Origin of the sequence: Pseudomonas sp. D47 (assembly GCF_045447305.1) — a bacterium.
In the GTDB taxonomy this organism is placed as follows: domain Bacteria; phylum Pseudomonadota; class Gammaproteobacteria; order Pseudomonadales; family Pseudomonadaceae; genus Aquipseudomonas.
Genome location: NZ_JBJGXU010000052.1, coordinates 1 through 41498, shown reverse-complemented (window position 1 = coordinate 41498; position 41498 = coordinate 1). Strand labels below are relative to the sequence as shown.

Here is a 41498-nt window from a genome sequence, read left to right as displayed (position 1 = left end):
CCTGGGCCATGAACTGACCTTTGGCACCAGCGCGTTTCGCCGGGTGATCGACAAACGCGAAGCGGTCAACGAATACATCGGCAGCGGCAACATCAACGAAGACGCACCGACTTTCAAGCCTACCGATAAACCGCTGAACGACAGCCACCGCAACCTCGACAGCCGCCAGTACGGACTGTTCGTCACTGACCGCATTCGTTTCAACGAACAATGGCAAACCATCCTCGGTGGTCGCGAGGTACGCCTGGATGAAAAAGCCTTCGATGTGAATGGCAACGAAAATCGCCACACGCAGCAATACGTATTCTTGCCGCAAGCCTCGCTGATCTATAAGCCAGTGGAAAACATCTCGCTGTACACCAGCTACAGCAAGGGCCTGTCACTGGGCGGTACGGCGCCGTGGTTCGCCACCCATAAAGGCGACACCCTTGCCCCAACCGTCTCACGCCAAATCGAAGCCGGCGTGAAATACGACTGGCGCCGCATCAGCTTCGCCGCCGCCGTGTTCCAGACGCGCCAGGCCTATCAATACGCCAAGCCCGAAGGTATCGAGTTCACCTACGTGCAACAGGGCCAGCAAAAGAACACCGGGATTGAATTGTCGGCCAACGGCTGGGCCACCGACCGCCTGCAAATCGCAACCAGCGTGGCGGCGATTCGCGCGCGGGTGAACGGCAGCGGCACGCCGGATTACGAAGGCCATCAGGCGATCAACGTGCCCAAACTGCGCGCCAGCGTGTACGCCGACTACGCCCTGCCGTGGGTGAACGGGTTGGCCGTGCTCGGCGGCGTGCAATACAGCGCCAAGAAGTCCGCCAACCGCACCGGCAATGTTGAGGTCGGGGATTACGCGGTGGTCAATGTCGGCAGTCGCTACACCACCAAACTCGATGGCTATGAGACGGTGTTTCGCCTGAGCGTCGACAACCTGTTCGACAAGCGCTACTGGCGCGACGCGGGCGAATACATGGGCGATGACTACCTGTTCCAGGGCGCGCCGTTGACCGCACGCCTGAGCGCCACGGTCAACTTCTGAACACACGCGGCGCTGCCAGCCACAGCGCGGCCAGACCACAGATCAACAGGCTCCAACCCAGATCCTGGGCCCAGGCTACCAAGCTGAGCCCGGCACCGATCAGCAGGTAATACATCAAGCCAAACAGCGCAGCGGCGGTGCCCAGCCGGTCGCGATAGGCGACCAACGCGGCCCCCAACACATTGGGAATCGCCATGCCGAACGCCAACACCACCAGCAACATCGGCCCTACGAATAACCAGCTGTGCTGCAGCAGCAGTACCAACAAACCACCCAGCACCGCGATAGCTGCAGCGGTCAGCACCAACTGCTCACCGTTCATGCCGCGCTTGAGCAAGCGCGTGTTCAGCCACGCGCCAAGCCCTGACCCCAGCGCCAGTAGCACGCCGCTGTAGCCGAACTCGGCGGCAGACAACCCCTGTCGCGCGAAGATAAACGGGCCCACGCTGTAATAGCCGAACAGTGCAATATTGAACGCCGCCACCAAGCCGACCGAACGCCATATTCCCGCGTCCCTGAGCATCAGGCCCAAGGTCTGGGGCAGCGATGCCGTCGGTAACGATGCAGGCCGCGTCTCGGGCAAGGCCCACAAGCACCAACCCCACAGCGCCAGTGCAAGCAGCAGCAAACCGGTGAGCACGCCGCGATAGCCAAAGTACTGCACCAGCGTCGCGCCACTGAACAAACCCAGTGCCGGGCTGGCAGCCAGGGCAATGCCCATCAGCGAAAACACCTGGGCCAGTTCGGCGCCATGGTAGCGGTCGCGCAACAGCGTCTGCGTGACGACCGAACCCACGGCCGCGCCAAACGCCGCCAAGGCCTGGGCCAGCAGCAAAGCGTTGAACGTGGTCATTTTCAAGGCCAGCGCCGAGGCGCCAACGTACAGCGCCAACCCGGCCAACATCACCGGCCGCCGCCCCCAGCGATCACACAGCCGGCCCCACACCACGACGCCAAAGGCGAACGCCAGGAAGTACACCGACAGTGTCTGCCCTGCCCGTTCAGGCCCGACCGCAAAGGCCCGGCCGATGTCACCCAGGGCCGGGCTATACAGCGTTTGGGCCAGTTGCGGAAACATCAGCAACGCCATCGCCAGCACCAGCAGGTTTTTAACGTTCATCACCCACTCACTCCCATTTAACAGTGCAAGGAGTGTAAGGACTGGCGACTGGGGTATTATCCAAACTTCGACAGCTTATCCATCGAATCGGACAACCTATGGCCTGGCTCTCCGCCACCGCATCTTTCGATCCCGACCGCTTGACGGCCCCGGTCATCGGCATCGCCGCACTGCTTGGCGACCATGACTCCGGTCTGCACCGGCACCAGCGTGGGCAACTGTTGTTCACTCAGCAAGGCTGCACCCGTATCACCCTGGACAACCAACTTTGCCTGCTGCCGCCTACGCGCGCGGCGTGGATACCCTGCGGCGTACCCCATCGCGCGGTGATGCACAAAACCGTGGATTACCGTTCGGTGTATGTGAGCCCGGCGTTGGCCGAGCAATTGCCGAAACAGGTACGGGTGATCGAGGTGAGCGCCTTGTTGCGCGCGGTGCTGGAACCGATGGCGATGGCGCCCTTCGAGACCGACTGGCAGGCCGGCCGGTACGCCCATTTGTTGGGGCTGTGCCTGGACGAAATCCAGGCTGCTACCGAGCAACCGATGCTCCTGCCCTTGCCGCAGGACAAACGCCTGGCACCGTTGCTGGTCGATCTCCAAACGCTGCCGCCCACCCTGCAAGAGCTGGAAAAGCAGATTGGCGCCAGCGCCAAGACCATCGGCCGGATTTTCCTGCGGGAAACCGGCCTGGGGTATCAGCAATGGCGCCAACAGTGGCGTTTGATGCGGGTCATCGAACTGCTTGCGAGCGGCCGGAGCCTGGGCTACTGCGCTTTCGAGTTGGGCTTTGCCAGTGACAGCGCGTTGATCGCTTTCTTCAAGGGCATGACCGGCACCACGCCACGCGGGTATTTCAAGTCACGCTGAGGGCTCACTTGGGCATCTTGCGAAAGCCCACGGCCAGGCGGTTCCAGCTGTTGATGGTGGCGATGGCCACACTCAGGTCGGCTACTAGGCCGCCGTGCTCTCGCTTTTGATCTTGATCTGAGCCGCCCCGTTAAACCACGACGGCCGAACGCAGGCTTGAATCCGAGTGGTGGGGCAAAGACTTTTTGGTTGCTTTTGTGTCTTTACAAAAGTGACCCGCCGTAAGGCCGGAACCCTAAGCCGCTGCTACCGCAGCAACGGATATGTACCCAATCACTCCGGCAAAGGAATCACCCGCAACCGCCGCACCGACTTATACGAAAAACTCGAATAAATCTCCTTAACACAAGGCAACGTCTGCAACACCTCCCGCGCAAACTCCCCAAACGACTCCAGATCCCGAGCCACCACCTCAAGCAAAAAATCATACCGCCCCGACACGTTATGGCACGCCACAATCTCAGGAATCTCCAACAGCCGCTGCTCAAACGCCCGAGCAATTTCCCGCGTATGACTGTCCATCATGATACTGACAAACGCCGTCACCCCATACCCCAACGCCTTGGGCGACAGGATCGCCTGATACCCACTGATCACCCCACTCTCCTCCAGGCTCCGCACCCGGCGCCAACACGGTGAGGTGGTCAGGGCCACCCGGTCAGCCAACTCCGCCACGGTCAGACGGGCATTGCCTTGCAACGCGTTCAAAAGAGCCTTGTCAGTGCGATCAAGATTGACGGGCATATCTTGCCTCTACTCATTATTTTTATGGACGTTCCATCCCTTAACGCGGGAAATATCGGCAAACTTTGCAACTTTCTTCCTTGGTTATGAGCATAGCATTATAGGAAATAAGGAGCGCCCGACATGAACAATAAACATAATGCATTCGGCTTTTCCACCCGCGCCATCCACCACGGCTATGACCCCAAAGACCACCACGGCGCCCTCGTTCCGCCGATCTACCTGTCCGCCACCTTCGCCTTCCCCACCGCCGAATACGGCGCCGCCTGTTTTGCCGGCGAAGCCAGCGGCCACTTCTATACACGCATCTCTAACCCAACCCTGGCCCTGCTGGAAACGCGCATGGCCGCCCTGGAAAACGGGGAGGCCGCCGTGGCCTTCAGCTCCGGCATGGGCGCGATTGCCGCGACGTTCTGGACCCTGCTGCGCCCTGGCGATGAAGTGATCGTCAGCCAGACCCTCTACGGTTGCACCTTCGCCCTGCTGCACCATGGCATTGGCGAGTTCGGCATCAAGGTGCGCCATGTCGACCTCACCGACCTGGCCGCCTTACGTGCGGCGCTCTCCCCCGCCACCCGCATGATCTACTGCGAAACCCCGGCCAACCCCAACCTGCGTCTGGTGGACATTGCCGCCGTGGCCGAACTTGCGCACCAGCAACCGAATGTCACGGTGGTAGTCGACAACACCTACTGCACGCCTTACCTGCAACGCCCTCTGGAACTGGGTGCCGACGTGGTGGTGCACTCAGCCACCAAGTACCTCAGCGGCCACGGCGATATCACTGCGGGTATCGCCGTGAGCGGCCAGGCCCTGGCGCAACGCATCCGCCTGCAAGGGCTCAAGGACCTGACCGGCGCGGTGATGTCGCCACAGGATGCGTCCTTGCTGATGCGCGGGCTCAAGACGTTGGCGCTGCGCATGGATCGCCATTGCAGCAATGCCCAGGCAGTGGCCGAAGCTTTGCAGGCGCACCCGGCCGTGCAGTGGGTGACCTACCCCGGGCTGCGTTCTTTCCCACAGTACGAACTGGCGGCGCGGCAGATGAAGCAGTCCGGCGGCATGATCGCCTTCGAACTCAAGGGCGGGATTGAGACCGGGCGGCGCTTCATGAATGCCCTCAAGCTGTTCACCCGCGCGGTGAGCCTGGGCGATGCCGAGTCACTGGCCCAGCACCCGGCGAGCATGACCCATTCCACCTACACCCCGGAAGAACGCGCGCAACACGGTATCAGTGAAGGCCTGGTGCGATTGTCGGTGGGGCTGGAAGACATCGCCGACCTGCTGGCGGATGTGCAGCAGGCGCTGGCCAAGTGCACCCGCGCCGCCCCGCGTCAGGCGATGATAGAAGAGCACGCAGTAAAATAAGGCCTACATGCCAAGTAATACTTTCCCACACACGGTGAGTCGGACAGGTCCGACCATCGTTATGCGTTTTTAATCTGATTTTTCCAGATTGGATCCCCCTCAGCTCGCAATGCTGTACTAGCATAGGTCTCGGCGGGGGGATTATCACCGTAGGTTATTCACCCTGGTTACCTTATTAAACCCCGTCGCTATAAGGCTGAATACCTGCACTCGAAACTCATGGAAGAACTGATGAACTCACACCTGTTCCCACATATAGGCAAGGTCATCGCCAGCACCGGCAGTCGCCACTTCCCACGTATGCTGCATGACCTCATCCTTACCCAACTGGCAGTGGACGCTACCCATATCACGCAGCTGCGGGTGGGTGCCGAAGGCCATACCCGCCGCCGGATCAGCCCGGTCTACACCGATTCGGTAGTGGCCTTAGGCGCAGAACAACCGGCAGCCCAACTGCACCTCACGCGCCGCAAGGACGATGTAAGCTACGTGTTGTCGGTGTACCGCTCGCACCAGTCGGAAAGTTTTTCGCCGCAAGAACGCAGCATGCTGCAGGACTTCTCCACGCTGCTGCTGCCGATGGTGGAAAAACACATCACCGCGATCCAGCCGTGCCGCCAGAACAACGACCCGGCAATGCCGGAAAACCAGGGCATCGAAACCCTGCGCCGACGCATTGAAGAACGCCTGGTGCAATCGGGGCTGACCTTGTCCAACCGCGAGCTCGAGGTGTGCGTTGGTCTGCTAGCCGGGCGCACTGCACCGGAGTTGGCGGAGCAACTGACGCTGAAGGTCAACACCATCGAGAGTTACCTCAAGCGCGCCGCAATCAAGCTGGGGATCAGTGGGCGGCATTCGTTATTGCGGTGGATGTATGCGACTGAGGAAGGAACGGTCACAATCCTCTGAATCACCAAAAAACCCTGTGGGAGCGGGCTTGCTCGCGAATGCGGTGTGTCAGCGCCAAATGTACTGCTGACCCACCGCTTTCGCGAGCAAGCCCGCTCCCACATTTGATCTCCAGTGTCAGTGATACCTGATCCAGTCAGTCCCGTGCCAACGCCTCAATCGGGTCCAGCAGCGCCGCATTCCTGGCCGGCACAAAGCCAAACACAATGCCGATCAGGGTCGAGCAGGCAAACGCGGTCACGATCGAGCCTAAGGAAAACACCATCTCCCACTCCTTCACAAACAACGAAAACAGATAGCCGATCGCAAAGGACAACGAGATCCCGATCATCCCGCCGATCAAGCACACCATCACCGCCTCCACCAAAAACTGCTGGCGGATATCCGACTGACGCGCCCCCACCGCCATGCGAATGCCGATCTCGCGGGTACGCTCGGTGACCGACACCAGCATGATGTTCATCACCCCGATGCCGCCCACCAACAACGAGATCACCGCGATCAGCGACAACAGCAGCGCCAGCGAGCGGCTGGTTTTCTGCACCGTCTGCATGATGCTGTCGAGGTTATTGGTGAAAAAATCCTTGGTGCCATGGCGTTGCAGCATGAGCTTATTGACGTTTTCTTCCACCACCTTGCTCGGCTGGCCGTCCTTGATACGCACGGTGATGCTGTCCAGATGGCGCTGGCCCAGAAGGCGTCCGGCCGCGGTTTCGTAAGGCACCCACACGTTCAGCGCCTTGCTGGCGGCGAACATGTTCTTATTGTCGGCCGTCACACCAATCACCGTGCACGGCAGGTTGCCGACCAGGATCACCTGGCCCAACGGGTCCACATTCGGCCCGAACAGGCGATGCCGGGTGTTGTGGTCGATCACCACCACCTGCGCCTGGCGCCGCGCGTCGTTTTCGCTGAAGGCAATCCCGGCTTCCAGCTTCAGCCCTTTGACTTTGAAGTAGCGGTCGCTGACACCATTGACCTGTGCATCCAGGTCGATATTGCCAAAACGCAGCAGCAGGTTACGCCCCACCACCGGCGTGGCACTGTCGACGTAATACAGCTGATTCAATGCCTCCACATCCGACGGCATCAGCGTCTCGATGGCTGACGCGCGGCTGTCACCAAAACTGGTACCGGAAAAGATGTCGATGGTGTTGCTGCCGATGGCCTGGATGTCCTTGAGCACATAACGCTTGGCACCTTCGCCGATGGCCGAGATCGACACCACCGAGGTGATACCGATGACGATACCGAGCATGGTCAGCAAGGTGCGCATGCGATGGGAAATCAGCGCGACCCAGGCCATGTTGAACGCTTCCTTGAACAAACCCAGGCTCGCCACCAACCGTCGGGCGCCGCTGCGCCGGGTCTCGATGGGCGCCTCAGTGGGCGCGTCCAGCCCGACACGGTCATTGGCCTTGTCGCTGACAATCTCGCCGTCACACACCTCGACAATGCGCTGGGCATTCGCCGCGACCTTCGGGTCGTGGGTCACAATAATCACCGTGTGCCCGGCGGCGTGCAGCTCGGCTAGGATGCGCATCACCTCCTTGCCGCTGTGGGTGTCGAGGGCACCGGTGGGCTCGTCGGCGAGGATCACCTCACCGCCGTTCATCAACGCGCGGGCAATACTCACCCGCTGTTGCTGCCCACCGGACAACTGGCTCGGCCGGTGACTGGTGTGCCCCGCCAGGCCCAGGCGCGTGAGCAAATCGCGTGCGCGGCTGTGGCGTTGCGTCTCGGGAGTACCGGCGTAAATCGCCGGCATTTCCACGTTGTGCAAAGCACTCAGGTGCGCGAGCAAGTGGTAGCGCTGGAAGATAAAGCCGAAGTAATCGCGGCGCAGTTCCGCCAGTTGCTCATCGCCCAGCGAGAGAGTTTCGATGCCATTGATCTTGTAGCTGCCGGCAGTGGCGTAATCCAGGCCGCCAAGGATGTTCATCAGCGTCGATTTACCCGAGCCGGAAGCGCCGATAATCGCGAGCATTTCCCCGGCGTGAATGGTCAGGTCGATACCCTTGAGCGCAATGAACTCGCGCTCGCCGGCCATGAAACTGCGGGTGATGCCCTTGAGTTCCAACAGTGGCTGGGTCATGGGTCAACTCCCCGCCACAACAGGCGATGCGTCGCCGATCACCACTTTATCGCCCTCGACCAGGCCGTCCAGAATCTGCACTTTGACGTTGTTATTGATGCCGATCTGCACATCGCGCGACACGGCCTTGCCCTTGGCATCCAGCACGCGCAGCGGATAGCTGCCATCGGCATTACGCGCACCGAGCGCCGCCACCGGCACCATCAAGGCGGCCTGGGCAGTATCGAGCACGATCCGCACCTGGGCGGTCATAGCGATGCGCAGACGGTGGTCGGGGTTAGGCACGTCGAACAGCGCGTTGTAAAACACCGCCGTGTTCTGCTTGGGCGTGCCGGCGGTCGGGGTCTCGAGGAAGCTCTGCGGCGCCGGCTCCGTGCCACGCAGCTTGGCGTAGTAGCGCTTGTCGGCCTCGCCGAGGATGGTGAAATACACCTGCTGGCCGGGGCTGATGTGAATCACATCCGCCTCGGACACCTGGGCCTTGACGGTCATGGTGTCCAGGTCCGCCAGCTTGAGCAGTACCGGCGCCAACTGGCTGGCAATCACCGTCTGGCCTTCCTGGGTGACGATGCCGACCACATCACCGTCGATGGGCGCGACGATGCGGGTATAGGCCAGGTTGACCTTGGCGGTGTCGATCTGGATATGCGCGCTTTTGATCTGCGCATCCAGGGACAACAGGTTGGCTTGCTGCACCTGAAAGGTCGACTCGGCGTCCTCAAAATCCTGGCGCGACACCGATTCGTCGACCTGCAAGCCTTTGTAGCGCTCATAGACAGACTTGGCCTGCTTGAGCTGCGCCGCCGTGGCACGTCGCTGAGCCTGCAGGTTTTCTTCATCAACCTGGGCTTTGCGCAGGGTATTTTGCAGGATCAACGGGTCAATTTCGGCGAGCCATTGGCCCTTCTTCACCTTGTCGCCGACCTTGACCTTGAGCGACTTCAACTGCCCGGAAACCTGGGCACCGACGTCAACCTGCTTGATGCCTTCCAGCACGCCAGTAGCTAGGACGGCATTTTCAATATCACCCCGTTCAGCCGTGGCGGTGAGGTATTGCGGCGCGTCGGCGGGTGCTTGAACGGTGTAGACGACAAGGCCGATGGCAACCGCCAATACCGCGAGCATTCCGAGTTTGCGAGACGTTGACTTTTGCATAAATGACCATAAAAAGATGAAGAGGGTCTACAGCGAACACGGTCTAGTGTGGGAGCTGGCTTGCCTGCGATTGCAGAGTGTCAGTCACTGTGTGCCTGGCTGATACACCGCTATCGCAGGCAAGCCAGCTCCCACATTTGGATCTCCATACATCAGGAAGAGATCACTCGGCTCTTGATCTGCTTTTGATCTTGATCTTGCTTTTGATCTGAGGCGCCCCGTTAAACCACGCTGGCCGAACTCAGGCTTGAATACGTGGGTAACCGGCCAAGGATGGCCCATCGCGGCGGCCCACGGATTCAAGCCTGCGTGAGGGCACACCGAGCCTAAGCGAGGTGCCGAGTGGTGGGGCGAGGACCTTTTGGTTACTTTTGGGTCCTTCCAAAAGTGACCCGCTGTAAGAGCGGAACCATAAGTAGCCGTTACCGCAGTAATGGATATGCACACCGACACACCGCTATCGCAGGCAAGCCAGCTCCCACATTCAGACCGGCATACAGCCCTCAAGACACCACCTCCCCAATCACCACCCCCTCAACCCACCACCGCGCCAACCCCAACACATTCGGCGCCTTAAGCAACGTAAAGTGGTTCCCCGGCCCATACCAAACCTGCAACCCACTCCCCTGCCGCCGCCACCCCTCAACCATCAACCCCTGCTCCCGCTGATTCCCCGCCGCATCCAGCGAAGGATCCTCAGCCAACACCAACCGCACCACCCCGTTATAGCGCTGCAAAGGTCGATACACCGTGCGCAACGCCGCCGCATACGTGCGCGCCGGCCCATCCATGGCATCCACCGCAGAGCGCCCCGGCAACAACCCCACGCCCACCATCCCTGCATGCAGCCATTGGCGCTGCGCCACTTCATCACGCTCGGCAAACTCCACCGGGTCTATGCCCAACGGCTTCCCAGCCGCCAACTGCATCGCCTCGATCAACCGCAACAACGCCGCCGTGGTCGTATAAGGCTTACCCAAACCCCCAGGCGATTCACTGTCAATAACCGTCAACGACGCCACCTCACGGCCCATCGCCTGCAGCCGCAGCGCCATCTCCAACGCCACCCAGCCGCCAAACGAATGCCCAACCAAATGCACCGGCCCCTGCGGGCACTCCTGCGCCAGCGCCGCCAGATAACACTGCGCCGCCGCTTCCACCTGGCTATGCGGCACCGCCTCGCCATCCAAGCCTCGTGGCTGCAAACCCAACAACGGCCAGTCGCGCCCCAGGGCCTCGCTCAACCCCACAAACCCGGTGACGCTGTCCCCCGCGCCGGGCACACAAAACACCGGCGCATACCCCGCCCGCCCACTCTGAATACGCAACAACGGTTGATGCGCCGCCTCAGCGACCGGCACACCCACCACCAACGCCTCAGTCATCGCACGGCCCAACGCCTGGATATGCGGCGCCTGCATCATGCTCTGGTGATCCCCTGGCACCTGCACCTGGCGCAATTGCCCCGGCGCCAACGCGTCCTGCCAACCCAGCGTGTCACTGCGCCGGGACAACTCGGTCGTCCGTTGCATAGCGCTGAACAGGTGCACCGCAACCGGCAATGGGAACAGGCTGTAATGCGCCAACGCATGCCCATGCCCGACCTCTCGCTCGATAAAACTCAAGAGGTCCGCGTCCGCAGCCGCTGCCATTTGCGCGTATAGCAAACCTTCATCGCGACAGCGTTGCAGCAGACCCGCAAAGTCCAGCTGTCCAATGCCCGCCTCCAAGTGTTCAAGCCTCGCCAGCTCATCCACACCTCCTTGTGCTGTCCAATACGCCGTGCACTGCAACAGCAAATGCCGCTTGAGCGCATCCGGCCCGTGCCAACGCGCCTTGCCTTGGTCGGTCATGCGCGGCACGTAACTGTCGATCAAACCGAGGAAGGCCACCGCCTCATCCAGCCCCAACAACTGCATCGCCACTTCATAGGCCAACACGCCGCCAAACGACCAGCCTGCGAGCCGGTACGGCCCATGGGGCTGGATACCCCGAATCAGCCCGACCATGCGCGCCGCCAGGCCTTCCATGGTGTTCAGGTGCGAGTCGCCAAGCGCCGCGCCCGGCAAGCCGTAGATGGGATAGTCACCGGGCAGGTGCTGACCCAGCGCCGGGAAGTACACGTCCATGCCACTGAATTCGTGGACCAGGAACAGCGGCGGTTGCGCGCCACGGCTGCGCACGGTGATCACCGAGGTGTCACGCACCGGTTCATCCGTGCGTTGTTGCAGCATCGCGGCGACCGAGGCCACGCTGGCATGCTCGAACAGCTCAGCCAGGGACACCTGCAACCCCGCCGCTTCCATCAGGTTGACCAGCCGAATCGCCAGCAACGAATGCCCGCCCAGTTCAAAGAAGCTGTCATGCCGCCCGACCTGCTCCAGCTTCAAGACCTCAGCCCACAGCTGCGCCAGGGTCAGCTCCAACGTATCGCTCGGTGCTTCAAACTCGCGACTATTCATCGCGTCAACGCTGGGGGCCGGCAACGCTTTACGGTCAATCTTGCCATTGGCCGTCAGCGGCAAATGCGCCAGCGGCACATACGCCGACGGCAGCATGTAGTCCGGCAATTGGCCTTGCAGATGCGCGCGCACGCTGTCGATGCCGACGGGTTCGCCAGCCCAAGTGAAATACGCCACCAGGCGCTTGTCGCCCGGCACGTCCTCACGCGCCAGCACCACCACGTCGTGGATGCCCGCACAGGTCGCCAGGCGCGCTTCGATCTCGCCCAGCTCAATGCGGAAACCACGGATTTTGACCTGATCGTCATTGCGCCCAAGGCACTCAAGCAAGCCGTCCGCCGTCCAGCGACCGAGGTCGCCGGTGCGGTACATCAAGGCGCCTGGGTTGAACGGGTCTTGCACGAATTTCTCAGCGGTCAGCTCAGGCCGGTTCAGATACCCCTTGGCCACGCCGTCGCCGCCGATGCAAATTTCACCGCTCACCCCCAGTGGCACCGGCTGCTGCCAAGCATCCAACAGATAGATTTGCGTGTTGGAAATCGGCCGCCCCACGAGCACGCTGTCGGCGTCATCGGCAATCGCGCGCACCTCATAGGTGGTGGCGTAAGTGGTGGTTTCCGTTGGCCCGTAGCAATGCACCAAACGCAACTCGGGCGCCTGCGCCAACAGGTTGCGGAACGCCGCCGGGTCGGCACGCTCGCCGCCACACAGCAGGATGCGCAGGCCGGCCAACGCCTCAGGAATCATCTGCACGTATTGGTTGAACAGCGCCGTGGTGACAAACAGCACCGTCGCACCCTCCAAGGCTTCACCGAATGCCGCCGGGTCGAGCAAGGTGGCGTGGTCGATCACCTGCACCTGGCCGCCATTGAGCAACGCGCCCCACACGTCCATGGTGCTGGCGTCGAACGCCGGGTTGGAGGCGAAGGCCACACGGTCCGCGGCGTTGAAGTCGGCGTAACCGTTGTTGAGCACCAGCCGCGTGATACCGCGATGCGGCACCAAGACGCCCTTGGGCGTGCCGGTGGAGCCGGAGGTGTACATGATGTACGCCACGCTGTCGGAAGACTGCGACAAGTCCGGGTTATGGCTCGGTTGCGGGTCGAGGGCCAGGGTGTCCAGGTCCAGGCGCCGGGCCGGATATTCAACGAGCGCCTCGCTGCGCGTCAACAGCCACGTCGCGCCGCTGTCCTGCAGCATAAAGCCCTGGCGTTCGGCCGGTGCGTTGATGTCCAGCGGCACATAGGCCGCCGCGCATTTGAGCACGGCCAGTTGGCTGACCAGCAGGTCGATGCAGCGCGGCAGCAGGATCGCCACGTTATCGGCGGGGCGCACACCCAAGCCCAGCAAGTGATGGGCCAGACGGTTGGCGCGGGTGTTGAGTTCACCGTAGCGCCACACCTGCTCGCCATGCAGCACTGCCACGGCGCCGGGGCGCGCCTGGGCCTGGGCTTCGAACAGGCGCTGCACCGTGTGTTCACGGGGGAACGTGCGGGTGGTGGCGTTGAAGCCCGCCAGCTGGCTGCGCTCTGCGGCCGCCAGGATCGGCAGGCGGCTGATGGCGATTTCACGGTTGTGTTCCAGCGCCTCAACCACCTGCTCAAGTGCAGTGTGCAGATAGTCACACAACCGCCGGGCGCCCTGCCCCATGGCTTCCAGACTGAAACCCTCACCGAGGTCATCCACACTCACCGACAAGCCGTAATTGGTCTGTTCCTGCGCCTTGAGCAGCTCAATGCCCTGCCACGCTTCGGCCACGCCAGCGGTTTGCGGCGCACTGTGGCGGTAGTTGAACAGCACGCTGAACAACGGCGTCGCCACCGGCACCGCGCTGCAACGCTGGGCCACTGCCAGCGGCGCGTGCTCATGGCTGAGCAGTTGAGTCAGGCGGGCATGGGTGGCGCGTAAGGCTGTACGCACCGAGTGTTCCCCTAGGTCGACTCGCAACGGCAAGGTGTTGATAAACACCCCCATGGCGCGCTCGGCGCCTTCGCCACCTTGCAGGCGGCCAAGCATCACGGTGCCGAATACCACCTGCTCGCGGCCGCTGACCTTGCCCAGCACATGCGCCCAGGCCAGGTGCATCAGGCTGGCGGCGCTCACGCCCGCTTGGCGGGCCTGGGTACGCAGGCGCCGGCTTAACTCAAGGTCAATCGCTAGATGGGCTGCTTCATCGCCGCCCAGGTTTTCGAACTCGGTGGGTTCGTCGATCTCAGCGAGCATTTCGCGAAAGAACGTTTCGTGATCGTCAACACCCAAACGGGTCTGGGCCACGTAATTGCGGTACGGCACCGCAGCGCCCAACTCATCCTCTCGGCCCAACAAAAACGCCTGCATTTCGTGCTGCAGGATGTCCAGTGCGATGTGGTCCATCACCAGGTGATGGAACAGCAAAGTTGCGACCACCCGCTGCGGTTCCTGGGTGTAAACCAAGCGCATCAGCGGGGCTTGAGCCAGGTCGAGACGCTGCGGCAGCGGCCCGGTTTCGACGCTTAACAAGGCTTCACGCCAAACCACCTGCACCGGTTCTTCCAGGCCGTCCCAGTGCAAGGATGAACGCAGCACATCATGGCGCTGGATCACCGCCTGCAACGCCCGGGCAAACGCTTGCAGCCGTACGAGGCTGTCGAACGCAAACTGCGCCTGCAGCAGGTACGCATCGCCTTCCACTACTGCGCAATGGTGATAGAGAATGCCCGCCTGCAACGGCGCCAGCGGGTAGATGTCCTGCACATTCGCCGCGCCGCCTGGGATACAGGCGACAATGCGCTCGATAGCCGGCTGATCCAGCTGGACCAGCGCCAACATGTCCGGGGTGATGTAGGTGCAGTCGGGTGCAATGCCATTCGCCGGCACCGCCACTTCACGCCCACCACCCAGCGCCGCCGCCAACGCAGACAAGGTCGGCTGGCCAAACAGCACTTTGACGTCCGCCGACAACCCAAGGCGGCGCATGCGCCCCATCAGGCTGACGGCCAGCAGCGAATGCCCACCCAATTCGAAGAAGTTGTCGTGGCGGCCCACGCGTTCCACGTTGAGCAACTCGGCCCACAGGCTGGCCAGGGCAATTTCGGTATCGCCCTGAGGCGCCTCGTACTCGCGCACCACCACCGAATCCAGGCCCGGTTCGGGCAAGGCTTTACGGTCGAGCTTGCCGTTGGGGCTCAGCGGCAAGGCGTCGAGATGGACGAACATCGCCGGTACCATAAACTCCGGCAGGTGCCGCAGCAGGTGACTGCGCAGCGTATCGATTTCGCTGTATGCGCCGGTGTAATAAGCCACCAGGCGTTGTTCACGGGCGACAACCGCTGCTTCATTAATCGACGGATACTCGGTCAGGCGGGCTTGGATCTCACCCAACTCGATGCGTAAACCACGGATCTTCACCTGGTCATCATTGCGCCCCAAATACTCGATGTTACCGTCCGGCAAGTAGCGCCCGACGTCACCGGTGCGGTACATCCGCCCATTGATAAACGGGTCGTCAAGGAAGCGCTCGGCCGTCAGTTCAGGCCGGTTCAGATAACCGCGCGCCACTTGCACACCACCGATAAACAACTCACCGACCACACCCAACGGCACCGGCTGCAACTGGCTGTCGAGCAGGTACATGCGCGTGTTGGCGATGGGCTTGCCAATCGGCGTGTTGTCCGGCGTCACCGCGCCCGCGCAATTCCACGCCGTCACGTCCACCGCCGCTTCCGTCGGGCCATACAGGTTATGCAACGCACTGCCCGGCAACTGCTGCTTGAAACGCCGCACCAGGCTGCCCGGCAAAGCTTCGCCGCTGCACATCACACGCACCAGCCCGGCCGCCTGGCGCACATCACCGTGGGCCAGGAATACATCCAGCATCGACGGCACAAAGTGCAGCGTGGTGATCTGTTCGGCCTCGATCACGTCGCACAGGTACTGCGGGTCTTTGTGCCCGCCTGGGCGCGCCATCACCAGGCGCGCGCCGGTAAACAGCGGCCAGAAGAACTCCCACACCGACACGTCGAAGCTGAATGGGGTTTTCTGCAGCACCGCGTCATGCGCCTTGAGGCCGTATTCGTCCTGCATCCACAGCAACCGGTTGACCACCCCGGCGTGTTCGTTGATCACGCCTTTGGGCTGGCCGGTGGAGCCGGAGGTGTAGATCACATAAGGCGTCGCGCCCGCTGCATCGGGGTTAGCGACCGGCTGGTGCTGCCAGCAGGGCTGGTCCAGATCGACCACCGGCACCGCGCCCAGCAACCCGCGCGTGGAGCCCTGCGCCAACACCACCAGCGGCGCGCTATCTTCCAGCATGTAGGCAAGGCGCTCTTGCGGATAAGCCGGGTCCAGCGGCACATACGCGGCGCCGGCCTTGAGGATCGCGTACAGGCCAACGACCATGTCCAAGCCCCGCTCCACGCAGATCGCCACCCGCGAATCCGGTTGCACGCCCAACGCCAGCAGGTGATGGGCCAACTGGTTGGCCCGCGCATTCAGCTCGGCATAGGTCAGCTGCTGCTCGCCAGCCTTGACCGCAATCGCCTGCGCCGTGCGCGTGACCTGCGCCTCGAACATCCCGTGCAGGGTTTGGTCGAGGTTGTAATTGACGTCGGTGGCATTCAAATCAAACAGCAGCTGCTGACGCTCACGCGGACCCACCAGCGGCGTGTGCTCAAGCACGGCCTGATCGTTATCGACCATCGCCTGCAGGGTGCGCGTGAAATAGCCGACGTAACGCTGCACGGTCGATTGATCAAACAACGCCACCGCATACTCCAACGCGCCCAAAATACTGCCCTGCACTTCGCCGAGGTTCAGCGACAGATCGAACTTGGCAAAGTGGCTACTCTCGACGATGCCTTCCAGGGCCAGGTCACCCAACGCCAGGGTCGGCGCGCTGCTGTCCTGCCAGCTCAGCAAGGTCTGGAACAACGGGCTGTGGGCCAGGCTACGCACCGGCCGGGTGATTTCCACCACCTGCTCGAACGGCAGGTCCTGATGGGCTTGGGCTTCAAGCGTCAACGCCCTGACCCGCGCCAACAGTGCCTCGGTGCTCAACGCGCCCGAGGTGTCGATGCGCACCGCCAGGGTGTTGACGAACAGGCCGATCAGCCCTTCGACTTCGCTGCGTGTACGGTTGGCCACCGGCGAGCCGATCACCAGGTCCGGCTGCCCGGACAGCCGCGCCAATAGCGAGGCCCAGGCGCTCATCAAGGTCATGTACAGCGTGGTGCCATGGCGTTGGCTCAAGGCCTTGAGCCCGGCGGTGAGGCGTTCATCCAGGCGCACTTCGACGCTGCTGCCGGCGTAGTCCTGTTGCGCCGGGCGCGGGCGGTCCGTTGGTAGCGTGAGCAGCGCCGGCGCCCCGGCCAGGGCCTGTTGCCAATACGTGCTTTGGCGCTGCAGCACTTCGCCGCTCAGCCACAAACGCTGCCACACGGCAAAGTCGCCGTACTGGATCGGCAGTGCCGGCAACGGGTCGGGCAGGCCGTGGCTGAAGGCTTGGTACAGCGCCATCAGCTCACGGGTGAGCACGCCCATCGACCAGCCATCGGAGACGATGTGGTGCAAGGTCAGCAACAGCACATGGTGATCGTCGGCCATCACCACCAACCGCCCGCGCAGCAACGGGCCGCGCTCCAGGTCGAACGGTGCCGAGGCTTCGCCTTGGATCAAGGCGTCCAGCGCCTGCTGGGGTTGTGGGTGGCGGCGCAGGTCCTGCACTTGCAACGGCAGCACGTCTTCGGCGGGCACAATCAGCACCTGAGCGTCGTCGCCGTGTTGGGCGAAGCGACTGCGCAGGGTTTCGTGGCGCGCGACGATACGCGCCAGCGCCCGTTGCAGCGCCTCGACATGCAGCTGCCCGCGCAAACGCAGGCCGATGGGAATGTTGTAGGCGGTGTTGGCGCCTTCCATCAGTGCCAGGAACCATAGGCGCTGCTGGGCGAAGGACAGCGGCACGTCTTCATCACGGTTAGCGGGCAAGATATCCGGCAACGTGCTGCGCCCCGCCCGGGCGAGCACTTCGGCGACCGCCGCCAGCTCGGCATTGGCAAACAGGTCGCCGAGGCTCAGCTCGACACCCAGGCGCTGACGCACCTGGGAAACCATGCGCATCGCCAGCAGCGAATGCCCGCCCAATTCAAAGAAATGATCGCGACGCCCAACGCGCTCTACTTGCAGCACATCAGCCCAGATGTGTGCGAGCACGGTTTCGATCTCGCCTTGGGGCGCCTCGTAATCGCGGGTAAATACGGCGGCCATGTCCGGCGCAGGCAAGGCCTTGCGGTCGAGTTTGCCGTTGGCGGTGAGCGGCAATGCATCGAGTTTCACGTAGGCGACCGGAACCATGTAGTCCGGCAAATGCGCGACCAGATGGGCGCGGATATCGCCGACAGCCAGTGGGTCGAGCTGAGGGTTTGCAGTGAAGTAGGCGATCAACCGCTCTTCACGGACCCACACCACCGCCTCCTGAATGCCCGGCAGTTGGTTGAGTTGGGTTTCAATCTCGCCCAACTCGATGCGCACGCCACGGACCTTCACCTGGTCGTCGTTACGCCCCAGGTATTCAATGTTGCCGTCCGGCAACCAGCGCGCCAGGTCGCCAGTGCGGTACATGCGCCCGGCGTTGAACGGGTCTTGCAGGAAGCGCTCGGCCGTCAAATCCTCGCGGTTCAGGTAACCGCGCGCCACGCCTTTGCCGCCCACATACAGCTCACCGGCGACGCCCAACGGCACCGGGCGTTGCTGTTCGTCCAGCAGGTACACCGTGGCATTCGCGATGGGTGTGCCGATATGCAACGGCTGGCCCACTTCGACCTTGCCGGAAGTGGCGACCACCGTGGCTTCGGTCGGCCCGTAGTTGTTGATCAACTCGAAACGCTGGGCCCGCGCGAACTGGCGCAGGCGATCGCCGCCGATCAGCAAGGTACGCAGCGTGGGGTGTTCGATCTGCTGGCTGAAGGCGTACTCGGCCACCGGCGTGGGCAGGAAGCACACGTCCAACGGTTGCGCGCACCACCAGGCGAGCAAGGCGTCGATGTCTTCGGCGCCGTCACTGGCCGGCGGCAGGTGCAAGGTCGCGCCGACACACAGCGCCGGCCACACTTCCCAGGCCATCGCGTCAAAGCCGAAACCGGCGACGCTGGCGGTGTGGCGCCCGGCGCACAGGTCAAACGCGCGGCAATGCCAGTCCACCAGGTTGGCCACGGTGTGGTGTTCGACCATCACGCCTTTGGGCAGGCCGGTGGAGCCGGAGGTGTAAATCACATAGGCGAGGTTCGATGGCGTGACATTGACCTTGGGGTTACTCGCCGAATGGTGCTGCCAGGTGAAGCGGTCGAGGTTGATCACCGGCACGTCCAGCGCGGGCAGGCGATCCAGCAGCGCCTGTTGGGTCAGCACCGCCACCGGCTCACTGTCGGTCAGCAGGTAATTCAGACGCTCGGCCGGGTGGGACGGGTCCACCGGCACATAGCAGGCGCCGGCCTTGAGGATCGCCAGCAACCCGGCCAGGGTGTCCAGGCCACGGCGGGCGACGATGGCCACGCGGTCGTCGGGTTTGACCCCCAGCGCCAGCAGGTGATGGGCCAACAGGTTGGCTTGCTGGTTCAGCTCGGCGTAAGTCAGTTGGCGGCCTTGGTGCACGGCGGCGATGGCCTCGGGCGTGCGCGCGGCCTGGGCTTCGATACGCCCGTGCAAGGTGGTGCCTTGGGGGAACTCGACCTGGGTCGCGTTGAACTGCTGCAGCAGCTGTTGTTGCTCGGCGGCGGGTACTACCGAGACGTGATTGAGCGGCGTGTGCGGCGCCTGCTCCAGGGCGGTCACGAGGTTTTCCAGGGCGGTTTGCAGGTAGGCGCAGACACGCTGCGGGTCCACCAAAGTGCTGGCGAGCACGCTCAAGCCAAAGCCTTCGCCGAGGTCATCCACGCTCAAGGTCAGCGGGTAGTTGGTGCGTTCTTCGGCGCTGAGCGCCGCGATGCCTTGCCAGGCCGATACGGCGGCGGCACTGGCGGCCGGGGCACTGTGGCGGTAATTGAGCAACGCACTGAACAGCGGTGTCGGCGCCACCACGCCACTGCAACGCTGGGCGAGTGCCAAGGCGGCGTGCTCGTGGCGCAGCAAGGTAGTCAACCGCGCGTGGGTGGCCTTGACCCCGGCGCGCACGTCTTCGGCGCCTACGTCCACGCGAAACGGCAGCGTGTTGATGAAGATCCCCAGCGCCCGATCCGTGTCATGGCTGCCTTGCATACGGCCCATCAAGACCGTGCCGAACACCACCTGTTGTTTACCGGCCAGCACAGCCAACACTTGCGCCCACCCCATGTGGAACAGGCTGGCGGCGCTCACGCCCAGCAGCCGGGCTTGTGCACGCAAACGCAGCCCGAGCGCTGGCGCCAGCGGCAGGCTGACTTCGGCAATCCCACGGGCATCGCCTTGCACGTCCTGCAAACCAAACGGCAAGGTCGGCTCACTGATGTCGCCGAGCATTTGGCGGAAGAAACTTTCGTGTTCCTGCTCGCTGATCCCCAACCGCGCCTGCGCCACATAGTTGCGAAACGGCACCGCCTGGCCCAGCGCGGCGCCCTGCCCCAGCAGGCACGCCTGCAGTTCATGGCACACCACTTCGAGGGCGCTGTGGTCGAGGGCCATGTGGTGGAACAGCAAAGTGGCAACGATGCGCTGATGGACCGGATCTTCGGCACGCACCAGGCGCAGCAGCGGCGCCTGGGTCACGTCGAGGCGATAGTGGCGCGCATCAAACAGCGCGTGCAGCTGCGCAGCGATATCGCCGTCAGCCGGGTCCAACGCCAACGCCTGCACCGGCAGTTGCGCTTGGCGCCAGACCACTTGCGACGGTTGCTGCAAACCGTCCCAGACCACGCCGGTACGCAGGATGTCGTGGCGGTTCATCACCTGTTGCAGGGCTTGGGCGAAGGCCTCGAAGCGCGCCAGGCTGTCGAACGCAAACTGCGACTGCATCACGTACGGGTCGCCCTGCTCGGCGCTGACATGGTGGAACAGAATGCCTTCCTGCAACGGCGCCAGCGGGTAGATATCCTGGATATTCGCCACACCGCCCTCCACCGTGACGACGATGCGGTCGATCTCCTCCTGGCTCAGGGTCGACAGGGTCAGCATGGCCGGCGTGATGCGCTCGGCGCCCGCCGGGATGCCATTGGCGGGCACTTGCACTTCGCCGGCGTTGGTCGCCGAGTATTCGCCGGCCTTGATCAACGCGATCAACGCCGGTTTGTGCTCGCGCAACGCGGCGAGGGTCGCCGGGTCGCTCAGTGCTTGTTTATTGCCTTGCACCGACAACTGCTCGCCTTTGAGCGCCAGCTGGATGTCCTTGGTTTTCAGCGTCGCCAACAGCTCAGAAATGCTCACAGGACGATCTCCATTCGTTCGGTTATGGCGGCATAGCCGGCCAGCGTCGGCTGCTCGAACAGCGCCCGCACGTCAGCTTCCTGGCCTTCCTGGCGCAGGCGGCCGATCAAGCTCACGGCCAGCAGCGAGTGCCCGCCCAGTTCAAAGAAGTTGTCGTGCCGCCCGACCCGCTCGACGTTGAGCAGCTCAGCCCACAGCTTGGCCAGGAGGGTTTCGGTGTCACCTTCGGGGGCCACGTACTCGCGCACGATCAGCGCGTCCATGCCTGGCGCAGGCAAAGCCTTGCGGTCGAGCTTGCCGTTGGGGCTCAGCGGCAGCGCGTCGAGGTGCATGAACAGCGCGGGCACCATGAAGTCCGGCAGGTGCTGCAGCAGATGCGCGCGCAGCTGCTCGATGTCGGTGGCTATGCCGGTGTAGTACGCGACCAGCCGGTCTTCGCGGGCGACCACGGCCGCCTCGTTGACCTGCGCATGCTCCAGCAGCCGCGCCTGGATTTCACCCAGCTCGATGCGCAGGCCACGGATCTTCACCTGGTCGTCGTTACGGCCCAGGTACTCGATATTGCCGTCAGGCAAGTAGCGGCCAACGTCACCAGTGCGGTACATGCGCCCATGGTTGAATGGGTCCTTGAGGAAGCGTTCGGCGGTCAGTTCAGGGCGATTCAAGTAGCCACGCGCCACTTGCACACCGCCGATAAACAGCTCGCCGACCACGCCCAACGGCACCGGCTGCAACTGCGCATCCAGCAGGTACATGCGCGTGTTGGCAATCGGTTTGCCGATCGGCGTGCTGTCCGGCACGTCGGGGCGCGCACAGTTCCAGGCGGTCACGTCCACCGCCGCTTCGGTCGGGCCATACAGGTTGTACAGGCCGATCCCTGGCAATTGCTGCTTGAAGCGCCGCACCAAGCTGCCCGGCAAAGCTTCGCCACTGCACATCACGCGCACAAGCACAGCTGCCTGGCTGACATCGCCGTGGGCCAGGAACACATCGAGCATCGACGGTACAAAGTGCAGCGTGGTGATCTGTTCGGCCTCGATCACCGCGCACAGGTACTCAGGCTCTTTATGCCCGCCCGGGCGCGCCATGACCAGGCGTGCGCCGGTAAACAGCGGCCAGAAGAACTCCCACACTGACACGTCGAAGCTGAACGGGGTTTTCTGCAGCACCGCGTCATGGGCCTTAAGGCCATAGGCGTCCTGCATCCACAGCAGGCGATTGACCACTCCGGCGTGTTCGTTGATCACGCCCTTGGGCTGGCCGGTGGAGCCGGAGGTGTAGATCACGTAAGCCTGATGCTGGGCGGTAAGGCCCGGCACCCGCGGATTGCTGGCGAGCTGGTGCTGCCAAGTGCTGTGGTCCAGGTTGATCACCGGCACATCACCCAGCAACTCGCGGGTTGCGCCTTGCGCCAGTACCACCACGGGCGCGCTGTCTTGCAGCATGTAGGCCAGACGCTCGCGTGGATACGCCGGGTCCAGCGGCACATAACCGCCGCCGGCCTTGAGGATGGCAAACAGGCCGATGACCATGTCCAGGCCACGCTCGACGCAGATGCCCACCCGCGAATCCGGCCGCACGCCGAGTTCACGCAGGTGGTGGGCCAGGCGGTTGGCGCGTTCGTTCAGCTCGCTGTAGGTCAGGTGCTGGTCACCGGCCTTGACCGCCACGGCCTGCGGCGTGCGCTCGACCTGGGCTTCGAACAGGCCGTGCAGGGTTTGCTCGAGGTTGTAGTTCACCTCGGTCGCATTGAACTCCACCAGCAGTTTTTGCCGTTCCTCACTGCCCAGAATCGGCAAACGATTGAGCGCCTGGTGCGGCGCATGCTCCAAGGCTTCGACCAATCCGGACAAAGCAACCTGCAGGTAACCGCACACCCGTTGCGCGTCGACTTGGGCCAGGGCGGTGACGTCGTAACCATCACCCAGGTCATCCACGTTCAAGGTCAGCGGGTAGTTGGTGCGCCCGTCATTGACCAGCGTCTGCATGCCTTCCCAGGCCTGCTGCGCCTCAGCCGATCGCGTGGCGGCGCCGCGATGGCGGTAGTTGAGCATCGAGCTGAACAGCGGCGCCGGGGCCGCCACACCGCTGCAACGCTGGGCCAAGGCCAGGGACGCGTGTTCATGCCCGAGCAACGCGGTCAGCCGCGCATGGGTGGCACGCACGGCAGCGCGTGCGCCTTGCGCGTCGATGTCCAGGCGCAGCGGCAAGGTATTGATGAACACGCCCAGCGCACGGTCGGCGCCCTCGCCACCTTGCATTCGACCAACCAGCACGGTGCCGAACACCACGCTTTGGCGCCCCGACGTGGCCGCCAGCACCTGGCCCCAGGCCAGGTGGAACAGGCTCGCCGTACTCACGCCCAGCAAGCGCGCCTGGGCGCGCAGGCGGCGGTTGAGGTCGCTGCCCAGGCGCAGGCGATGCTCTTTGATCGCGTTGCCGTCGCCGCGCACATCCTGCAGGCCGAACGGCAAGGTGGGTTCATCGACATCACCGAGCATCTCGCAAAAGAACGCTTCGTGCTCCCGCTCGCTCACACCCAAGCGCGCCTGCGCCACGTAGTTGCGGTACGGCATCGGCGGCGCCGTTGGGGCTTGGTGGCCGAGCAAGTGGCCCTGCATTTCGCGCAGCACCACGTCGAATGCGGTGTGGTCGAGGGCGATATGGTGATAGAGCAACACCACCACCACACGCTGATTGGCCGGGTCCTGGGCGTACTTCAAGCTGATCAAGGGTGCCTGACTGATGTCCAGGCGATAGCGTCGCGCATCGAAACGCGCATGCAAGCCGGCCAGTACATCACCTTGCAGGTGCAGCTCTTCAAGCGGCAATTGAGCCTGACGCCACACCACTTGCAGCGGTTGCGCCAGGCCTTCCCAGACCACGCCGGTGCGCAGGATGTCATGGCGATTGATGACCTGTTGCAGCGCCTGGGTGAAGGCATTCAGGCGCTCGATGCTGTCGAAAGCCAGGTGCGATTGCAGCAGGTACGGGTCGCCCTGCTCGGCGGTGATGTAGTGGTAAAGAATGCCCTCCTGCAACGGCGCCAGTGGGTAGATGTCCTGCACATTGGCGGCGCCACCGGGTACGCGGCTGACGACCTCGTCGAGGGTTGCTGGGTCCAGATCCACCAACGGCAACATGTCCGGGGTGATGCGCTGGCAGTCGGCGGCGATGCGGTTGGCGGGCACCGAAACTTCGCGACCACTGCCCACGGCAGCGGCCAACGCTGCGAGGGTTGGCTGGCTGAACAACACACGCACATCGGCGCTGAGGCCGACCTGGCGCATGCGTTCGATCAGGCTGACAGCCAGTAACGAATGGCCGCCCAGTTCGAAGAAGTGGTCATGGCGGCCGACTTGCTCCACCTGCAACACCTCGGCCCAGATCCGCGCCAGGGCGGTCTCCACTGAACCTTCAGGCGCTGCATAGTCGCGGCTCAGCAACGCCGACTGATCAGGTTGCGGCAGGGCCTTGCGGTCCAGCTTGCCGTTGGCGGTCAGCGGCAGCGTGTCGAGTTTGACGTAGGCCGCCGGCACCAGCGCTTCGGGCAGCTGCGCTTGCAGTTGCGCACGCAGGGTTTCAATCGCCAGTGGGTAGTGTTCGGTGAACCAGGCCACCAGACGGCCCTCGCGCACCAGCACCACCGCTTCGGCGATGCCGTCGAGTGCCGCCAGGCGGCTTTCGATTTCGCCGAGTTCAACGCGCACGCCGCGCACTTTGACTTGGTCGTCGTTACGGCCCAGGTACTCGATATTGCCGTCAGGCAACCAGCGCGCCAGGTCGCCGGTGCGGTACATGCGCCCGCTGTTAAACGGGTCTTGCAGGAAGCGTTCGGCGGTCAAGTCCTGGCGGTTCAAATAACCCCGCGCCACACCGCTGCCGCCCACATACAGCTCACCGGCAACGCCCACCGGCACTGGGCGCAGTTGCGCATCCAGCACGTACACGCGGGTATTGGCGATAGGCTGGCCGATATGCAACGCCTGCCCGGCGCGCACACGGCCGGAGGTGGCGACCACCGTGGCCTCGGTAGGCCCGTAGTTGTTGACCACTGCAAAGCGCCGCTCCTGGGCAAACTGACGCAGGCGATCACCGCCGATCAACAGGATGCGCAAGGTCGGATGGTGCAGGTTCTGGCTGAAGGCGTACTCGGCGACGGGTGTGGGCAGAAAGCTCACGTGCAGCGGTTGCGCCATCCACCAGGCGAGCAATTCGTCGATAGTTTCATTGCCCACGTGCGCGGGCGGCAGGTGCAGGGTGGCGCCTGCGCAGAGTGCCGGCCAGACCTCCCAGGCCATCGCGTCGAAACCAAACCCGGCGACGCTGCTGGTGTGGCTGCGCGTGTCCAGGCCGAAGGCTTCGCAGTGCCAGTGCACCAGGTTTTCCACCGTGCGGTGTTCCACCATCACACCTTTGGGCTGGCCGGTGGAGCCGGAGGTGTAGATCACGTAGGCCAGGTGTGCCGGGGTCAGGGTAGCCACCCGCGGGTTGCTGACGGGGTGGTGTTGCAGGCGCTCGTCGAACAGGTCGACAGCAGCATGCGCGCCCAACAGGTCGCGGGTGCTTGCCTCGGCCAATACCGCTGCCGGAGCGCTGTCCTGCAGCAAGTAGGCGATACGCTCGGCGGGGTAAGCCGGGTCGATGGGCACGTAGCCTGCGCCGGCTTTGAGAATGCCCAGCAGGCCCACCAGCATCTGCGGGCCACGACGGCAGCAGATCGCCACGCGATCATCCGGCTGCACGCCGAGCGCCAGCAGGTGGTGCGCCAACTGGTTGGCGCGCTGGTTGAGTTGCTGATAGGTCAGAACTTCGCCGTCTTGCTGCACGGCAATCGCATGGGGTTGGCGTTCGACCTGGGCTTCCAAGGCGCCATGCACGGTATGCCCGGTGGGGAAGTCGGCGGCGGTCGCGTTGAATTCACGCAGCAGGGTTTCGCACTCCGCCTGGGGCAAAACAGGCAGTTGGTTGAGCGCGGTTTTCGCCGCGCTTTCCAAGGCCGCAACCAGCTGCTCCACGGCGCTGTGCATGTAGCCACACAGGCGCTGGGCGCCGATCTGCGGCAGCGCCAGCACACTCAGGCCAAAACCTGCGCCAAAGTCATCGACGCTGAGGGTCAGCGGGTAGTTGCTGCGCTCCTCACCGCCCAGCAGCTGCACACCTTCCCAGATGCCCTGGCCGTCGCGGGCCATTTCACCGGGCGTGCTGTGGCGGTAATTGAGCAAGGCGCTGAACAACGGCACGGCCGTCGATACGCCACTGCAACGCTGGGCGAGCGCCAGGGACGCGTGCTCGTGACCGAGCAATGCACTCAGCCGCGCATGGGTGGCCTTGACCGCAACGGCGGCGCTGGCGCCCACATCGACGCGCAGCGGCAAGGTGTTGATGAACATGCCCAACGCGCGATCAGCGCCCTCGCCGGCCTGCATGCGGCCCATCAATACGGTGCCGAACACCACGTCGTCACGCCCGGACACCAACCCCAGCACTTGCGCCCAGGCCAGGTGCATCAGGCTGGCCGCGCTGACGCCCAACACCCGCGCCTGTTCACGCACACGCACCGCCAGCGCCGCGTCCAGCTGCCGCTCGGCTTCTTCGATAGCGCGGCCGTCGCCCTGCACATCCTGCACGCCAAACGGCAAGGTCGGCTCATCGACATCAGCGAGCATCTCGCGGAAGAACTGCTCATGCTCAGCCACGCTGACACCCAGGCGGGCCTGGGCGACATAGTTGCGAAACGGTGCCGCTGCGGGCAACGCATCGGCCTGGTTGAACAGGAACGCGCGCATCTCCTGGCCGACCACTTCCATGGCGGTATGGTCGAGTGCCAAGTGATGGAACAACAGGATCGCCGCGACTCGGTTATTCGCCGAGTCCTGGGCGTAGACCATGCGCAGCAGCGGCGCCTGGGTGATGTCCAGCCGGTAGTGGCGAGCATCGAAGCGTGTGTGCAGCTGTTCAAGGATGCCGCCGTCGGCTGGGTCCAGGGCGACTTCCTGCACCACCAACTGCGCGTCACGCCAGACCACTTGCACCGGGCTGTCCAAGCCTTCCCAGACCACGCCGGTGCGCAGGATGTCGTGACGGGCCACGACCTGTTGCAGCGCGCCCATGAACGCGTGCAAACGCTCAAGGCTGTCGAACGCCATGCGCGATTGCAGCAGGTACGGGTCGCCCTGCTCGGCGCTGATATGGTGATAGAGAATGCCTTCCTGCAACGGCGCCAGCGGGTAGATATCCTGCACATTCGCTGCGCCGCCCGGCACCGTGGCGACAATACGGTCGATAGCTGTCTGGTCGAGCGGCACCAGAGGCAGCATCGACGGCGTAATCTGCGTGCAGCCCGAAGGAATGCCATTCACCGGCACCACAACTTCACGCCCGCTGCCCACCGCCGCCGCCAGCGCCGCCAGGCTTGGCTGGCTGAACAGTGCGCGCACGTCACAGCTCAGGCCGACTTGGCGCATGCGTTCAATCAGGCTCACCGCGAGCAGCGAATGCCCGCCCAACTCGAAGAAATGATCATGGCGCCCCACGCGTTCAAGCTTGAGCACGTCCTGCCAGATCTGCGCCAGCAGGGTTTCCACCTCGCCTTGCGGTGCTTCAAACTCGCGACTGCTCAGCGCGTCTACGCTGGGGGCCGGCAACGCTTTACGGTCAATCTTGCCATTGGCCGTCAGCGGCAAATGCGCCAGCGGCACATACGCCGACGGCAGCATGTAGTCCGGCAATTGGCCTTGCAGATGCGCGCGCACGCTGTCGATGCCGACGGGTTCGTCAGCCCAAGTGAAATACGCCACCAGGCGCTTGTCACCCGGCACGTCCTCACGCGCCAGCACCACCACGTCGTGGATGCCCGCACAGGTCGCCAGGCGCGCTTCGATCTCACCCAGCTCAATGCGGAAACCACGGATTTTGACCTGATCGTCATTGCGCCCAAGGCACTCAAGCAAGCCGTCCGCCGTCCAGCGACCGAGGTCGCCGGTGCGGTACATCAAGGCGCCTGGGTTGAACGGGTCTTGCACGAATTTCTCAGCGGTCAGTTCAGGCCGGTTCAGATATCCCTTGGCCACGCCGTCGCCGCCGATGCAGATTTCACCGCTCACCCCCAGTGGCACCGGCTGCTGCCAAGCATCCAACAGATAGATTTGCGTGTTGGAAATCGGCCGCCCCACGGGCACGCTGTCGGCGTCATCGGCAATCGCGCGCACCTCATAGGTGGTGGCGTAAGTGGTGGTTTCCGTTGGCCCGTAGCAATGCACCAAACGCAACTCGGGCGCCTGCGCCAACAGGTTGCGGAACGCCGCCGGGTCGGCACGCTCACCGCCGCACAGCAGGATGCGCAGGCCGGCCAACGCCTCAGGAATCATCTGCACGTATTGGTTGAACAGCGCCGTGGTGACAAACAGCACCGTCGCACCCTCCAAGGCTTCAGCGAATGCCGCCGGGTCGAGCAAGGTGGCATGGTCGATCACCTGCACCTGGCCGCCATTGAGCAACGCGCCCCACACGTCCATGGTGCTGGCGTCGAACGCCGGGTTGGAGGCGAAGGCCACACGGTCCGCGGCGTTGAAGTCGGCGTAACCGTTGTTGAGCACCAGCCGCGTGATACCGCGATGCGGCACTTGCACACCTTTGGGTGCGCCGGTGGAGCCGGAGGTGTACATGATGTACGCCACGCTTTCCGAGGACTGGACCCGCTCAGGGTTGCGCGGCGATTGCGCGTCCAGGTTCAGGTCGGCCAGGCTATTGAGTACCCGATGCGCGCCGCTGTCCTGCACGATGAACGCCTGGCGCTCAACCGGCGCATTGACGTCCAGCGGCACATACACCGCCGCGCACTTGAGGATCGCCAGCTGGCACACGAGTAAATCCAGGCAGCGCGGCAGAGCAATCGCCACGCTTTCACCCGGCTGCACGCCTTGGTTGATCAGGTGATGAGCCAGGCGATTGGCGCGGCGGTTGAGGTCGCGATAGCTCAAGGATAACGCGCCATGCACCGCCGCCACGGCTTCGGGACGCGCCAGCGCCTGGGCTTCGAACAGTTGCTGCACGGTGAGCTGCGAGGGGTAGTCGCGGGCGGTGGCGTTGAACGCCACCAGCAGTTGGTGGCGTTCGGCGGCCGGCAGAATCGACACCGCCTGCAAGGGCGTGGTCGGCGCTTGTTGCAGCGCGGTCATCAAGTGCTGCAATGCGGTGAGCATGTACTCGCCCACGCGCTGTACATCCAGCATGGCCAGGCCTTGTACCGTCAGCGAAAAACCTGCGCCCAGGTCATCGACGCTGAGCACCAGCGGGTAGTTGCTGCGTTCTTCGGAACTGAGAATTTCGATACCAGAGGCGGCAAACGGGCTGTCTCCCGGGGCTTCACCCGGCGCGCTGTGACGGTAGTTGAGCAAGGTGCTGAACAACGGCAACGACCCCGGTACGCCACTGCAACGCTGGGCCAGTGACAGCGAGGCATGTTCATGCCCGAGCAACTGCGCCAGGCGCGCGTGGGTGGCGCGCACGCCGGCTTGTACGCTGACGGCGCCCAGGCTAACGCGCAGCGGCAAGGTATTGATGAACATCCCCAGCGCACGGTCGGCGCCCTTGCCGCCTTGCATGCGGCCCAGCAACACGGTGCCGAACACCACGTCCTGCTGGCCGGAAACCTGGGCCAATACCTGGGCCCAGGCCAGGTGTACCAGGCTGGCGGTGCTCACACCGAGTTGCCGCGCCTGTTCACGCAGACCGTGACTGAGCGCCGCTGGCAACGGCAAGTGCACCTCGACGATGCCGCTGCCGTCGCCATTTACATCCTGCAAGCCGAACGCTAACGTCGGCTCGTCGATATCGCCGAGCATGTCGCTGAAGAACGCTTCGTGTTGCGCCTGGGTAACCCCCAGACGCGCCTGGGCTACGTAGTTGCGGTACTGCACCGCGTCCGGCAGGTGCGCGCTGTTTCCGGCCAGGCTGGCGCTCATTTCTTCGACCAGCACTTGCAAGGCGGTATGGTCGAGCAGGATGTGGTGCAGCAGCAAAATGCCGACGTAGCCGCCCGACTGTTGCGCGTAGCCAAAATGCATCAGCGAGGCGCGGGACAGATCGAGGCGATAATGGCGTGGGTCGAAGCGTTGTTGCAGCTGTGCCAAGGCTTCACCACCCTGTACGTCGACACGTTCCACGGCCAATGGCGCTTGGCGCAGCACCACTTGCACCGGCTCATCCAGGCCCTCCCAGAGGATGCAGGTGCGCAAAATGTCATTGCGTTCGATCACGCTGTGCAACGCGCGGATAAATGCATCCACCGCCGCTTGGTCAGCGAAGCTGAACTGCACTTGCAACACGTAGGGGTCGCCCTCGGTGGTTGCCAGGTGGTGGTAAAGAATGCCCGCCTGCAGGGGCGCCAGGCCGTAGATGTCCTGCACGTTGGCGATGCCGCCGGGCACAGTCTTGAGGATGTGGTCGATGGCGGCCTGGTCCAGCTCCACCAGCGCCAGCATGTCCGGCGTGATGCGCTCGCTCGTCTCGCTGATCAGGTTGGCCGGAACCTGCACTTCCTGCTGCCCGCCCACCGCTGCGGCAAGTGCAGCCAGCGTGGGTTGACCGAACAGCACGCGCACATCGGCGCTCAAGTCCACCTGGCGCATGCGTTCGATCAGCTTGACCGCCAGCAGTGAGTGCCCGCCAAGTTCGAAGAAATTGTCGTCGCGGCCGACCTTGTCGAGCTTCAATAGCGCCTGCCAGATCGCAGCGATGGCGGTTTCGACTGCACCTTGCGGGGCGGCATAGTCACGTCGCGCCAGCGCGTCGGCATCCGGTGCGGGCAACGCCTTGCGGTCGAGTTTGCCGTTGGTGGTCAGCGGGAATTTATCCAGCAGTACAAACGCGCTGGGCACCATGTACTCGGCGAGGCTCAGCAGCAGGTGGTCACGCAGTTCGGCTGCACCGATGTCACGCTCGGCGATCACATAAGCCACCAGGCGCTTGTCACCCGGCGCGTCTTCACGGGCGATCACCACGGCGTCACGCACGCCGCTGGCGGTGGCCAGGCGTGCTTGGATTTCACCCAGTTCGATACGGAAACCACGGATCTTCACTTGGTCGTCGTTACGCCCCAGGTACTCGACGTTACCGTCAGCCAGCAAGCGGCCAAGGTCGCCGGTCTTGTACATGCGCAAACCGGTGGCCGGGTCGGCCAGGAAGCGTTCGGCGTTGAGCGCGTCACGGTTCAGGTAACCGCGCGCCACGCCGGCACCGCCGACGTACAGCTCGCCTGCCACGCCGATCGGCAGCGGCTCGCGGCGCTCATCGAGCACGTACAGCTGCAGGTCAGGAATGCGCACGCCAATCGGGCTGACGCCGACCAACTGCGCGTCCGCCGCCTCCAGCGCGCGATAGGTCACGTGCACGGTGGTTTCGGTGATGCCGTACATGTTCACCAGTTGCGTACCGGCGTTGATGGCGCGGGCGTACCAGGGTTTGAGCATGCCCGGTTCCAGCGCTTCGCCGCCGAAAATCACCTGGCGCAGGGAATGCACCTGCGAGCTCTGCGCCTGGGCCGCAATCAACTGGCGAAACGCGCTGGGCGTCTGGTTGAGGATGCTCACGCCGGCCTCACAGATCAGCGCGTAGCACTCATCCGGCGAGCGGCTGACCAGTTGCGGCACGATCAGCAATTGGCCGCCGTGCATCAGCGCGCCCCAGATCTCCCACACGGAGAAGTCGAACGCAAAGGAATGGAACAGCGCCCACACATCGTTGCGGTTGAAGCCGAACCAGTGGTCAGTGGCGCTGAACAGCCGTGCGACCTGGCGGTGCTCGATCATCACGCCTTTGGGCAGGCCGGTGGAACCAGAGGTGTAGATCACGTAGGCCAGGCTGGCGGGGCTGAGAGGGATGCGCGGGTTGACGATGGGCTCGCTACCGAGGCTATTAAGGTCGATTTGCGCCAGCTCGCCCACCAAGTGGCGGGTGTTGGCTTGCACCAGCACGGCCAGCGGTTGGCTGTCGGCCAGGGTGTAGGCGATGCGTTCCAGCGGGTAAGCCGGGTCAATCGGCACATAACCGGCGCCGGCTTTGAGGATGCCCAGCAGGCCGATGATCATTTCCGGGCCACGCTCTACGCAGATGGCCACACGGTCATCCGGACTCACGCCTTGGGCGAGCAGGCGGTGGGCGACCTGGTTGGCGCGTTCGTTGAGTTGGCGGTAGGTGAGGCACAGATGCTCGAAGCGCAAGGCGATGGCTTCAGGCTGGGCGGCGGCGTGGGTTTCGACGCAACGGTGGATCAGGGCGGTGTCGGTGTAGTGCGCGGGGCTTTGGTTGAGGCTGTGCAGCAGGTGGTGGCGCTCAGTGTCGGGCAGGATGTTCAGGCCGCAGAGCGGCTGATCCGGTCGATGTTCCAAGGCATCGGCCAGGCTTTCCAGCGCGGTATGCAGGTAACCGGCGACACGTTGCGCGTCGATGGACGCGTCGACCATCACCGTCAGCGCAAACTCTTCACCCAGGTCATCCACGTTGACCGTAAGCGGGTAGTTAGTGCGCTCCTCGGCGCCCAGCACCTGGATGCCTTCGGCCACGTCGATGACGGCGGCCATGTCGGTGGCGGCGCTGTGGCGGTAGTTGAGCATCGCGCTGAACAGTGGCGTGGGTGCGGCTACACCGCTGCAACGCTGGGCCAGTGCCAGCGAGGCATGTTCGTGATTGAGCAAGGTGGTCAGGCGCTCATGGGTGGCTTTGACCCCGGCGCGCACGCCCTGCTCGCCCACATCCACGCGCAGCGGCAAGGTGTTGATGAACATGCCCAAGGCGCGGTCACCGCCCTCGCCTGCACCCATGCGGCCAAGCATCACGGTGCCGAACACCACGGCGTCGCGACCAGACACCACGCCCAACACGCGCGCCAGGGCCAGGTGCATCATGCTCGCCACGCTCACGCCCAGCGGTCGTGCCAGGCGGCGCAGGCGGCGGCTGAGTGCGCTGTCGACGGGCACGCGCGCTTCGTTGATGCCCTGACCATCGCCCTGCACATCCTGCAAACCGAACGGCAAGGTTGGCTCATCGATATCCGCCAGCATCGCGCGGAAGAACGCCTCATGCGCCTGCTCACTGACGCCATGGCGCACCTGGGCGATGTAGCTGCGAAACGCAACCGGCTCACCGGCCTGGGCTTGCTCACCGGCCAGGTACAGCTGGATTTCATGGCGCACCACATCGAGGGCGGTGTGGTCGAGAATGGTGTGGTGGAACAGCAGCATCGCCACCACGCGCTGGTTGGCCGGGTCGTCGGCAAACACCAGGCGCAGCAGCGGCGCCTGGCCCAGGGCCATGCGGTAGGTGCGGGCGTCGTAGCGTGCCAGCAACTGGGCCAGGGCGTCACCGCCGTTCAAATGGGCTTCTTCGCAAGCCAGGGTCGCCTTGCGCCACACCACTTGCAACGGCTCGTCGAGGCGCTCCCAGACCATGGACGTACGCAGGATATCGTGGCGGTCGATCACCCATTGCAGCGCTTGCGCGAAGGCGTGGAGGCGTGCGCGGCTGTCGAATACAAACTGCGCGTGCAGCACGTAAGGGTCGCCCTGCTGCGCCGACAGATGGTGGTAGAGCATGCCTTCTTGCAGCGGCGCCAGCGGGTAGATGTCCTGCACGTTCGCCGCGCCGCCGGGGATGGCGGCGACGATGCGGTCGATGGCCGGTTGATCGAGGTTGACCAGTGGCAGCATGTCCGGGGTGATCCGATAGGCCGGGCTCAGCCAGTCGCCGCCGTGCTCGGCCACCCACTCAAGCAGGCGGGGTTTGTGGGCGATCAGTTGATCCCACAGCGCGTCATCCAGCGCTTCGTCGTCGCCCAGGATGATCAGGTCGCCCTCTTCCAGTTGCAGACGGATCGCGTGGGTGGAAATCGCTGCCAATAATTCGCTGAACTGCATGGGGGTAACCTGCTGAAAAGTCACGATTGAGGAGAAAGTCCGTTTTCATCTGCCGCTTGCATAGGGTGTGCTGGGCGCCCTGAAAAAACTGCGGGCGCAGCCGGGGGCCTGAAGAGGCTTCCAGCAGGCTTGGAAAATTAAGGGATTTGGCAGGTAGGGGGTGACATGGGAAGCGGGGACAAGCGGGAATCAAGCAGCGTTCACTTTTATTGCAGTTACACGGCGTCGATATGCCGATAGTCCAGGTGCAATTGCAGCGCCAGCTGTTTGGCCCGGCCGAGAGTGATCGGCCCGCGCTCGATATCCACCAGCACACCCGGGCAATCGAGCAGCGGCAGGCCGTCGATAGCCTTGAGCCGCCCATCGGTAATCACCAGCAAACGCTGCTGCTCGGCGGGGTAACGCTGGCGCCGCGCGTGCAGCCACTGCCCGGCTTCGGACAAGGCCGCCAGCAACGGCGTGCCGCCGCCGGCGCCGAGCTGAGCGAGCCAACCGGCCAAGCCTTTGGCGGCCTTGAGGCCCTGCACTTGCCACTTCGGCGAGTGGCCGCTGGCCGTGAGTAACGCCATGCGCGCGCGTTGCCGGTAAGCGTCATCAAACAACTGGGCGAGCAGGCCTTTGGCGTCGGTCAACGCGCCATGGCGCCGCGTAGACGCCGAGGCGTCGACGATCACCAGCCACAACTCATGGGCCGCGCGGTTGCGCAGGTGGAACAGTAGATCCTCACGGCACTGCGGCCGGCCGCCGAGCAAGGTGCCGGGCCAGTTGATCGCGCCGTGTTTGGCGCTGCGCGCCTTGCCGTGCCTGCCTTTGTCCAGTCGCCCCGCCTTGGGCCGGGCATCCGCCCCCGCGTCAGGTCGGGGGCGAATGCCTAGGGCTTTTTTGGCCAGGTGGGTACTTCCCGGCGTGCGCCCGTGGGCAAGGCCGGCGCGGGCATGTCGCCCCACTGGCCCTGGCCAGGTGAAGTGTCTGAAGGCTGGGGCGCCTGGCCTTGATTGGGCGGGCTTGCCGGCGGGGTTTGCGCTTGACGACGATGGCGCAAGGCAAACTCGGCCACCGCTTCGATGTCTTCCTCGGCGATGGCGGTAGCGCCACGCCAGGCCGCATGGGCGCGGGCGCCGCGCAACCAGACGAGGTCAGCGCGCAAGCCATCGACCCCGGCGGCAAAACAGCGCTCGGTGATCTGTGCCAGCGCCTGGTCATCCAGCTCAATGCCGTCGAGCTGTGCTCGCGCCTGGGTGCAGCGTTCACGCAAGGCGGCTTGCGGCTCGGCCCACTGCGTGCAGAACGCGGCGGGATCGCTGTCGAAATCCAGCCGGCGCCGGATGATTTTCCCGCGCTCGGTGGGCAGCGTTTGCCCGCTTAATGCCACGTTGAAACCGAAACGGTCGAGCAGCTGCGGGCGCAACTCCCCCTCCTCCGGGTTCATGGTGCCGATCAACACAAAACGTGCCGAGTGGCGATGGGAAATGCCATCGCGCTCGATCAGGTTGGTGCCGCTGGCGGCCACATCCAGCAGCAGGTCCACCAAGTGGTCGGGCAGCAAGTTGACTTCATCGACGTACAACACGCCGCCATCGGCCTTGGCCAGTACGCCGGGGGAAAACTGCGCACGGCCTTCGCCCAGTGCGGCGTCCAGGTCCAGGGTGCCGACCAGGCGTTCTTCGGTGGCGCCCAACGGCAAAGTGACGAACTGACCACTGGCGAGCAGGTCCGCCAAGCCACGTGCCAGGGTGGACTTGGCCATGCCGCGCGGGCCTTCGATCAGCACACCGCCGATTTTCGGGTCGATGGCGGTGAGGCACAGCGCCAGTTTCAGGTCGTCGGCGCCGACCACGGCGGACAGAGGGAAATGTGGAATATCAGTCATGCACGTTCTCGTTAAATTCTGCGGCACAGGTAATTTCCTGTGGGCGGCCTTGTTGTGGCGCGCTAGCTGCCTTCTTCTATGTCCAACAACAGGTTTTCCAACGCCTCGCGATAGGCGCCCGGCTCTTGCCACATGCCACGCTGCTGGGCTTCGAGCATGCGCTCGGTCATGTCGCGCAGGGCATCGGGGTTGTGCTGCTGCACAAAGGCCCGGGTGTCAGGATCGAGCAGGTACGCGTCAGCGAGCAAGGCGTATTGGTGATCATCGATCAGTGCGGTGGTGGCGTCGAACGCGAACAGGTTGTCCACGGTTGCGGCCATTTCGAACGCACCTTTATAGCCATGACGCTTCACGCCGTCGATCCACTTGGGGTTGGCGGCGCGGGAACGGATCACCCGGTTCAGCTCTTCCTTCAAGGTGCGGATCTTCGGCAAGTCGGGCTGGCTATGGTCGCCATGGTAGCTGGCGGCCTTATCGCCGCTCAGGGTTTCCACGGCGGCGAGCATACCGCCCTGGAATTGGTAATAGTCGTTGGAGTCGAGCAAGTCGTGCTCGCGGTTGTCCTGGTTTTGCAGGACCGCCTGCACCTGGCTCAGGCGCTGGGCGAACTGTTCGCGGGCAGCGGTGCCTTCATCGGAACCACCGTAGGCGTAGCCACCCCAGTTCAAGTAGACCTCGGCCAAGTCCTCGCGGCTCTGCCACAGACGACTGTCAATCGCGCCCTGCACGCCCGCGCCATACGCCCCCGGCTTGGCGCCAAAGATGCGCCAGCCGGCTTGTTTGGCTGCGGCTTCTGCGTCCAGGCCCGAGAGGCGCAAGGCCTCACGCTCACTGCGCACCTTGGCCGCCAGCGGGTTCATATCATCCGGTTCATCCAGGGCCGCCACCGCCTGCACCGCCGCATCGAACAGGCGGATCAGGTTGGCGAACGCGTCACGGAAGAACCCGGACACGCGCAGCGTCACGTCAACACGCGGGCGGTCGAGCAAACTGATCGGCAGGATCTCAAAGTCATCCACCCGCTGGCTGCCCGTGGCCCAGACCGGGCGCACGCCCATCAACGCCATGGCCTGGGCGATGTCGTCGCCGCCGGTGCGCATGGTGGCCGTGCCCCAGACCGACAGGCCAAGCTGGCGCAAGTGATCGCCATGGTCTTGCAGGTGCCGTTCAAGGATCAGGTTGGCGGATTGGAAGCCAATGCGCCAGGCCGTGGTGGTGGGCAGGTTGCGCACGTCCACGGTAAAGAAATTGCGCCCGGTGGGCAGCACATCCAGGCGCCCGCGACTTGGCGCGCCGCTGGGGCCGGCCGGTACGAAAAGGCCGCTCAAAGCATCCAGCAAACCGCGCATTTCCGCCGGCCCGCACGCGTCCAGGCGTGGCGCGACGACGATGCGCAGGCTCTCAATGACCGACTTCACATCCTCCCAACCGGGCTCTTCAAGTTGCTCAAGCGGCCCTTCCAGCGCTTGCTCGATCAAACGCGCGGCATACAACTCCAGGCGCTCGCGGGTATCACCGGCGGTGCGCCAGCGCTGTTGATCGATTTGCTGCAACACCTCGGGGCGGCGCCCGGTCCAGGGCTCGGCCAGCGCACAATCAAGCGGGTCAAAACCCAGCTCGAAGGCCTTGGCCAATACGCGCAGCAAACTCGATTGCGGGCCACGGCCATCGCCGCGCGGGATGCGCAGCAAGGCCAGCAAGGTGTCGATGCGCAAGCGGCCTTCGGGCGACTCGCCAAAGATATGCAGGCCGTCGCGGATCTGCGACTCCTTCAAGTCGCACAGGTAGGTGTCCAGGCGCGGCAGCCAGACCGCCGCGTCGGCGTCGTTATCCAGCTCAAGTTCCTGGTCGATACGGGTCTCGCGCACCAGCTTGAGGATGTCTTTTTGCAGTTCGAGCGCGCGGCGCGGGTCGAGCAATTGCGCCTCATAATACTCGTCCGCCAACAGCTCAAGATTGCGCAGCGGGCCGTAGGTTTCGGCGCGGGTCAGCGGCGGCATCAAGTGGTCGATGATCACCGCCTGGGTGCGGCGCTTGGCCTGGGCGCCCTCACCCGGATCGTTGACGATAAACGGGTAAATGTTCGGCAGCGGCCCGAGCAGCGCATCAGGCCAGCAGTTTTCCGACAGCCCCACGCCTTTGCCCGGCAGCCATTCGAGGTTGCCGTGCTTGCCTACGTGGATCACGGCGTGGGCGCCGTAGGTGTGGCGCAACCAGAAGTAGAACGCCAGGTAACCGTGAGGCGGCACCAGGTCCGGGTCGTGGTACACCGCGCTGTGGTCGACCTGATAACCGCGCGCCGGCTGGATGCCGACGAAGGTCAGGCCAAAACGCAGGCCGGCGATCATCAGGCGGCCGTCGCGGCACATCGGGTCGGTGTGGGGTGCGCCCCAGCGCTCCAGCACGGCTTGGCGATTGGCTTCGGGCAAGCGCTTGAACAGCGCCTCGTAATCATCCAGGCCCAGGCTTTGATGGCACGGGCGCAGGTCGAGGCTGTCGAGGTCGTTGGTCACGCCACCGAGCAATTCGTGGATCAGGGCGGTGCCGCTGTCAGGCAACTCACGGGGCAGCGGATAGCCTTCGGCTTGCAGCGCGCGCAGGATATTCAGCGCCGCCGCCGGCGTATCCAGACCCACGCCGTTGCCGATACGGCCGTCGCGGGTCGGGTAGTTGGCGAGGATCAGCGCGATGCGTTTATCCGCGTTCGGCACCCGCGCCAGTTCGACCCAACGGCGTGCCAGCTCAGCGACGAAATCCATGCGCTCGGGCGCGGCGCGGTAGCACACCACGTCGGACTGGCTGCGCTCGCTGCGCCAGGCCAGGTCCTTGAAGCTGATCGGGCGGCTGATAATGCGCCCGTCCAGCTCCGGCAAGGCGATGTGCATCGCCAAGTCGCGCGGGCCGAGGCCTTGTTCGCTGGCCTCCCAGCCAGGCTGGTTGTCCTGGGCGCAAATTGCCTGGATTACCGGGATATTGCGGCGAAACGGGCGCAAATGCGGCGCTTCGGGGCTGGATTGGGCAAACCCAGTGGTGTTCAGAATCACCGCCGCCTGCACTTCATCCAGCAAGTCCTCGACCACCGTCAGGCAGCCAGGCTCTTTCAAACTGGCCACCGCCATCGGCAACGGGTTAAGGCCCGCCGCCTGCAAGCGCTGGCAGAACACATCGATAAAACCGGTATTGGCCGCCTGCAGGTGCGAGCGGTAAAACAGTACCGCCGCCACGGGGAAATCCGGCTGCCAATCCGCCTGCCAATCATTCAGGCGTGCGTTGGCTATGTGCGGGTGATAAATCGCGGTGCGCGGCAAGGTTTGCGGCTCGGCCCAGGCGTAGTCGCGGCCCAGGTAGCGGCTTGCCAAACAGCGATAAAAATCCAAGGCATTGCCCAGCCCGCCCTGGCGCAGGAAGTGCCAGAGGCGATCACGATCATCTACGCCTACGGTGCTGAGGCTGCTGAGTTCCGGGTCCGGGCGGTCATCGCCCGGCACCAGGATCAGTTGCACGCCGCGCTCGGCCAATTCCACCAGGCGCTCGATGCCGTAGCGCCAGTAACCGATGCCGCCGTGCAGCGAAATCAGGATGACCTTGGCGTGACGCAGCACCTCATCGACGTACAGGTCGACCGAGGCGTGGTTTTGCACCTGCATCGGGTTGGCCAGACGAACGCTTGGGTAGTCGTCGGGCAGCTGTTGAGCCGCTTCGGCCAACAACGCCAGGCTGGAATCACCGCTGCACAGGATCACCAGTTCAGCGGGGGTTTGGCCTAAGTCGGCAATATTGTCGTCGGAGACGAAACCACCGGGCTGGGTCCTGAGCAGGTGCATGGGTTAAACGCTGAGCGCTGCGCGCAGCTGCGCTTCGAGGCCCGCCGCGTCCAGTTCCTGACCGATCAGCACCAGGCGCGTGATGCGTGCTTCGTCGGCGCCCCAGGCACGGTCAAAGTGCTTGTCGAAACGCGTACCCACGCCCTGGATCAGCAGGCGCATCGGCTTGTTCGGGATCGCGGCGAAACCTTTGACGCGCAGGATGCCGTGCTGCACCACCAACTGAGCCAAGGCGTCGAGCAGCAACGCTTCGTCGGCTTGCGGCAGGTCGATGGAGATGGAGTCGAAGGCGTCGTGATCGTGGTCATGCTCGCCTTCATCGTCGTGGTGATGGTCGTGGTGGCTGTGGCGGCCGTCGATGTGTTCTTCGGAGCCGGCGCCCAGGCCGATCAGCACGTCCAGCGGCAGGCGACCGCTGCTGGCTTCGATGACCTTCACGGCGGGCGGCAGCTCTTCGGCGACTTCCAGGCGCACGCGGGCCAAGTCTTCAGGGCTGATCAGGTCGGCTTTGTTGAGGATCACCAGGTCAGCGCTGGCCAGTTGGTCGGCGAACAGCTCGTGCAGCGGCGATTCGTGATCCAGATTCGGGTCGAGTTTGCGCATGGCGTCGACCTGGTCCGGGAACGCCGCAAAAGTGCCAGCGGCCACGGCTGGGCTGTCGACCACGGTGATCACTGCGTCAACGGTGCAGGCGCTGCGGATTTCCGGCCACTGGAAGGCTTGTACCAGCGGTTTTGGCAGGGCCAGGCCGGAGGTTTCGATGAGGATATGGTCGAGGTCGCCGCGACGGGCAACCAGTTCGCGCATCACCGGGAAGAACTCTTCCTGCACGGTGCAGCACAGACAGCCGTTGGCCAGTTCGTACACGCGGCCGTTGGCTTCTTCTTCGGTGCAACCGATGGAACACTGCTTGAGAATTTCACCGTCGATGCCCAACTCACCGAACTCGTTGACGATCACGGCGATGCGACGGCCCTGGGCGTTGTCGAGCATGTGGCGTAGCAAGGTGGTTTTGCCCGAGCCGAGAAAGCCGGTAACGATGGTGACGGGGAGTTTGGCCAGTGTTTTCATCGGATGCCCTTTGGGGCGGGCATACGGGACGATAGGCCCTGCGACGGCGCGCAGCAGCGGATTTCGTCACCGGATCACCCCGCCCGGTTGAAGTAGAAAATCGGTTGCGAGGCAGGTCTCCTGGCTTGGGGCGTGCGGGTCTTGCGACCGGCGCTGGCTGCGCCTTCCCGCCGTATTGGCAGTGGCGTGGCAGTCAGCTAAACCCTTTACAGTTGCGGGGGCAGCCGCGGCTTGGACCGCGTTCCCTTCTTAGCTTCGGCGTGGGCCGAAGAACCTCGAAGGTGCAAGGCTACGCAGTGCGTGGGGGATGGTCAATGATGGGGTTGGGTTGGGTTGGTTGGTTGGTGTACATATCCGTTCTTGCCGTAACGGCCACTAATGGTTCCGCTCTTACAGCGGCTCACTTTGGAAAAGCCCCAAAGTAAGCAAAGGGCTCTTGCCCCACCACTCGGCACCTCGCCTAGGCTCGGTGTGCCCTCACTCCGGCTTTGGAGCGGGGGCCGCCGCCATGGGCCATCCTTGGCCCATGGCGGCTAAACCGGCGTCCTGCCGGTTTACCCCCGCTCCAAAGCCTGCGTTCGGCCAGCGTGGTTTAACGGGGCGCCTCAGATCAAGATCAAGATCAAAAGCACGGCGGCCTAGTAGCCGACCTGAGTGGTTAAATCAAAAGCAAAATCGAGGCGGCCTGACAGCCG

General features: G+C 63.9%; 14 protein-coding genes, 1 pseudogene and 1 riboswitch. Of the genes and pseudogenes, 4 read left to right on the top strand and 11 right to left on the bottom strand.

The features are described 5' to 3' along the window. On the top strand, positions 1–1036 hold a 1036-nt coding region (locus ACI77I_RS24860; RefSeq protein ID WP_406998814.1), incomplete at its 5' end, for a TonB-dependent siderophore receptor. On the opposite strand, the gene ACI77I_RS24855 is transcribed toward ACI77I_RS24860, so the two are convergent. Continuing rightward, on the bottom strand, positions 1026–2156 hold the full coding sequence (locus tag ACI77I_RS24855; RefSeq protein ID WP_094952729.1) for an MFS transporter: 1131 nt from the start codon (positions 2154–2156) through the stop codon (positions 1026–1028). The genes ACI77I_RS24860 and ACI77I_RS24855 overlap by 11 nt on opposite strands. Positions 2157–2254: 98 nt before the next feature. Between ACI77I_RS24855 and ACI77I_RS24850 the strand changes: the two genes are divergently transcribed. Continuing rightward, positions 2255–3025, top strand: coding sequence for a helix-turn-helix domain-containing protein (locus ACI77I_RS24850; RefSeq protein ID WP_242155738.1), 771 nt, complete (start codon positions 2255–2257; stop codon positions 3023–3025). Between the two features lie 4 nt (positions 3026–3029). Here ACI77I_RS24850 and ACI77I_RS24845 read toward each other — a convergent pair. Both ACI77I_RS24845 and ACI77I_RS24840 read right to left on the bottom strand, forming a co-directional pair. Beyond that, positions 3030–3104, bottom strand: a pseudogene (locus ACI77I_RS24845) (carboxymuconolactone decarboxylase family protein); the annotation flags it as partial. 194 nt (positions 3105–3298) lie between these two features. After that, on the bottom strand, positions 3299–3769 hold the full coding sequence (locus ACI77I_RS24840) for an Lrp/AsnC family transcriptional regulator (RefSeq protein WP_094952731.1): 471 nt from the start codon (positions 3767–3769) through the stop codon (positions 3299–3301). A gap of 123 nt (positions 3770–3892) precedes the next feature. On the opposite strand from ACI77I_RS24840, the gene ACI77I_RS24835 reads away from it, so the two are divergent. Both ACI77I_RS24835 and ACI77I_RS24830 read left to right on the top strand, forming a co-directional pair. Next, entirely contained in the window at positions 3893–5137 is a 1245-nt protein-coding gene (locus tag ACI77I_RS24835; RefSeq protein WP_406998811.1) for a methionine gamma-lyase, read from the top strand. Between the two features lie 231 nt (positions 5138–5368). Next, positions 5369–6046 (top strand): response regulator transcription factor, encoded by a 678-nt coding sequence (locus ACI77I_RS24830; protein ID WP_094952733.1) that lies wholly within the window; start codon positions 5369–5371, stop codon positions 6044–6046. 136 nt (positions 6047–6182) lie between these two features. Here ACI77I_RS24830 and ACI77I_RS24825 read toward each other — a convergent pair whose 3' ends face one another. The 8 genes from ACI77I_RS24825 to cobW form a co-directional block, all read right to left on the bottom strand. Further along, a complete protein-coding gene (locus tag ACI77I_RS24825) occupies positions 6183–8141 on the bottom strand; it encodes a MacB family efflux pump subunit (protein ID WP_406998809.1) in 1959 nt (652 codons plus the stop codon). A gap of 3 nt (positions 8142–8144) precedes the next feature. Then, complete coding sequence (gene macA, locus ACI77I_RS24820; RefSeq protein ID WP_406998807.1) at positions 8145–9296, bottom strand: macrolide transporter subunit MacA; 1152 nt, start codon at positions 9294–9296, stop codon at positions 8145–8147. Between the two features lie 503 nt (positions 9297–9799). Further along, entirely contained in the window at positions 9800–21124 is an 11325-nt protein-coding gene (locus tag ACI77I_RS24815; RefSeq protein ID WP_406998805.1) for an amino acid adenylation domain-containing protein, read from the bottom strand. Continuing rightward, positions 21121–34038, bottom strand: a complete 12918-nt coding sequence (locus ACI77I_RS24810; RefSeq protein ID WP_406998803.1) for an amino acid adenylation domain-containing protein — start codon at positions 34036–34038, stop codon at positions 21121–21123. Before ACI77I_RS24810 ends, ACI77I_RS24815 begins: the two co-directional genes overlap by 4 nt. 215 nt (positions 34039–34253) lie before the next feature. Then, positions 34254–34856, bottom strand: a complete 603-nt coding sequence (locus ACI77I_RS24805) for a VWA domain-containing protein (RefSeq protein ID WP_083360413.1) — start codon at positions 34854–34856, stop codon at positions 34254–34256. Positions 34857–34909: 53 nt separating this feature from the next. After that, positions 34910–35908 (bottom strand): ATP-binding protein, encoded by a 999-nt coding sequence (locus ACI77I_RS24800; protein ID WP_406998801.1) that lies wholly within the window; start codon positions 35906–35908, stop codon positions 34910–34912. Between the two features lie 62 nt (positions 35909–35970). Continuing rightward, entirely contained in the window at positions 35971–39732 is a 3762-nt protein-coding gene (gene cobN, locus ACI77I_RS24795) for a cobaltochelatase subunit CobN (RefSeq protein WP_406998799.1), read from the bottom strand. A gap of 3 nt (positions 39733–39735) precedes the next feature. After that, the gene (gene cobW, locus ACI77I_RS24790) at positions 39736–40803 is read right to left on the bottom strand and encodes a cobalamin biosynthesis protein CobW (RefSeq protein ID WP_406998797.1); all 1068 of its coding nucleotides are present in this window, start codon (positions 40801–40803) and stop codon (positions 39736–39738) included. 92 nt (positions 40804–40895) lie between these two features. Beyond that, positions 40896–41096, bottom strand: a riboswitch (cobalamin riboswitch). Positions 41097–41498: the final 402 nt, after the last annotated feature.

Bases quoted from the DNA above. Each gene is read 5' to 3' on its own strand.
- ACI77I_RS24855 (WP_094952729.1), bottom strand. From the start codon at position 2,156: ATGAACGTTAAAAACCTGCTGGTGCTGGCGATGGCGTTGCTGATGTTT.
- ACI77I_RS24850 (WP_242155738.1), top strand. From the start codon at position 2,255: ATGGCCTGGCTCTCCGCCACCGCATCTTTCGATCCCGACCGCTTGACG.
- ACI77I_RS24840 (WP_094952731.1), bottom strand. From the start codon at position 3,769: ATGCCCGTCAATCTTGATCGCACTGACAAGGCTCTTTTGAACGCGTTG.
- ACI77I_RS24835 (WP_406998811.1), top strand. From the start codon at position 3,893: ATGAACAATAAACATAATGCATTCGGCTTTTCCACCCGCGCCATCCAC.
- ACI77I_RS24830 (WP_094952733.1), top strand. From the start codon at position 5,369: ATGAACTCACACCTGTTCCCACATATAGGCAAGGTCATCGCCAGCACC.
- ACI77I_RS24825 (WP_406998809.1), bottom strand. From the start codon at position 8,141: ATGACCCAGCCACTGTTGGAACTCAAGGGCATCACCCGCAGTTTCATG.
- macA (WP_406998807.1), bottom strand. From the start codon at position 9,296: ATGCAAAAGTCAACGTCTCGCAAACTCGGAATGCTCGCGGTATTGGCG.
- ACI77I_RS24810 (WP_406998803.1), bottom strand. From the start codon at position 34,038: ATGCAGTTCAGCGAATTATTGGCAGCGATTTCCACCCACGCGATCCGT.
- ACI77I_RS24800 (WP_406998801.1), bottom strand. From the start codon at position 35,908: ATGACTGATATTCCACATTTCCCTCTGTCCGCCGTGGTCGGCGCCGAC.
- cobN (WP_406998799.1), bottom strand. From the start codon at position 39,732: ATGCACCTGCTCAGGACCCAGCCCGGTGGTTTCGTCTCCGACGACAAT.
- cobW (WP_406998797.1), bottom strand. From the start codon at position 40,803: ATGAAAACACTGGCCAAACTCCCCGTCACCATCGTTACCGGCTTTCTC.